The sequence below is a fragment of the Cryomorpha ignava genome, assembly GCF_010686655.1.
Lineage (GTDB): Bacteria > Bacteroidota > Bacteroidia > Flavobacteriales_D > Cryomorphaceae > Cryomorpha > Cryomorpha ignava.
On the sequence record NZ_JAAGVY010000034.1, the window covers coordinates 1 to 53,945 of the forward strand.

General features: G+C 40.7%; 51 protein-coding genes and 1 tRNA gene. 37 read left to right on the plus strand and 15 right to left on the minus strand.

The window, feature by feature from the left end:
* Positions 1-462: 462 nt before the first annotated feature.
* Positions 463-546: transfer RNA gene (locus G3O08_RS15050), tRNA-Leu, on the minus strand.
* Between the two features lie 176 nt (positions 547-722).
* On the opposite strand from G3O08_RS15050, the gene G3O08_RS15055 reads away from it, so the two are divergent.
* A complete protein-coding gene (locus G3O08_RS15055; RefSeq protein WP_163286214.1) occupies positions 723-1,415 on the plus strand; it encodes a sterol desaturase family protein in 693 nt (230 codons plus the stop codon).
* Between the two features lie 353 nt (positions 1,416-1,768).
* On the opposite strand, the gene G3O08_RS15060 is transcribed toward G3O08_RS15055, so the two are convergent.
* From G3O08_RS15060 to G3O08_RS15090, 7 genes are all read right to left on the minus strand, one after another.
* Complete coding sequence (locus G3O08_RS15060) at positions 1,769-2,995, minus strand: TCR/Tet family MFS transporter (RefSeq protein WP_163286215.1); 1,227 nt, start codon at positions 2,993-2,995, stop codon at positions 1,769-1,771.
* Between the two features lie 92 nt (positions 2,996-3,087).
* Positions 3,088-3,942, minus strand: a complete 855-nt coding sequence (locus G3O08_RS15065; protein WP_163286216.1) for a hypothetical protein — start codon at positions 3,940-3,942, stop codon at positions 3,088-3,090.
* 80 nt (positions 3,943-4,022) lie between these two features.
* Positions 4,023-4,775 carry a glycosyltransferase family 2 protein gene (locus G3O08_RS15070; protein ID WP_163286217.1) on the minus strand — a complete coding sequence of 251 codons (753 nt, stop codon included), beginning with the start codon at positions 4,773-4,775 and terminating at the stop codon, positions 4,023-4,025.
* A 1-nt stretch (position 4,776) separates the two neighbouring features.
* On the minus strand, positions 4,777-5,487 hold the full coding sequence (locus G3O08_RS15075) for an SDR family NAD(P)-dependent oxidoreductase (protein ID WP_163286218.1): 711 nt from the start codon (positions 5,485-5,487) through the stop codon (positions 4,777-4,779).
* A gap of 2 nt (positions 5,488-5,489) precedes the next feature.
* Positions 5,490-7,385, minus strand: a complete 1,896-nt coding sequence (locus G3O08_RS15080) for a S9 family peptidase (protein WP_163286219.1) — start codon at positions 7,383-7,385, stop codon at positions 5,490-5,492.
* A gap of 58 nt (positions 7,386-7,443) precedes the next feature.
* Entirely contained in the window at positions 7,444-8,508 is a 1,065-nt protein-coding gene (corA, locus tag G3O08_RS15085) for a magnesium/cobalt transporter CorA (RefSeq protein ID WP_163286220.1), read from the minus strand.
* A gap of 191 nt (positions 8,509-8,699) precedes the next feature.
* On the minus strand, positions 8,700-9,152 hold the full coding sequence (locus tag G3O08_RS15090; protein WP_163286221.1) for a DUF2141 domain-containing protein: 453 nt from the start codon (positions 9,150-9,152) through the stop codon (positions 8,700-8,702).
* 326 nt (positions 9,153-9,478) lie between these two features.
* Here G3O08_RS15090 and G3O08_RS15095 point away from each other — a divergent pair, with 326 nt between their 5' ends.
* From G3O08_RS15095 to G3O08_RS15195, 22 genes are all read left to right on the plus strand, one after another.
* Complete coding sequence (locus tag G3O08_RS15095) at positions 9,479-10,384, plus strand: DUF6252 family protein (protein WP_163286222.1); 906 nt, start codon at positions 9,479-9,481, stop codon at positions 10,382-10,384.
* Between the two features lie 113 nt (positions 10,385-10,497).
* Positions 10,498-11,022, plus strand: a complete 525-nt coding sequence (locus G3O08_RS15100) for a hypothetical protein (RefSeq protein WP_163286223.1) — start codon at positions 10,498-10,500, stop codon at positions 11,020-11,022.
* Between the two features lie 133 nt (positions 11,023-11,155).
* Positions 11,156-13,075, plus strand: coding sequence for a glycosyltransferase family 39 protein (locus G3O08_RS15105; protein ID WP_163286224.1), 1,920 nt, complete (start codon positions 11,156-11,158; stop codon positions 13,073-13,075).
* Between the two features lie 141 nt (positions 13,076-13,216).
* A complete protein-coding gene (paaA, locus tag G3O08_RS15110; protein WP_163286225.1) occupies positions 13,217-14,164 on the plus strand; it encodes a 1,2-phenylacetyl-CoA epoxidase subunit PaaA in 948 nt (315 codons plus the stop codon).
* Between the two features lie 33 nt (positions 14,165-14,197).
* Positions 14,198-14,503: a 1,2-phenylacetyl-CoA epoxidase subunit PaaB gene (gene paaB, locus G3O08_RS15115; protein WP_163286226.1), complete on the plus strand. Its 306-nt coding sequence runs from the start codon at positions 14,198-14,200 to the stop codon at positions 14,501-14,503.
* Between the two features lie 3 nt (positions 14,504-14,506).
* On the plus strand, positions 14,507-15,271 hold the full coding sequence (gene paaC / locus G3O08_RS15120; RefSeq protein WP_163286227.1) for a 1,2-phenylacetyl-CoA epoxidase subunit PaaC: 765 nt from the start codon (positions 14,507-14,509) through the stop codon (positions 15,269-15,271).
* Positions 15,272-15,332: 61 nt separating this feature from the next.
* Entirely contained in the window at positions 15,333-15,815 is a 483-nt protein-coding gene (gene paaD, locus G3O08_RS15125) for a 1,2-phenylacetyl-CoA epoxidase subunit PaaD (RefSeq protein ID WP_163286228.1), read from the plus strand.
* A gap of 186 nt (positions 15,816-16,001) precedes the next feature.
* Complete coding sequence (locus G3O08_RS21560) at positions 16,002-16,130, plus strand: hypothetical protein (protein ID WP_262888976.1); 129 nt, start codon at positions 16,002-16,004, stop codon at positions 16,128-16,130.
* 137 nt (positions 16,131-16,267) lie between these two features.
* Positions 16,268-17,044, plus strand: coding sequence for an enoyl-CoA hydratase-related protein (locus G3O08_RS15130; RefSeq protein WP_163286229.1), 777 nt, complete (start codon positions 16,268-16,270; stop codon positions 17,042-17,044).
* On the plus strand, positions 17,045-18,241 hold the full coding sequence (locus G3O08_RS15135; RefSeq protein ID WP_163286230.1) for a 3-hydroxyacyl-CoA dehydrogenase NAD-binding domain-containing protein: 1,197 nt from the start codon (positions 17,045-17,047) through the stop codon (positions 18,239-18,241).
* The gene (locus G3O08_RS15140; RefSeq protein ID WP_163286231.1) at positions 18,241-18,699 is read left to right on the plus strand and encodes a hotdog fold thioesterase; all 459 of its coding nucleotides are present in this window, start codon (positions 18,241-18,243) and stop codon (positions 18,697-18,699) included. Before G3O08_RS15135 ends, G3O08_RS15140 begins: the two co-directional genes overlap by 1 nt.
* Positions 18,696-19,907 carry a 3-oxoadipyl-CoA thiolase gene (gene pcaF, locus G3O08_RS15145; protein ID WP_163286232.1) on the plus strand — a complete coding sequence of 404 codons (1,212 nt, stop codon included), beginning with the start codon at positions 18,696-18,698 and terminating at the stop codon, positions 19,905-19,907. Before G3O08_RS15140 ends, pcaF begins: the two co-directional genes overlap by 4 nt.
* A 24-nt stretch (positions 19,908-19,931) precedes the next feature.
* Positions 19,932-20,534, plus strand: coding sequence for an acyltransferase (locus G3O08_RS15150; protein WP_163286233.1), 603 nt, complete (start codon positions 19,932-19,934; stop codon positions 20,532-20,534).
* A 228-nt stretch (positions 20,535-20,762) separates the two neighbouring features.
* Positions 20,763-22,694 (plus strand): CBS domain-containing protein, encoded by a 1,932-nt coding sequence (locus G3O08_RS15155; RefSeq protein WP_163286234.1) that lies wholly within the window; start codon positions 20,763-20,765, stop codon positions 22,692-22,694.
* A complete protein-coding gene (locus G3O08_RS15160; RefSeq protein ID WP_163286235.1) occupies positions 22,666-23,865 on the plus strand; it encodes a succinylglutamate desuccinylase/aspartoacylase family protein in 1,200 nt (399 codons plus the stop codon). Before G3O08_RS15155 ends, G3O08_RS15160 begins: the two co-directional genes overlap by 29 nt.
* Positions 23,866-24,454: 589 nt before the next feature.
* Positions 24,455-25,300, plus strand: coding sequence for a transketolase (locus tag G3O08_RS15165; protein ID WP_163286236.1), 846 nt, complete (start codon positions 24,455-24,457; stop codon positions 25,298-25,300).
* A gap of 3 nt (positions 25,301-25,303) precedes the next feature.
* Entirely contained in the window at positions 25,304-26,677 is a 1,374-nt protein-coding gene (locus G3O08_RS15170) for a vWA domain-containing protein (protein ID WP_163286237.1), read from the plus strand.
* 5 nt (positions 26,678-26,682) lie between these two features.
* The gene (locus G3O08_RS15175; protein WP_163286238.1) at positions 26,683-27,639 is read left to right on the plus strand and encodes a transketolase family protein; all 957 of its coding nucleotides are present in this window, start codon (positions 26,683-26,685) and stop codon (positions 27,637-27,639) included.
* 39 nt (positions 27,640-27,678) lie between these two features.
* Positions 27,679-28,212: an RNA polymerase sigma factor gene (locus G3O08_RS15180; protein ID WP_163286239.1), complete on the plus strand. Its 534-nt coding sequence runs from the start codon at positions 27,679-27,681 to the stop codon at positions 28,210-28,212.
* Between the two features lie 33 nt (positions 28,213-28,245).
* Positions 28,246-28,725 (plus strand): hypothetical protein, encoded by a 480-nt coding sequence (locus G3O08_RS15185; RefSeq protein ID WP_163286240.1) that lies wholly within the window; start codon positions 28,246-28,248, stop codon positions 28,723-28,725.
* Positions 28,726-28,736: 11 nt separating this feature from the next.
* Positions 28,737-29,186: a hypothetical protein gene (locus G3O08_RS15190; RefSeq protein ID WP_163286241.1), complete on the plus strand. Its 450-nt coding sequence runs from the start codon at positions 28,737-28,739 to the stop codon at positions 29,184-29,186.
* A gap of 46 nt (positions 29,187-29,232) precedes the next feature.
* A complete protein-coding gene (locus tag G3O08_RS15195) occupies positions 29,233-30,420 on the plus strand; it encodes an aspartate aminotransferase family protein (protein ID WP_163286242.1) in 1,188 nt (395 codons plus the stop codon).
* A 294-nt stretch (positions 30,421-30,714) separates the two neighbouring features.
* Here G3O08_RS15195 and G3O08_RS15200 read toward each other — a convergent pair whose 3' ends face one another.
* From G3O08_RS15200 to G3O08_RS15220, 5 genes are all read right to left on the minus strand, one after another.
* On the minus strand, positions 30,715-31,080 hold the full coding sequence (locus G3O08_RS15200) for a CoA-binding protein (protein WP_163286243.1): 366 nt from the start codon (positions 31,078-31,080) through the stop codon (positions 30,715-30,717).
* A gap of 81 nt (positions 31,081-31,161) precedes the next feature.
* The gene (locus tag G3O08_RS15205) at positions 31,162-31,401 is read right to left on the minus strand and encodes a hypothetical protein (protein WP_163286244.1); all 240 of its coding nucleotides are present in this window, start codon (positions 31,399-31,401) and stop codon (positions 31,162-31,164) included.
* An 86-nt stretch (positions 31,402-31,487) separates the two neighbouring features.
* Complete coding sequence (locus G3O08_RS15210; RefSeq protein WP_163286245.1) at positions 31,488-31,901, minus strand: hypothetical protein; 414 nt, start codon at positions 31,899-31,901, stop codon at positions 31,488-31,490.
* A gap of 599 nt (positions 31,902-32,500) precedes the next feature.
* Entirely contained in the window at positions 32,501-32,782 is a 282-nt protein-coding gene (locus G3O08_RS15215; protein WP_163286246.1) for a hypothetical protein, read from the minus strand.
* 116 nt (positions 32,783-32,898) lie between these two features.
* Positions 32,899-33,918, minus strand: a complete 1,020-nt coding sequence (locus G3O08_RS15220) for a helix-turn-helix transcriptional regulator (protein ID WP_163286247.1) — start codon at positions 33,916-33,918, stop codon at positions 32,899-32,901.
* Between the two features lie 320 nt (positions 33,919-34,238).
* Between G3O08_RS15220 and rho the strand changes: the two genes are divergently transcribed.
* Both rho and G3O08_RS15230 read left to right on the plus strand, forming a co-directional pair.
* Positions 34,239-36,164 carry a transcription termination factor Rho gene (rho, locus tag G3O08_RS15225; RefSeq protein WP_163286248.1) on the plus strand — a complete coding sequence of 642 codons (1,926 nt, stop codon included), beginning with the start codon at positions 34,239-34,241 and terminating at the stop codon, positions 36,162-36,164.
* Positions 36,165-36,350: 186 nt separating this feature from the next.
* Complete coding sequence (locus G3O08_RS15230) at positions 36,351-36,845, plus strand: hypothetical protein (RefSeq protein ID WP_163286249.1); 495 nt, start codon at positions 36,351-36,353, stop codon at positions 36,843-36,845.
* 7 nt (positions 36,846-36,852) lie between these two features.
* On the opposite strand, the gene G3O08_RS15235 is transcribed toward G3O08_RS15230, so the two are convergent.
* Positions 36,853-38,217, minus strand: coding sequence for a UDP-N-acetylmuramate--L-alanine ligase (locus G3O08_RS15235; protein WP_163286250.1), 1,365 nt, complete (start codon positions 38,215-38,217; stop codon positions 36,853-36,855).
* A gap of 95 nt (positions 38,218-38,312) precedes the next feature.
* On the opposite strand from G3O08_RS15235, the gene G3O08_RS15240 reads away from it, so the two are divergent.
* From G3O08_RS15240 to G3O08_RS15290, 11 genes are all read left to right on the plus strand, one after another.
* Positions 38,313-39,173, plus strand: a complete 861-nt coding sequence (locus G3O08_RS15240; RefSeq protein WP_163286251.1) for an MBL fold metallo-hydrolase — start codon at positions 38,313-38,315, stop codon at positions 39,171-39,173.
* Between the two features lie 233 nt (positions 39,174-39,406).
* Positions 39,407-40,087 carry a response regulator gene (locus G3O08_RS15245; RefSeq protein WP_163286252.1) on the plus strand — a complete coding sequence of 227 codons (681 nt, stop codon included), beginning with the start codon at positions 39,407-39,409 and terminating at the stop codon, positions 40,085-40,087.
* 1 nt (position 40,088) lies between these two features.
* Positions 40,089-41,462, plus strand: coding sequence for a sensor histidine kinase (locus tag G3O08_RS15250; RefSeq protein WP_163286253.1), 1,374 nt, complete (start codon positions 40,089-40,091; stop codon positions 41,460-41,462).
* 116 nt (positions 41,463-41,578) lie between these two features.
* Positions 41,579-42,436, plus strand: a complete 858-nt coding sequence (locus G3O08_RS15255) for a coiled-coil domain-containing protein (protein ID WP_163286254.1) — start codon at positions 41,579-41,581, stop codon at positions 42,434-42,436.
* A 1,056-nt stretch (positions 42,437-43,492) separates the two neighbouring features.
* A complete protein-coding gene (recR, locus tag G3O08_RS15260; protein ID WP_163286255.1) occupies positions 43,493-44,104 on the plus strand; it encodes a recombination mediator RecR in 612 nt (203 codons plus the stop codon).
* 3 nt (positions 44,105-44,107) lie between these two features.
* Positions 44,108-46,057 carry a glycosyltransferase family 2 protein gene (locus G3O08_RS15265; protein WP_163286256.1) on the plus strand — a complete coding sequence of 650 codons (1,950 nt, stop codon included), beginning with the start codon at positions 44,108-44,110 and terminating at the stop codon, positions 46,055-46,057.
* Positions 46,058-46,129: 72 nt separating this feature from the next.
* Positions 46,130-47,500, plus strand: a complete 1,371-nt coding sequence (locus G3O08_RS15270; protein WP_163286257.1) for a dihydrolipoamide acetyltransferase family protein — start codon at positions 46,130-46,132, stop codon at positions 47,498-47,500.
* A 63-nt stretch (positions 47,501-47,563) separates the two neighbouring features.
* Positions 47,564-49,606 (plus strand): TolB-like translocation protein, encoded by a 2,043-nt coding sequence (locus G3O08_RS15275; protein ID WP_163286258.1) that lies wholly within the window; start codon positions 47,564-47,566, stop codon positions 49,604-49,606.
* A gap of 68 nt (positions 49,607-49,674) precedes the next feature.
* Positions 49,675-51,231 carry a PD40 domain-containing protein gene (locus G3O08_RS15280; protein ID WP_163286259.1) on the plus strand — a complete coding sequence of 519 codons (1,557 nt, stop codon included), beginning with the start codon at positions 49,675-49,677 and terminating at the stop codon, positions 51,229-51,231.
* Positions 51,232-51,286: 55 nt separating this feature from the next.
* A complete protein-coding gene (locus tag G3O08_RS15285) occupies positions 51,287-52,120 on the plus strand; it encodes a 3'-5' exonuclease (protein WP_163286260.1) in 834 nt (277 codons plus the stop codon).
* A complete protein-coding gene (locus tag G3O08_RS15290) occupies positions 52,117-52,731 on the plus strand; it encodes a fumarylacetoacetate hydrolase family protein (RefSeq protein WP_163286261.1) in 615 nt (204 codons plus the stop codon). The genes G3O08_RS15285 and G3O08_RS15290 overlap by 4 nt, the downstream gene beginning before the upstream one ends.
* Positions 52,732-52,822: 91 nt before the next feature.
* On the opposite strand, the gene G3O08_RS15295 is transcribed toward G3O08_RS15290, so the two are convergent.
* Positions 52,823-53,113, minus strand: a complete 291-nt coding sequence (locus G3O08_RS15295) for a DUF4143 domain-containing protein (RefSeq protein WP_163286262.1) — start codon at positions 53,111-53,113, stop codon at positions 52,823-52,825.
* A 231-nt stretch (positions 53,114-53,344) separates the two neighbouring features.
* Between G3O08_RS15295 and G3O08_RS15300 the strand changes: the two genes are divergently transcribed.
* Complete coding sequence (locus G3O08_RS15300) at positions 53,345-53,560, plus strand: hypothetical protein (protein WP_163286263.1); 216 nt, start codon at positions 53,345-53,347, stop codon at positions 53,558-53,560.
* Positions 53,561-53,945: the final 385 nt, after the last annotated feature.

The window sequence follows — 53,945 nt, forward strand, 5'->3', positions numbered from 1 at the left end:
CAAACCTGAAAGACGATGTAGTGTAAACACTCATCAAGGGCTCGTAGGCCTTATGCACCAGGTCGATATATCTTGTATAGACAACAATATAAAGACCCGGATTTAATAACAAAAATTAATCTTGATATTAAATCATTGCAAACATAAAAGGGCTTTGAGAATTGATGGTTTAATATTGGCTTTCATCAACAACCCATTGTATATAGCCTCTTAAGTACACGCTAATTCCTGTAAGGGTGACAGTCAACAGCCTAGGGTATAGCGCAGCGCAGCCCTGGGTTGTTGAATATAGGAAGTTAAGGTTTTGGCGGTATTTTTGCTTTTAGCAAAAATGGTGACAAAATCGAATTGATTGGTAAAATTTCATTTTGTGCAAAACGTAAACTTATAATCAGTTCAGTGTCAAGCATTTGTTTGTTAATCAAAAAAGCCGTTTCAATCTTACGATTAAAACGGCTAGTGTACCCAGGACTGGACTCGAACCAGCACGAGCTTAAGCTCACCACCCCCTCAAGGTGGCATGTCTACCAATTTCACCACCTGGGCATTTTGGGGTGCAAAAATAGAACTTTCATTTAATAATCTCTTCCATTTCCAAAAAAATTTAATTCTCCTCAACATTATCCATGTTACCCTGTTTTTAACCGTTAAATGGTTGAAACTATTAGGTGAACCAAGTATTTTTAAATTCCTTATAATTATATTTGTCTAAAACTAGAACGATGCAACATAAGCCAAAAGAACAGGGAACAACGGCGCTTTTCAAAAACCGTACTCTCGAAAAACTGGCCAGAACCCATATTTCTATTCCCCTTTCTATTTATTTTATCGGTTCGGCCGGCTTACTTTATACTAATTTTTCAAGCGGTTATACCACTATTCTCGGTGGGATAAGTGTTTTCTTCATTGGTTTTCTTTTCTGGACATGGTTTGAGTATTTTATGCACAAAAGGCTATTTCACATGCTCCCCACCAATAGGTTTAAAGAGCGAATTCAATACTTATTTCACGGAGTACATCATGAGTTTCCACGAGATAAAACCAGATTGGCCATGCCACCGGCTGCATCAATTCTGATATTAACAGCGCTCTTTTTTACTTTTAAAATTATAATGGACAATTACACTTTTACATTTCTTCCTGGATTTGTAATGGGTTATTCGGCCTATTTATTTGTGCACTACTCCATTCACGCCTTTAAGCCACCAAAAAACAAGCTCAATGTGCTTTGGATAAATCACAGTATTCACCATTATAAGGATGATACTGTTGCTTTTGGTGTATCAAGTCCGCTGTGGGATGTGATATTTCGCACAATGCCAAAGAAAACATATCAGCGCCCCAAAAAGAATAATGAAACCCGTGTAGAAACATCTTCGGCACGGGCTAATGGATCGAAGGAAGTAGTAACCTGAGACTTCATGAAGGTTTAAAAATTGCCGTATTGTTGTCTATACGATTCGGTAATTTTGTTTTAATCCTTTTGCAGACTTAAATCTTGAGTCCGCTCCGACAACCCAGAATTTCATGATTACGCCCTTCGTTTGTGAGACCGTTACACTAAGTTTTCACCTTTTTCGCCCCTAACCCCTTATCCCGCTTTTTAGCTGGGCACTCCCGTTGGTTGAAAGGGGAACTTGTTAAAATTCAGTGAATTCCTAAACAATCCAAATAGTGAATTCGAAGGCAACTTACTTATCGGAGTGGACTCAAATCTTCTTTTTAGTAATTTGATCCTTTGCCAATTTAATAAAACCTTCAAATTCGTTTAGTTTCTATCTGCGTTCATCTTCTTTAGCTGAAAAGCAGTCATAAAGATAGATAGCAACATAATAATTGCTCCCGCTGCAAAAGGGGCACCCGGAAAATCAATAATTGCATTATCTCCTGTAAAAAGGTAAAAAATATAAGTCATAACCGGAGGGCCAATAATGGCGGTAAGGCTCATAATACTGGTAAGCGTGCCCTGTAGTTGCCCTTGCATATTGTTGGGTACAAAGTTTGAAATGATTCCCTGAAGGGTTGGCCCTGCAACACCACCCAGACAATAAGGCACGATAAAGGCAAACATCATCCAGGGTTCTGTCGCCACAGAAAAAAGGAATAACCCAAGCGTCCAGAAGCACATGCCCAAAATGATGGTCTTTGTTTCGCCGAGCTTTCTTACCACGATGCGTATGAGTCCACCCTGAACCACGGCTACCACCACTCCCACTGCCGCGAGTGATAAGCCCACTGTGGTTTCAGTCCAGCTAAATTGATACATCGTGAAAAATGTCCAGGTAGATTGCACCGCGTAGCCGGCAATGTAGATCAAAAAGAAAGGTATTATAAAACCCATTACCGCCGGAAATTGGCGCAGATTTTTCAAGCCACCCACCGGGTTTGCCTTTCTCCAGTTAAAGTTGGAAATGCGATTTTCGGGTTTTAGAGATTCCGGAAGGATAATGAGACCGTAGATAAAGTTGACAAGGCTTAACACTGCGGCTACCAAAAATGGAACCTGCACCCCCCACTTTGCAGCCACACCACCTATTACGGGTCCAATAATAAATCCCAATCCAAAAGCGGCACCTATAAGGCCAAAGTTTTGAGCCTTCTTTTCAGGGGTACTGATATCAGCAATGTATGCAGTAGCAACAGTAAAGCTCGCTCCCGAAATTCCGGCAAGCACTCTTCCCACAAACAACCACCCCAAAGTTGGTGCATAAGCGTGAAAAATATAATCGATTCCAAGACCGAAAAGTGCAATTAAAATAATGGGTCGTCTGCCGTATTTATCGCTTAACATTCCTAAAAAGGGAGCAAACATAAATTGCATGGCCGCATAAGCAAACATAAGCCAGCCGCCTATTCTGGAAGCTTCGCTTAATCCCCCGCCCGATAAATTTTCAATAAGCGCCGGCAAAATAGGAATGATAATCCCGATGCCGATAACATCTATTAAAACGGTTACAAAAATAAAACCTAGAGAGGCATTGTGATTTTTTGCCATAAGGGCGCAAAATTACATCAGAGAATTTTTAGAAACTCAAATTCCAAATTGTTTTTTAGTTCCTTTATAACAAAGCGAAATCTGGTAGCTGATTATCCTACATCTTCAATATATGATTTAAAAGAAGGCAACGCCTCCATGGGGCAAGTTGCATTTTTAATATGGGTTTTAATCAGTCCGTTGCAAAAACTCAAGCCCCCACCTGGTTCAATTTCATACCACTTGCCCTGATAAAGCCTGTAACCGTGATTGGTTTTTGCGTCGGTATCCGCAAAAAATGAAAAGGCTGTCTCTCCGGCTACACCAGCAATTATAAGTGTAGGAAATTGGATCACTGAAATTTTAGGCAATTCTCCCTTTTTAGCGAAAGCGGCCCAAAAATCATTTTCAGAATACGGTTGCTCTGCACCTTGCCAATGACCATACTTTTCTACCACATTTTGAAGAAACTTCAGAATTTCAGGACGGATTGTAAAATCTGAAATCACTTGACTTTTACCATGGGAAAAAGTAAAGAGGAAAGCATTTTTATCCATTCCAGCTTTAATCTCATTTCGCTTTTCCCATACATCTTGTTCAAACCTATTGGGAATAAGTGCTGGCAGTGACAAATAGCTATCAGTAGGAAGGCGACTTTCTGATTCTAAGCAATGATGAATCAGCTTAAATGCGGTTTTTTGGTAAGTGAAGTCGCTTGGAGAAGTGCACCAGAAACCAAGATTGTCGTTTTCAATTTTGAGATTTTGCTCTTCGGCGAATAATCGAAATAAAACGATTGGGATATTCTTAAGTACCAACTTAGAAATCAGCACATTCTTATTCTTAAAAGAGTGATAACTGGACGTGAATGGCAATGACAAAATCACTTTTTTTAGCGACTCATGCAGCGCACTTTCTAATTTAATTTTATCTTCTGGCGTGTAGAATCTAACTTCTCGGGCGGTCATAGCAATTGATTGCCAAAAAGGTAGGAGATATTCTCAACTTATCAAAATTTTGATTCAAAATCTGAAGTAACAGAAGCAAATCAGTTTTCCAATTCCATTTGCCGCAGCTTAGCGTGCTTTAAAAAATCTGAATAAGCCGAGTTTTTGGCAATTACAAATCCACGCCAGCCATCGCGAAACGCTGCTTTCAAAAAGTAAATTTTTAAAAATTTAAACCATGGAGCAAAAAGAATCTTAAAAAGACTTGCTTTTTTTCCTTTCTCAAAATTAATTTCCGCCTTGAGCGTAGAATATTTATTGATGGTAGTTAGATGTTGCTCAATGGTATAAAAAGAATAATGGAACAAATCACCATTGAGTTTTCCTTTGACGGCATCATTGTCTATCTCCAGATATTCGTGTACTTTTTCGCCAGTCCAACGCGCTTTTGCTTTGTCAAACAGCCGATACTTAGCGTCGGGATACCAGCCACCGTGCTTTATCCATTTTCCGCAGTAATTGGTTAAGCGGTTTATCTGCAAGGCATCTGTATAACTATTCGTTTTCCAGTTAATTATTGACTCACGTAAGGATTCAGACAGCGCTTCATCGGCATCGAGCGATAGTACAAACTTATTTTCGGTAAGGCTGTTGCCGAAATTCTTTTGTGCTGCAAAATCGGCAAAAGGATGTTGCACAAAATTAACATCAAACTTCCGGCATAGATCCGCAGTTTTATCAGTCGAAAAGCTATCAACTATAATGATTTCATCGGCTACACCACTAAGCGAATTCAGACATCGCTCAATATTCCGCTCTTCATTGTATGTTATAATTACCGCCGATATTTTCATCTTACCAGGAAATTTCCTTTTTATCGCGCCAGAATTTTCCCGTCTTATCTTTCTCTACTTCGGTGGCCAGCCATACGGGTGTTTCTGCTCCCTGATCTACTGATCTCGGAGCATTACTCCCACCCATGGCCGTGCGTGTCCATCCGGGGCAAACTGCATTTACGGTAATATCTTTTTTAGCAAGTACTGGTGCAAGTTGCCGCGTTACCGCATTCAAAGCAGTTTTCGACAGCGAATAAATAGGTGCCCAAGAGCCAATTTCATCTTTACAAAAAGAGCCGGCGGTGCTTGAAAGCATCACTACCCGGCAGCCTTTATTCATAAAAGGAAGCAATGCCTTTGTCATGATAAGCGGGGCGACTGTATTGGTTTCCAGAGTCAGTAATATTTCTGCTCTTGAAAGGTCGAGTATGCTTTTCTGATCGTCAGGCAACACGGCTGCATTATTTACAAGCGCATCGATTTTATCACCAGAATCTGTAAGTATTTTAAGCAGATTATCGATACTTTCAGGATCTGTAACATCCAGTATTGTTGGTACCACATTGTGACCCTCGCCCCGAAGCAGACCCGAGGATTGCATAATCCGGTTCGTGTTTCGGCTACACATATACACCTTGTAGCCTTTAAAACAGAGTTGCCTCGAAATCTCAAAACCTATTCCTTTGTTGGCGCCGGTTACAATGGCCACTTTTTGATCAGAGTCCGCCATAATTAAAGGGTTTCTTTAAGCCATCTAAAAAATTCATTTTGCCATACGATTCCGTTTTGAGGACTAAGCACCCAATGATTTTCTTCGGGCAGATACAGCAATCTGCTTTTTATGCCAAGCATCTGTGTAGCTGTAAAAGCCTCTAGCCCCTGCCCTATTGGAATTCTAAAATCCTTACCTCCCTGGATAATCAAAATCGGTGTTTTCCAATCTTGCACATGATTAATGGGGTTGTACTCGTTATAGGTTTTTTGGGCTGCTTCATTTGTTTTATCCCAATACGGGCCACCGATATCCCAATTCATAAAAAATAGTTCTTCAGTAGTGCCGTACATACTTTTTAAGTTAAACGGACCGTCATGGGCGATAAACGTTTTGAATCGTCCATCGTGAATTCCTTCCAGATAAAATGCTGAATACCCACCGTAGCTGGCTCCTACGCATCCAAGGCGATCCGTATCAACATAAGGTTCTTTGGCCACAGCATCGATTGCCGACAAGTAATCGCGCATATTTTGTCCGCCCCAGTCTTTAGATATTTGCTCATTCCACTCTACGCCATACCCCGGCATTCCACGGCGGTTTGGTGCCACAACAATGTAACCGTTGGCGGCCATGAGTTGAAAATTCCATCTGAATGAGTAAAACTGGCTCAGGGCAGATTGCGGACCGCCTTGGGTATAAAGCAGCGTGGGGTACTTTTTGGAAGCATCAAAATCAGGTGGATAAATCATCCAAACCAGCATCTGCTTTCCATCTGTAGTTTCTACCATGCGCGATTGTACATTACTCATTTTTAAGTCATTGTATATCTCGTCGTTTACATGCGTCAATTGCGCCAAATGTCCTGCGTTTAAATCAATGGCGTACAACTCGCGGGCATGATTCATGTCTGTTTTACCGGCAATAAGTCTTCCATTTGCAAATCCCACTAGTCCCGAAATATTGTGTACTCCAGTGGTGACTTGCTTTACAGTAGTTTTTGATTCTGCATTGCCGGAAACGTTTACCGAAAATAACTGCTCTGTTCCTTTAGTCGCCGCGGTAAAATAGATTGTTTTATTATCATCAGACCAAATGAATGAGTTTACCGTGCCATCCCAGTCTTTGGTGAGGTTTACGGCTTTCCCGTTAAGCATAATTTTTATATCATTTTTATCGCTCTCATATCCATCACGAGCCATTGAAAGCCACGATAGTGTGCCACCCTTTGAATAAGTGGGATTGGTATCGTAACCCTTATTAGATTCAGTGATGTTTTTGGTGGTTTTGGTAGCAACATTATATTCGTAAAGATCTGTATTTGTGCTGTTCACATATTCATTACCCTTCATTTTTTTCGAAACATACACCACAGATTTTCCACTGGGGTTCCAAACATAATCTTCGCCTCCGCCGAAAGGTTTTGTAGGCGTATCATAAGGTTCACCTTTATTTAAGTCTATTGAGTCATTGCCATTTACCGAAACGAGAAACACATGATTGTGCTCTCCTTTTTCCCACGTATCCCAATGCCGCACGTTGAGCTCATCAAAAATCATGGCATCGCTTTTATCCATTTTTGGATAGTAATCTTCACCGGTTATTTTACGAACTTTCACCGCATAATCTGTAAGTTTCCATTTGCCGTCAGGCGAAAGTTTAGGGTTAACCACCAGTGACTTCCCAACTGAATCTTTCCTTACATCTCCTGTTTTTAAGTTTAAAACGAATGTTTGAGAATTAAAAGTATTGCCGGGAATATCTGGTGTGGTAACCTTATAAACAAGGCTAGTTCCATCTTGAGAAATACCAACTGCACTCACCCGGCCAAGGCTCCAAAGCAACTCGGGGGTCATTACCTGCGCAGATGCAAGAATAGGGAGAAAAAGAAATAAGAGAAGCGATTTTAATTTCATGATGATTAAATTTAACGGGTAAAATTACAAATATGAAATGAGAGCCTTATTTGAAAACTTACAGCCATTTTTTGTTTTTAAAATAATAAAGCATTCCGGCCGTAATAATTATAAGCAGTAACCAAAATAGCGGGTAGGCATATTTATAATGTAACTCGGGAAGGTATTCAAAGTTAGTACCGTACACTCCTGCGACGAATGTAAGGGGGATAAAAACCACTGAAAAAATGGTGAGCACACGCAAAATATCATTTAGGCGCGCTCCCATATTCATATGAAAAATTCCGAGTTCATCGTTTAGCAACTCTTTGTAAATTTCTATGGCTTCATTTGCATGTTGCACATGATCTTGAAGATCCTTTATAAAAGGAATCGTTTTCTTGGATAACAATGGCGATTCGGTTTTTTCGAATTGAATGGCCAGTTCCAAAACCGGTCTTATCGTTCGCCTGTAACTATTAGTGTCCCTTCTGTAAACATTAACCAGATTGAGCAGCTTTTTATTTTGAGATTTAAGCATCTCCTCCACGAGTGATTCAATTTGATTGCCCAAATGTTCAATGGTTATTACGTAATTATCTACAATAGCGTCCATTAATGCAAAAGCCAGATAATCTGATCCACGCGTTCGGATTTTTGTAGTCGTGTTGATAATTCTATTCCGTACGCCTTCAAACACATCACCTTTCATTTCCTGAAAGCTCAATAGAAAATTAGGGCCGATTACAATTGCTACTTGTTCAGTTTCAACTAAATTAGTGTCCGATTCAAGCCTCAGCATTTTTAAAAAGAAAGCGAGCCTGTCTTCGGTTTGATCAAATTTTGAACGCTGATTGGTATTCAATACATCTTCGAGAATAAGCGGGTGAATTGTAAATATTTCGCCCAGTTTGGCTATTATGGAAGTGTCGTGAAGACCAGTAATGTTATACCATGTAATATATTTTTCACTTAGGTACTCTGCTGCCGCATCTACCTGAATATTATCGAAAGTTTCATATCCGTTTTGATCGAATTTAATGACGTCAATCGAAACCTTCTCCGATTTTTGTGCTCCTACAAAAATCAGACTTCCAGGTGCGGCGCCTATTTTTTTCGATTCTTTCCTAACAAATTTTGCCATTTCTATCCTTTACTGAAGCGCGGTATAAAGTTATGTATTAGCAGATTAATCAGAAAAACGAATGTGATGCGATTCACTTTGAGTAGTCATTACAATCACATATTTAAATCATTAATCTCGCAGTCGAAGGTAGAAAAATCAGTAATACTTATGGCTTTGAATAAAATTATTTGAAATCTGAATTACCGAAATCAGAAATCGATTTTCATTACTTCAGACTTTTCAAGCTTAAATACGGCATCGCTCCATTTTGGAGGACCAAAATTCGCCGGTGCATTATTCGAAAAGGCAAAAGGCTCCTTTGGGTAACCTACAAAATTCTTGTCCAGAATCTTATTTCCATTTAAATCCTGAAAGAATGCAATGGCATAAGTGCCTTTAGGAAGTTCAATAATATGCGCAAAATCAGCTTTCCCATTCGTTTTTGCCGCAAAATCCATGAAAGGCTTATCACCTAAAAAATTATCAGACTTATTATAAACCGCGATGAGAACCACACTTTCATCGTCATTTTCAAGACCTGTAAATTGAAGTTCAAGTTTGTGGACATCCTGTGATTGACCAACAGAAATATTTAGAAGCAAAAACAAAAGCAATAATACCGGAAGGATTTTAGAAAAGAAGTGAGAATTTAAAAGAATCATATTTTATTTTTAGTTAGAACATCAATGATGTCAATATGTTCAGAGACGAATTGAACATTTTCAAAGATAATTTCCACTTTATTTGCGACTAAGAGGCAACTCTGAAAATAGTTCTCGTCTACAATCCGCTAACTCGTTTTTGTAGCGAGTGAAATAAGATGCTTAATTACATAAGTTATCAAAATGCCCGATACCAGACGGGCATTTTTTTTTGCTCAAAAGTAGCCTTTAAGCTTTGATTCCACATTTTGTTTAGCTTCAAAAGTTAAAAAATCTATAATTAACTTCAAATATCTTATATTCGCCCCCGAAAAAATAAAACATATATGAAATTGATCAACAAATTTTTAATTGGCAGTCTCTGCCTGGGATTGTTAACATTCACATCGTGTACTAAAGGAGATGATGATGGACCGGCTGAACCGGAATATCAAGGAACGCTAACTGGCGACCTAACAATTATAGGTAATCCGGAAGCAACAGTTTACACAGCTACCAGTATTACGGCAACGCATGATACAAGTGGGTTTTCTGCTGCGCCAGTTAAAATAGAAGTAGTAAATTCTTCCGGTGTAAAGATTACTATTCAATTAACTGATACTACCGCCCAATTAGCGCCTTATGTTTTACGTCGCAGCGGTTCAAACTTATCTACTATTAAGTTGAGCGCAAATGGTGAAACATATACTACCCGAACGGATGATATTCCAGGCGAAGATAATGGCTTAATAACTATTACTGACGGTGGAGCTGATGATGGAATTTTACGTGGTAATATTATCCTTTTGAAATGGTTTAAAGTTAAAACAACCGGACCTGATTCGTTAGTGGCCTTAATGCAAAACGGTAGTTTTGAAGTGCCGCTTGTGCGCAAAGGTTTTACTTTCGAGCCTGGCGATGCTACTGTTTCGGCTAAGATAAACGGTGCTGCCTTTAATCCTATTGCAACCAATAAATTTGGCTTTACACTGATATCCTCATCTGCAACAGGAGAAATGCTTTCTGTAGAGCTACCAGACAATACTACCGTAGGTGAGCACGCCTTAAATGAATCTTCAGATTATGCCGTGGATTATACTAGTGGAAGTACTTTGTACAATTCAGAGGGTACAATCAATGTTACTGCTTTTGATGCAAATGCAGGTACTGCAACGGGAACTTTCCAGTTTACAGCTACTCCCACCTCAGGTGGAACAGCAGTTTCAGTAACAGAAGGAGCCTTTACTTTCTAAAATTAATGATTGAATTCATACTAAAAAGTGCGACATCCATTAGAGTGTCGCACTTTTTTTTTAAGCATTTTTATCAAGTGATGTGATCTACCATTTACAAAATATATAAATAGATGGCAAAAGAAACGGCATTTGGCAGAGATTCTGATTATCAAACTTTCGCACTACTCGGCCAGGAAATTGGACAAACCCGGAATAAAAAGGCATTGGCAAACCAAATTCAATTTTTAACGAGCGATAATATAATTGACTCGCAGCGTGCTGCAACTGTTCTTCACCATGCCAGCAATCTGGCTCCCGATTTATTTCTCAAACATCTCGACAAGCTCATCGCGGTAATCGAAAACCCCATTCACGATTCAGGTCCGCGAATGGTGATGCGCGTATGTATGCATATCGAAATTCCCGAAAAACATTCAGGAACCATTGTTAATTTGGCTTTTCAATATTTGGGAAATCCAAAAACACCCGTGGCAATTAAAGTGAATGCCATGTATGTAATCGCCAATCAGGCAAATAAGTATCCTGAACTTACCACAGAATTGAAAGCTTGTATTGTGAACCAATATGAAAGAGAATTACCGGCATTTAAGTCTTGTGTCAGAAAATTATCCAAACAGCTAAACTTTCGAATATGAGATTAATCAGCTACTTTGATTGATTATCCTTAGGGTATGACCATCCTAATATTCTTTCCAGATTGCAAAAGCGCACAAATCTTTAACCATACTCTACAATTATTCCGAAATTCATCGATTTTATTGAAGTAGCATGAAAATTTCAAATAAGGCAATTCTTTTTTTCATACTGATTGTCGCGTGTGTATTCCGGTTTTATGATTTTGCACATATTCCGTTTACGCATGATGAATTTAGCGCCTTATTCAGAACCCGCTTCTCATCGTTTCACGAGCTGATAGAAAGAGGTGTACGTCCTGACGGGCATCCTGCCGGGGTGCAGGTATTCTTGTATTTCTGGTCAAAAATTGTGGGATGGAATACCTGGCTTATCAAATTACCATTTGCAGTGGCTGGTGTTTTATCAATTTTATTGATGTACCGCATTGCCACACTCTGGTATAATGAGACTGTGGGAATAATATCGGCTGCATTTCTCGCGGTAATGCAAATAATGGTCATGTATGCACAAATTGCGCGACCTTATATTTCGGGTCACTTTTTTGTGCTTCTAATGGTCTTTTTCTGGTCGCTGATGATTCTAAAACCGGATAAAACCTTTTTGAGAAACAGTATCCTCTTTGTGCTTTCTGCAGCTCTGTGCGCTTATAACCATCATTTTAGCCTGCTTATGGCCGCCATTGTAGGTTTTACCGGTCTCTTTTTGATTCAGCGCAAATATCTCGGGTGGTACATTCTAAGCGGAGTTGCCATTTTCGCTCTTTACATTCCTCACCTCTCTATTTTATTCTCTCAATTAGAAATTGGTGGAATAGAAAGCTGGCTGGCCAAACCTACCCCATCATTCTTTCCGCTCTATCTCGGATATTTGTTTAATTATTCGGTATTAATGTACGGTCTGGTGGGCGCAATTATGGCGGGTGGCTTTTTTACAATTAAAAAGGCTGATTTTTCCTTGAAGAAGTTTCTCTTGTTTCTCACCTTTTTCATTCTCCCGGCTTTAATCGGCTATTTCTACTCTGTTTATTCCAGTGCTGTATTGCAATACTCGGTACTCATATTCAGCACGCCTTTCATATTATTTTTGCTTTTTGGGCATATCTCAAATCAAAAACCGGTTGTTAATGCAGTGCTCACACTTATTATTCTTGCTATTGGCGGATATGCGTTGATATACAAGCGAGAACATTATCGAGTTTTTTATGATTCGCCCTACGAAAAAATTATTGATGATGCCCAAAAAGTCAATTCACAATTTCCCGGTACGCCCATTCTCATACATTCTCATCACGCTATTACAGACTACTATTTGGATGAGAACACTTTCAGCATTCCATTTACCTGGTTAGACTCATTGCCAACAACGGCTCAACTTATCTTATTTTTAGATAGTGCCTCGAAAGTATCAAATACCTTCTATTATGGCCATCTATCAGAAAATGATTCCAAAACAATTCCCATAATTCGGGATTACTTTCCTGAAATAAAGTGGCAGAGCAATTACTTCAACGCTTCAACATATCTATTTTCGAAAGGTGAAAAAATGAAAACCAAAAATGTAGTGTTGGATTTTGAGACTGCTGAAACTAAAAATTGGTCAAATTTCGATTTAAATTATGTTGTAGAAACGGACATATTAAACGAATCCCATGCCTACAAAGTAGATAGCACTATAGAATGGTCGGTTTCATTTCATGAAAATCTCAGTTTCTTTTCGCCCCAAAAGAATGACTTTATTGACATTGCTCTTTCCGGTTATTTTGAAAAATCACCAAAGGAAACCCTTGTTGTTGCCACTTTAAAAAATGATGAGACAACTGTTTACTGGGGTGCATCAGGCTTTCATGATTTTCTAACGTCCGATATTTTTCCTCAGCAAGTGAAAGCACACCTTACGATAAAGCTCTCTGACGTTCAAGGCATTGAGAAACAAACCGCTCTAACCGTTTTTTTATGGAACAAAGGAGAATCTCAATTTCTGATAGATGATTTTGAAATAGCGCGAAGAGCTGGAAATCGCGTTTTGTACGGTCTGGGCGAGCAAATTGAATAGTTTGCAGAGCTTCGATTCTTCGATAATAGAGAATCGCGACCTTATAAATTCGATTCACATCTATTTGCATAACATTCTGCACTATTCTTTGTTAAAACCTAACAAAGCCGTATTTTTACCTCATTAAAAACATTCAGAATTATGACAATCGAAGAACGCGAGCGCGAATTTCAGGAGAAGATAGATAGTGGACAGAAAATAGAACCAAAAGAATGGATGCCTGATGAATATCGGCGACAGCTTATAAGAATGATTGGTCAGCATGCACATTCCGAAATTGTGGGAATGCTGCCTGAGGGCAATTGGATAACACGCGCTCCAAGCCTTCGCCGAAAGGCGGTGCTACTTGCCAAAGTGCAAGATGAAGCCGGTCATGGTCTTTATCTATACAGTGCTGCTGAAACACTCGGTATTGACAGACAAACAATGATTAACCAACTCATTACTGGAAAAGCGAAATACAGCAGCATATTTAATTATCCCACCACTTCGTGGGCAGATATGGGTGCAATAGGCTGGCTTGTTGATGGCGCTGCCATAGTAAATCAAACTATGCTTGCCCGCGGATCTTATGGTCCATATTCACGCGCTATGGTGCGTATTTGCAAAGAAGAAAGTTTCCACAACCGCCAGGGGTATGAAATCATTTATCAATTGGCTAATGGAAGCGAAGCGCAGAAAAAAATGGCGCAAGACTCGCTAAACAGATGGTGGGGACCGTCTATGCAAATGCTCGGGCCGTCTGATGCTGATTCAACGAACAGCGCAGTAACAATGAACTGGAAAATAAAAGTTGAAAGTAATGATACCGTGCGCCAGCGCTTTATTGACCGAACTGTTCCACAGGCGCATGCCGCAGGTTTAACCATTCCCGATCCGGATTTGAAATACAATGAAGAAACCGAGCACTGGGAAATCGGTGAAATAGACTGGGATGAGTTTTATAAAGTCATAAAAGGATACGGCCCTTGCAATGCCAAGCGCATGAAAGCCCGAAACGAGGCAGAAGAGCAAGGTAAATGGGTGCGCGAAGCCGCCGCAGCTTACGCGAATAAGAAATCGAAAAAACAAGAAAAACAGGTAGCCTAGATTAGGCTTATACTTATAGTAAAGCACAGAATAATGACAGATCAAAAAAACGATAATAGCGAGCAAGGCATTCTCTGGGAAGTATTTGTACAAGCCAAGCCTGGTTTGGCGCATAAGCACTCAGGAAGCCTTCACGCCACCGATGCGGAAATGGCGCTAAAAAGTGCACGCGATGTGTATACGCGCCGCAGCGAAGGGGTGAGCATTTGGGTGGTTCCGGCTACCGAAATTACAGCCACTACCGAAGGTGATTCAGATTCGTTTTTTGATCCTGCCGACGATAAAGTTTATCGCCATCCTACGTTTTACACCGTTCCTGAAGGAGTAAAATACCTCTAAGAAATGACCGAAGAAAAAGCTTTATATAATTACCTTATCAGATTGGGCGACAATGCCTTAATACTTGGACAGAGACTTGGAGAATGGTGCGGACACGCTCACCAGTTAGAATCTGATATTGCCCTTACTAATGTTGCGCTTGACCAAATTGGTCAGGCCAGACTTTTGCTCTCTGAAGCAGCAAACCTGCAAGGTGAAGGAAAGTCTGAAGACCATCTGGCTTTTCACCGAGATGAGCAGGATTTTAGAAATAACCTCTTGGTAGAAATGGAAAATGGCGATTTTGGGCAGACTATTACACGCCAGTTTCTTTTTGATGTATATCAATATCATTTGCTAAAAGCATTTTGTAAAAGCGAAAATGATTTTTTGAAAGCTTTTGCTGAAAAGAGCATAAAGGAAGTTACTTACCACCGCAGCCTAAGCCGCGACTGGATGGTACGCCTGGGTGATGGAACAGAAAATAGCCACCAGAAAATGCAGGATGCCATAAATCTTCTATGGCAGTATACCGGCGAACTTTTTGAAATGGATGAATCCGACGAAGTGCTAATGGAAGCGGGGATAGTTCCAGATTTAAGCGAGATTAAATCCATTTGGGATAAAGAGGTGAAGACTGTAATTGATGAAGCAACGCTTGCTATTCCCGATACGCGTGGATTTATGGCAACGGGTGCACGTAAAAAAGGTGAACATACAGAGTATATGGGTTATATTTTGTCAGAAATGCAATACTTGCCTCGATCTATGCCCGATGCAAAGTGGTAGTCCGACGCTGCAAATTAGATTGAAAAGGACGTCAGTTTCCGCTTGAAATACGATTTATTCTATGGACGAAAAAAAGATATATGAAATTCTTGAGTCTGTAAAAGATCCTGAAATTCCTGTGCTTAGCATTGCCGACCTCGGCATTTTGAGAAATGTCGAAATTTCTGAAGAAGGTAAACTTATCGTCACAATTACCCCCACTTACAGCGGTTGTCCCGCGATGGATACGATTGAAAAAGATATTCTAAAAGCGCTAAATTCAGAAGGGTACGACGCCGAAATCAAAACCAGCATCTCCCCTGCCTGGACTACCGACTGGCTTACCAAGAAGGGAAGAAAAAATCTGGAAGAATACGGAATAGCTCCACCGGCTGAAAGTACTACTGATAAATCTTTTCTCACAGGTTCGCATAAAGAACTTCGCTGCCCCCAGTGCAAAAGCACCGATACCGAAATGATCTCACACTTTGGCAGTACAGCCTGCAAGGCACTCTATAAATGCAAAGATTGCCTTGAGCCCTTTGATTATTTTAAGTGTATTTAGTACAATTTATTATTACTGTGGAACTATGCTAAAACGGAATCTCGCTCCAAGCCTTTCACAGAAGCATATAAGTCTTTATTTCCAATACATTTACGATTGCCTGTTCATTTTTTTGTCTTGTTCACGTTTCGTGAACGGTTCTAAAAAGTGAACACGATAATAAACAAAAATAACAGGTTTAAGATTATGGAAGAACAATCAGCTTCTATAGACCAACCGGGCTTGCTTCTTCAAAAGTTTGCCATTGATAGCAAAGAGTCTTTAGAATCCATCAAAGAATTGCTGGATGAAATAATATACGGTATAAAAGAATAATATTCCACGCAGCGGGCCAATCCCTTTTTATTCATATCGCTTCCGCGAAAGCGTAAACCTATTTTAACTTTAAATGCGCCCCTTGCAAAGCAATTAAAAAACAATTCTATTACCTTAGCCGCATAAGCATTGTTAATATGAGTACCATAAAGTTTACAATAGAAAACGGAATTGCACACATCGTGCTAAACCGGCCCGATGTATTTAACAGCTTTAATAAAGCCATGGCGCACGAAGTGCAGGAAGCTCTTGACCAATGTCAAAGCAATTCTGAAGTGCGTTGTGTCGTACTTTCGGGTGAGGGAAAAGCGTTCTGTGCAGGGCAGGATTTAAAGGAAGTTACAGATCCAAATGGCCCGCCGCTTACCAGTATCGTGCGCGACCATTACAACCCAATTATTGAAAAAATCAGAAATCTCAATAAGCCTGTTGTGGCCGCTGTAAATGGAGTAGCTGCCGGTGCCGGCGCAAATATTGCACTTGCCTGTGATATTGTTATTGCAAAAGAATCTGCAAGTTTTATACAGGCTTTTAGCAAAATAGGATTGATACCCGACAGTGGCGGAACTTTTTTTCTACCGCGGCTTATCGGTCTGCAGCGTGCATCGGCACTTATGATGCTTGGCGATAAAGTAAGCGCCGCCGATGGGGAAAAAATGGGAATGATCTATAAAGCTGTAGCCGATACTGATTTTGAAAATACAATTAAAGAAACAAGTGAAAAACTTGCCGGCATGCCCACTGTGGGACTCGCTTATACAAAGAAAGCATTGAATAAATCAATGCACAACGACCTTTCGGCACAGCTTACCCTCGAAGAGCAATTACAAACTAAGGCCGGAAGAACACACGATTACAAAGAAGGGGTCGACGCCTTTTTAAATAAACGAAAACCCCTGTTTAAAGGAGAATAAATGAAAAAATTTGATTTAAATTCAATTATTGCTGTTGTGGGTAGCGGAGCAATGGGCACTGGTATTGCGCAAGTTGCCGCAACTGCCGGTCACAAGGTTTTGGTATTCGACAACAACAAGCAATCTATGGATAAGTCGTCTGCCTCACTTAAGAAAATTTTGGCCAGGCTGGTTGAAAAAGACCGTATGACCCAATCTAAAGTTGATGGAATTATTGAGCGGATAACCTATTGTCATAATATTGAAGACCTTAGCAAGGCAAGCCTTATTATAGAAGCTATTGTTGAGAATCTGGAGGTTAAGAAAAATCTCTTTGGCCATTTGGAGCTTATGGTTGACGATGATGCTATTCTCGCCACCAATACGTCTTCCCTTAGTATTGCCAGCATTTGCGCGGCCTGTAGTAAGCCAGAACGTGTAATAGGTATTCACTTTTTCAACCCTGCTCCGCTTATGCCTTTGGTTGAAATAATTCCAGCTGTGCAAACCAGCGGAACTACATTGGTGGAAGCCAGAAACCTGATAGACTCATGGGGTAAAACTACAGTTTCTGCAAAAGATACACCGGGTTTTATAGTCAATCGCGTCGCTCGACCCTTTTACGGAGAGGCATTGCGCATACTTGAAGAGGGAATTGCCGATGTACCAACCATTGACTGGGCGGTAAAAGAAATCGGAAAATTTAGAATGGGCCCCTTTGAGCTTATGGACTATATAGGAAACGATGTGAATTATGCCGTAACCGAAACGGTTTTTAAAGAATTCTATTACGACCCGCGTTACAGACCGGCTTTTACCCAGAAAAGAATGGTTGAAGCAGGATGGCTGGGACGCAAAACCGGTCGCGGATACTACGATTATAGCGAAGATGCTGAAAATCAGGAGCCAACGAAGGACAAAAAATTGGGTAATTACATTGTAAACAGAATACTACTAATGCTTATCAATGAAGCTGCCGACGCGCTCTATCTCAATATTTCTACCCGCGATGGAATAGACCTCGCCATGACGAAAGGAGTCAATTATCCAAAAGGATTGCTGAAATGGGCCGATGAACTCGGAGTGGAAAATGTATTAAAACAAATTCAGGAATTACAAGATTTTTACGGCGAAGATCGCTACAGACCAAGTGCTCTACTGAAAAATATGGTCAAAGAAAAATCTTGTTTTTATCCTGAAATAATAATGAACAACTAATGGCAGAAGAAAAAAGACTTTCGGCATGGGAAATTGTCGAAAAAATGATGAACAAAGATGCCTTCAGCAAGTGGCTGGGCGTTGAGCTCGTAGTTATAGAAGAAGGCTACGCCAAAATAAAGCTTACGGTGCGCGACGAGATGCTCAATGGTTTTGGAATTGCCCACGGCGGTATTACGTATAGCTTGGCAGATAGCGCTTTGGCTTTTGCCGGAAATAGTCATGGCCAGAGAGCTGTCTCCACAAATACGACCATTACACACTTTGTAGAAGTGAAAGCCGGAGATGTACTCACCGCCGCAACTGTAGAGCATAATAAAGGAGAACGCATAGCTCACTATCTGGTAAATATCACCAATCAAAACGACGAAAATGTAGCCGCCTTGAGCGGAAGTATTTTCAGAACTTCAAAATTGTGGTTGCACGAGGAGGAGAAAAAGGAAGAAACTGATTTATGAAGGAAGCCTATATAATTGATGGAATTCGCACACCAATAGGAAACTTTCGCGGTGGGCTTAGCGATGTTCGTACTGACGATCTTGCTGCCCATGTAATTCGCGAATTGGTAAAAAGGCATACGAATTTGCCTTTAGCAGAAATTAATGACGTATTAATGGGCTGTGCCAATCAGGCTGGTGAAGATAACCGCAATGTAGCGCGAATGGCTGTTCTTCTGGCAGGTTTACCATTCAGTGTTCCCGGCGAAACCATTAACCGGTTATGCGCTTCGAGCATGTCGGCAGTAGCGCACGCAATGCACGCCATCCGTGCAGGCGAAGGCGATTTGTTTATCGCTTCGGGAGTCGAAAATATGACCCGTGGACCCTGGGTAATTTCAAAATCAGGATCTGCCTATGGAAGCGACAACAAAATGTACGATTCCAGCTTTGGGTGGCGATTTATTAACCCCAAAATGGAGGAGCTTTACGGCACTGACGGAATGGGGCAAACAGCTGAAAACCTGGTAGATATTCACCATATTTCCAGAGAAGATCAAGATGCATTTGCCTATCATTCGCAAATGAAGGCAGCCAAAGCTCAAAAATCGGGAAGGCTTGCAAAAGAAATCGTTGCAGTGTCTATTCCCAGAAGAAAACAAGATCCGATTAGTTTTGAGCACGACGAATTTATAAAGCCTTCTACAACAACAGAAATTTTAGGCAAGCTGCGCCCCGCTTTTCGCAAAGACGGAACTGTTACTGCCGGAAATTCGTCTGGTTTGAACGACGGTGCAGCCGCAGTGCTCATTGCTTCAGACAGAGCGGTTAAAGACCACAACCTAAAACCAATGTCGCGAATTGTAAGCAGTGGTGTAGCCGGTGTAGAGCCGCGCATTATGGGAATTGGCCCTGTAGAAGCCACCAACCTGGCTCTCAAACGCGCCGGTCTCTCTCTTGCCGATATAGATATTATTGAGCTGAATGAGGCTTTTGCAGCGCAGAGTCTCGCCGTAACCCGTTCTCTGGGCATTGCCGATGATGACGAAAGGCTAAATCCGAACGGAGGTGCCATTGCTATTGGACATCCGCTCGGCGTAACCGGCGCGCGAATCACCTATTCAGCAGCGCTTGAATTGCAGCTTACTGGTAAACGCTATGCGCTTTGTACCATGTGTATAGGCGTCGGCCAGGGTTATGCTGTTATTTTAGAAAATGTAAATCGCTAATACAAAAGCTTAAAGACTATTGCTATGGCAAATGTTTTTTCATTCAAAGGTTTCACTCCTGTTATTCATGAGTCTGCATTCATTCATCCAAATGCCACAGTAACCGGCAATGTAATAATCGGTAAAGATGTTTATGTTGGTCCAGGAGCTGCCTTGCGCGGAGATTGGGGAAGAATAGAAATTGGCGACGGCTGCAACATTCAGGAAAACTGTACAATCCACATGTTTCCCGGCAAAACCGTGGTTCTGGAACCATCTGCCCATATTGGCCACGGTGCAATAATTCATGGAGGCATACTCAAGCGAAATTGCCTTATTGGGATGAATGCTGTAGTAATGGACGATGCCATTGTAGGCGAAGAAAGCATAGTTGGTGCATTGACTTTTGTGCCGGCAGGAATGGATATTCCCCGCAGAAGTCTGGTGGTAGGCAATCCGGCTAAAATCATAAAGCAGGTATCTGATGAAATGATAACCTGGAAAACCAAAGGAACCCAGCTCTATCAAGCACTTCCCGGTGAATGTTACGAATCACTGAAAGCCACAGAACCGCTTCGCGAAGAAGAAAAAGATCGCCCTTCTCAAGATTCACTCTTTGCTACATGGAATTCGATTAAGGAAATTTGAATTAATTTTTCTTTACCATCCTTCGCACAAAATTACAATCTATTCTTTTTACATCTATCCGACTCTATGATTTACCATCTACAATCTTAGGGTGCTGCTCTCATTAAAAATTCTGAAAGTAAAAATTCGCAATAAATATTTACCGGGAGTAGGTTTATTGCCAATAATTTACCAATTTCAACGCGTGAGTTGATTAACCAATCAGAATCCAACAGAAAAAACCGGTAAATGGGAGCATTAGATGTATATGTAGTAGAAACCAAAGAACAGCGCAAGCGATTTGTAACCGCTATTCTTAAAGATATGAAGGCGCTTGATTTAATGCTCGAACGCAATATGTTTGAGCGTGATAACATGCGCATTGGCGCCGAGCAGGAATTCTGTTTTGTTGACAAGCACCTAAGACCGGCCATGATTGGACTTGAGGTTTTGGCACTTTTAGATGATTCACATTTTACTACAGAGTTGGCAAAATTTAATCTGGAAGCCAACCTCGACCCAATAAAATTTACTGGCGATGCCCTAAGCCGGATGGAAAATCAGCTATACGGACTTTTGCAAAAAGCAGATCAAATTGCACTTGACCATGGAGCGCGCATTTTGCTGACCGGTATTTTGCCCACTATTAAAAAGTCTGATCTCGAATTTGAAAACATAACCCCCTATCCGCGATACCACGCTTTAAACGATGCCATGAAAAAGCAACGTGGCGGCGATTTTGAGTTTAATATAAAAGGTACGGATGAACTCGTGACCAAGCACAATTCAATGCTTTTTGAAGCTTGCAATACCAGTTTTCAGGTTCACCTTCAGGTAAATCCCGATGAGGTAGTTGACAAATACAATTGGGCACAAGCCATAGCCGGGCCTGTTTTGGCAGCCTGTACAAATTCTGTTTTGCTTTTTGGAAAACGCCTTTGGGACGAAACGCGTATCGCTGTTTTTGAACAAACAGTTGATTTAAAAAACCTTCAAAATCCCGAAAGGGAAATCAAAAGTCGGGTTGATTTTGGCTCCAGCTGGCTCGAAGAATCTATAACAGAAATTTTTCAGCATGATGTCGCCTATCACAAGCTGCTGCTGGCCGGCGATGTAGAAGAAGATGCAATGGAAATGCTGCGCCAGGGAAAAGTACCAAAACTCACCGCCCTTTCGCTTTTTAATGGGACTATTTACAAATGGAATCGGGCCTGTTATGGAATTACCGATGGCCTGCCCCATATCAGAATTGAAAACAGGTATATCCCCGCCGGCCCAACTGTTGTTGACGAGATGGCCAATACAGCCTTTTGGCTTGGATTGATGGAAGGAATGCCTGATAATATTGGTGATATTGCTAATCTTATGGATTTTGACCATGCCAAACTCAACTTTATTAAAGCCGCCCAAATGGGACTTGGCGCCCAGTTTAGATGGAAAGATGGTAAGCGTTATACCGCGCAAGAGCTCATCTTAAATCGCCTTCTTCCCCAAGCCCGAATAGGTCTTGAAAAAATGAAAATCGATGCACACGATATTGATAAGTATCTGGGCATAATAGAAAACCGGGTTTTAAATCACCAAACCGGTTCTATATGGGCTTCACAGTCTTTTACCGAGTTAAGAAGAACAGCCACTGTAGAAGAAGCGGTGGTAGCGGTAACGGCTGGTATGCTCAAACGGCAGCAATCCGGTAATCCTGTGCACACCTGGTCTTACGCCACTATGAGCGAAAGTGGTTCGTGGGAAAATAAGTTTAAACACGTACACCAGGTTATGTCAAAAGAGCTGTACACCGTTCAGAGCGAAGATCAGATAGCATTGGTTACCAATGTAATGAACTGGCGGAAGATCCATCACGTCCCTGTAGAAAATGAAGATGGAGAAGTGGTCGGGATTATTTCTTCGGCCGATATCTTGAAGTATTATTGCAAAAAAGATGATGCCGATGATGACCTTACGGTAAATGATATTATGACGGTTAATCCGATTACGGTAACGCCTGATACTTGCACAATTGACGCCCTGAAAATTATGCGAAAAAGCAATTTAGGCTGCTTGCCGGTTGTTAAGAACAAAAAATTAATTGGCATTCTTACCGAATTTGATTTCGTGTATATGGCTGAACATTTATTTGAAGAACTCTCAAACATTGAAGCAAAAGACAATCACATTATTTGATTTCGTTGAGGGTAAATCCGTTCAAATCTCGCGTGAAATTGCGCGAATAGAAGGAGATCCCAACGGCCCCAATCTTGTTTTTATTGGCGGCATGCACGGCAACGAACCTACCGGGGTGTTGGCTCTGCACAGAGTAATGAACGAACTAAAACCGCTTCAACCCCTTTTGAAGGGCAATGTGTATGCCCTTTCGGGAAACCTGAATGCACTTGAACGCGGAGAGCGCTTTATTGTAAAAGATCTGAATAGAGTTTGGCAACCGGATATGGTAGAACGCGCCAAAAAACGTGATTATCAACCATCCGAAATTATCAATGAAGTTGAGGAGCAGATCGAACTCTGGGGATATATCGACGAGCTGATGAATAACCGCAAAGGAAAGTTCATTTTTGTCGATCTCCACACCACTTCGGTAAAGTCTGTTCCGTTTATTACAATGAGCGATACCATAATGAACCGCGGCTTTGCAAGGCGTATTCCCGTTCCCGTGGTAATAGGTATTGAGGAATATTTGCAAGAGCCGCTTTTAAGTTATGTTAACGATTTGGGTTGCATTTCAATGGCTTTTGAAGGCGGTCAACACAATGATCCCGAATCTGTTAGAAACCACGAAGCAATGATTTGGCTTTCGCTGGTAACAAGCAAAGTCATAAAAAAAATAGAGGTGCCAAAATTTCGCAAGAACTACCACCACCTAATGCACAGTGCTGAAGGAAATCACAAAGTCTTTGCGATAAACTACAGGCAGAACATCGAGCCGCATGAAACCTTTGAGATGATACCAGGCTTTGGAAATTTCCAATCAATTAAGGCGAATCAATTACTGGCAAAATTAGATGGACAACCGGTTTTGTCGCCGCAAAAAGGTTTGATATTTATGCCCCTCTACCAAAAGCTGGGCAACGATGGATTCTTTATCATTGAAAAAATAGCCAAATTCTGGCTGGGGGTATCTTTTATTTTCAGAAAATTGAGCCTTTACCGCATTTTGCGCTTCCTTCCGGGCGTAAAACCATTTATGGAAACTGATCATATAATGGTAGTAAATACCGCGATAGCCAAGTGGTATAGCAAGGAGATATTAAACCTAATGGGATATCGACGCAAAAAGAAAAAAGGCGATATCACTTTGTACATCAGACGGAAATACGATTTTAAAGGGCCGGGGTAGTTTAAATATATAGTTATATTCGAAAAGCTATTTCTTTTGATAAGAGCCATCTGTGCATCTGTGCATCTGTGGCAAAAAAAAGGCTGCCACAGATGCATAGTTAATATCATTCGGAAAAGGAACTGCGATCTATTCTTTTTATAAACGAATGCCATAATTTAAATTCGAAAAACTTCTGCCGCAAAAAGGTTTGACAGAAACAATGATCTCCACCTTTCCGAACCATCCTGTGCCCCAATCTGAAATCAAAATACCTCGCGATAAATCGACGAGGCTACAAATCATAAAATACCTCGCGATGAATCGACGAGGCTACAAATTATAAAATACCTCGCGATAAATCGACGAGGCTACAAATCATAAAATACCTCGCGATAAATCGACGAGGCTACAAATTATAAAATACCTCGCGTTGAATCGACGAGGCTACAAATTATAAAATACCTCGCGATAAATCGACGAGGCTACATATCATAAATGAAAAGTATGTGTAAAACCCTGTGAACAATATTGAAAAGTTGAAGCTTTACAACACGGCTTATTCCTCGCATTGTGCTACTTTTGCACCGAAGTATCGAAAAATCCTGTAATGACTGATATTAAATCTTTAGAAAAGCTTACCACCCAAGTGCGTAGAGATATTGTGCGTATGGTTCACGCCGTAAATTCAGGTCACCCAGGCGGGAGCCTTGGTTGTGCTGAATTCTTTGTTGCCCTTTACGGTGAAGTGCTTAAATACAATCCGAAAAAATTTACAATAGATGGAAAAGGCGAAGACCTGTTCTTCTTATCCAATGGGCACATCTCGCCGGTTTGGTACAGCGTATTGGCACGAAGCGGCTATTTTGATGTAGCAGAGCTCAAAACATTTCGAAAACTCAATTCCCGACTACAGGGGCACCCTACTACCCACGAAGGTTTGCCGGGTATTCGCGTAGCATCCGGATCATTAGGTCAAGGGCTGTCTGTTGCTCTTGGTGCTGCATTGGCAAAAAAATTAAATAATGACGACCGTCTTGTTTATTCCCTTCATGGCGATGGCGAGCTTCAGGAAGGTCAAATTTGGGAAGCAGCTATGTACGCTGCCGCGAATAAAGTTGACAATATAATCTCGACCGTTGACTACAATGGCAGGCAAATTGATGGAGATGTAGAAGATGTGCTCGATCTTGGCGACCTTGACAATAAATGGACTGCTTTTGGATGGGACGTTCTACATTCTGATGGGAATGATATGACCGATGTTTTAAAAACATTGGCGAAAGCCAAAGAACACACCGGAAAAGGCAAACCCATAATGATCATTATGCGTACAGAAATGGGACACGGAGTTGACTATATGATGGGAAGCCACAGCTGGCACGGTGTCGCACCTAACGACGATCAACTCGAAAAAGCCCTGGCTCAAAATGAAGAAACGCTGGGCGATTATTAAATCATGCGCGTACTAATAACGGTTCTCTTTCTTTTTTTCTGTGGAATAACCACATCGGGATTGTACGCCCAAAAAAATGAGGAACCGCTTACCCGATTGCTTTTTGTATTTGACGCCAGCAATAGCATGAATGCTACCTGGCAAAGCGATAGAAAAATTACCATCGCCCGAAAATTACTAAGCGATGCCATTAAGGAGGTTGACGACAAACCCAATGTAGAACTGGGATTGCGCGTTTACGGCCATCAGGTAATGATAGAACCAGGCAAGCAAGATTGTGACGATACCCGGCTCGAAGTTTCTTTTAGACCGCATAACGGAGCCTTGATACAACGTACTCTCAATAACCTTTCGCCGAAAGGCACCACCCCTATTGCACGCTCTCTTGAAAAGGCTGCCGGCGATTTTCCGGAGTGTAGCAACTGTCGCAATATCATTATTCTGATCACCGATGGTATTGAAGCTTGCGATGGCGACCCTTGCGCTGTGTCGCGGGCATTGCAGAAAAAAGGTATTATCCTAAAACCATTCGTAATTGGTGTAGGACTTGAAGATGAGTTTAAAGATACTTTTACATGCGTAGGAAATTACTTTGATGCCACCAACGAAGAATCCTTTGAAAACATTCTAAATATCGTTATAAATCAAGCACTTAACAACACAACTGCACAGGTTAATCTACTCGATGACTTTGGTAAACCCTCTGAAACCGATGTTACAGTAAACTTCTTTAATGAGGCTACAGATCAGCTTGAATACGGATTTGTACACACTTTAAATCACCGAGGAAACCCCGATACCATTAGCCTTGATCCGATAATTACCTATCGGCTTGAGGCGCATACCATACCTAACATAGTAAAAAGCAATATTTCTATTATACCCGGCAAGCACAATATCATTGCTGTTGATGCCGGTCAAGGCGATTTATTGTTGAAAATTGAAGGCCAGCTGGGAGAGAACATTCCGGTTATTTTGCGAAAGCGTGGTAAACTGGAAACAGCACATGTACTTGCTACAAACCAGCGGGAGCGCATTCTTACCGGCACTTATGATTTGGAAGTGCTCACGCTTCCGCGAACGATTATTGAAGAAGTAAAAGTATCGCAAGATAAAATTACCACCGTCTCAATTCCCGAGCCGGGTGCATTGAATTTATCGCTTAGCACACCCGGATATGGAAGTATTGCCAAAGTAGAAGGCAGCGCTTTAAGGTGGGTTGTAAATTTAAACCCTTCAGAAACCGGACAGCAATTTAGGCTTCAGCCCGGTACTTACAAGCTTACTTTTAGATCTAAGAACAGTAAAAATGTAGTTTATACCATAGAACGTGAATTTAAAATCAATTCAGGTTCATCAACCAACTTGAAACTTTAAGCCCCATGAAAGAATACGAAGTTCAAAATATAAAAGACACGCGCAGCGGATTTGGCGATGGCTTAACTGAATTAGGAAAGACAAATAAAGATGTGGTTGCACTTTGTGCCGACCTAACCGGATCGCTAAAAATGGGAGATTTTCAAAAGGCTTTTCCAGATCGGTTTTTTCAGGTTGGAATTGGTGAAGCCAATATGATGGGCCTTGCTGCCGGGCTTACTATTGGTGGCAAAATTCCATTTACAGGCACCTTCGCAAACTTCTCTACCGGTCGTGTTTACGATCAAATCAGACAGTCGATTGCCTACTCGGACAAGAACGTAAAAATTTGCGCTTCACATGCCGGGCTTACGCTTGGCGAAGATGGCGCTACCCACCAAATTTTGGAAGACATAGGAATGATGAAAATGCTTCCGGGAATGACTGTGATCAATCCTTGTGATTACAATCAAACCAAGGCGGCAACAATTGCCATAGCCGACCACGTAGGGCCGGTATATTTGCGTTTCGGTCGCCCAAAAGTTCCAAACTTTACGCCTGCCGATCAGAAATTTGAAATTGGTAAAGCACTTAAATTAATTGAAGGGGCAGACGTAAGCATCTTTGCCACAGGTCATTTGGTTTGGAAAGCACTGGAAGCTGCCAAAGTTTTAGCACAGGATGGAATCTCTGCCGAAGTAATAAATATTCACACCATTAAACCTTTAGATGTTGCAGCAGTCTTAGCCTCTGTTAAGAAAACCGGATGCGTGGTAACTGCCGAAGAGCACATGATGAATGGCGGATTGGGCGATGCTATATCGCAGGTATTGGTTAGAAACAATCCGGCGCCACTCGAAATGGTAGCGGTAAACGACACCTTTGGCGAAAGCGGAACCCCTGAAGAATTGATGACGAAGTACAATATCGATACCGAAGATGTAATAAAAGCTGCTCGCAAAGTAGTGGGTAGAAAAAAATAAAATCGGCGGGTTGCCCTATCGGTTTTTTAAGTAAAATGCATGTATAGCGGCGAAAAGGAACTGATAAAAAGGCTAAAGGACAAAAAATCGCGGAATGCGGCTTTTGATCTTTTGGTAAAAACGTATCAGCAACCCTTGTATTATCATATACGTCGCATGGTAGGCAATCATCAGGATGCCGATGACGTGCTCCAGAATACTTTTATCAAAGTCTGGCGGTTTATTGGCGATTTTAAGGAAGAGTCAAAACTTTACACATGGCTTTATCGCATAGCAAGCAATGAGGCTTTGGGTTTTCTTAGAGCACAAAGGGCTAAGCCTTCCGGCAATGTAGATGCAGAAACCCATGTTGCCGCTACTACTGACGGACCCGATGGAGACAGCATAGAGCGAAAACTTGGGGCTGCTCTTCAAACACTACCAGATAAACAAAGGCAGGTTTTTGATTTGAAGTATTTTTCGGAACTTAAATATGAAGAAATTTCAGAAATAACCGGCACATCGGTTGGCGCTTTGAAAGCTTCGTATTTTCATGCCGTAAAAAAGATTGAAGTATTTCTTAAAACACATTAAACCAAATTGAGAATAAAACATCAAAGCACCCGAATGAAGAAGGAAGAAAATAGCGAAAACGAATTTTTACAAGAGCTTTCTCCCTTGCTGTTTGATAAACGCATAGCAGTGGATGCAGAGCCTCCAGCCGGATATTTTGATGGTCTAACGGATCAAATTACAGATAAAATCATTGCGGAAGACGGAAGAAATTCACGAGGACGAACCAAGATTATACAATTTGTAAACTTCAGAAATTTAGCTGTTGCAGCTGGAATTGCTGTAATTATTGCTTTGATTCCTTTTTTTAATTCAAATAATATTGACCAGACGCTAAGAAGCGAACTTGTAATTAATACGGACACAGAAATTAGCGAATTAAACGAATATATTGATGAATCTGATTTATATAGTGCATTTGAAGAGAATGAATTTTCGAAAACAGCTGTTTCCGAAGACCTGAATGAAGAAGAGATTATTGATTATTTGATTCGCGAAGATTACAATGAGGAACTTCTAATAGAAATGAGATAACTTATATTATAATGAAACTAAACATAGTGATTATTGCCCTTTTAAGCTTTTTTCAACTCACCTTGGCGCAGGGTCAAAATCCAGATAAGCGAACCGCCCGTACCGATATTGAAGCCCAAAAAGTAGCATTTATAACTTCAGAGCTCAATCTAACTCCACAGGAAGCACAGGAATTTTGGCCTATGTACAATGCTTATCGCACCGACTTGCAAAAACTGCGAAAGGGCGAAATAATGAGACAATCTGATAGATTGCAATCAGATTCCAAACTAAGCGATAAGGAACTCGATGCAGAGATGAAAAAAGAATTTGCCAATGACAGGCACAAAATAGATCTGGACGAAAAATATTACGAACTTTTTAAAACCGTTTTGCCGGTTTCGAAAGTTGTAGCCTTTTATAAGGCAGAGCGCGATTTTAAGCGCGAGCTACTTAAGGTGTTGAAAGAAAGAAGAGATTAGGTAAATATGCGTTCAAATTAATTTTCACAGATTATCTTTGCGGTTTATGAGCGCAAAAGACGATTTCTTAAAATATCAAGCCCAAACCACCCCCTTTCCCGTATCGATTGAAGTATCGCACGCTGAAGGAAGTTTTATTTATGATGTGGATGGAAAAGCTTACGCCGATATGGTTTCGGGACTGGCTGTAACAAATGTTGGGCACCGCCACCCTAAAGTGATCGCAGCCATTGAAGCCCAGCTCAAAAAGTATTTGCACGTTATGCCTTACGGCGAATTTATTCAGTCGCCACAAGTAAATCTGGCCAGAAAACTAAATGCTATTCTACCAAGCGGTTTAGATGTAAGCTATTTTGTAAATAGCGGAACAGAGGCCAATGAAGCCGCCTTAAAACTCGCCAAGCGATACACCGGCCGTCGGAAAATTGTATCCTGTCTCAAATCATATCACGGCAGCACACATGGTTCGCTAAGTGTTTCCGGAAATGAAAAGAAGAAATACGCTTTTCGTCCCTTGCTCCCCGAAGTCTATTTTATGCGCTTTAACGAAATGGCCGATCTGGAAATAATCGATTCTGATACCGCCTGTGTAATTGTTGAAACCATTCAGGGCGATGCCGGCGTGCGCATTCCGACTCATTCATACATGCAGGCACTTCGCAAGCGATGCGATGATACCGGTGCGCTTCTCATTCTCGATGAAATTCAGGCGGGTTTTGGCCGCACCGGAAAACTTTTTGCTTTTGAGCATTTTGGCATTGTTCCAGATATCTTGACCATCGCCAAAAGCATTGCCGGCGGTATGGCAATGGGCGCTTTTGTGAGTAGCAAAGAAATTATGAAGTCGCTAATTTCTGATCCAATATTGGGACATATTACCACATTTGGTGGTCATCCGGTCTGTTGCGCGGCGGCAATTGGCAATTTAGAAGCCATAGAAGGTGAGAATATGGTAGAAACCTGCGAAGAAAAAGGTGCTCTTTTGGAATCTTGCCTCTCCCACCCTGCCATTATTGAAATCAGACGAATCGGGTTGATGTTTGCTGTTGAATTTTCTTCAGCCGATCTCGTCTATAAAATTGTAGATCGCTGTCTTGAAAAAGGAATTATTGCCTTTTACTTTCTCTCCTGCCCCGAGAGTTTTCGGCTTGCTCCGCCGCTAAATATGAGTGATGAAGATTTGGTGAAAGCCGGGAAAACAATTAATGAAGTTATTGGAGAGATTTGTGGGTGAATAAGGGGTAGTTGGTGATTGGTTATTAGTGATTTGTTTTTAGTGATTGGTTTTTAGTGATTTGTTTTTAGTGATTGGTTTTTGGTTTCATTATTTAATCGGTGAATTTTTGCGAACACCAAGGTTAATAGGCCCGAAAGGTGGGGTCTGAATAGAACTTCAGTCATATAATTCAATATCAATGAGTTTCTGTCCGCCCATCTAAAATTCTACGGGAAATATGTTTGCTTGAAACATTAATCTCCACTTTTTGAAAAACCCTAAATGTCCATTATCCTCCGAATGGTTCAACATTCAATAATCACCCATACTTAGCAAAACAAGTGTACAAGCTTCAGTAGCCTCAATTCCCTTTTCTTCCAGTTCTTTTTCAAATTCACTCTCGGTACCGGGGTTAAAAATCACTCTTTTCGGATTTAAGGAAAAAATATAATCTTTCCAGTAGTCCTGATGCTTTGGGCCAACGTAGAGGGTTACGGTATCCACGTTCTCAATTTTAGGAAAATCTTTAAGAATCTCAACGTCATCGATCATTCCTGTGCGCAATCCAACAGGTACAACTTCGTGTCCTGCTCGCTTAAGACGGTTGGTAGCCACGTAGGCATATCTTGATGGGTTGGTACTGGCTCCTATGACTACAGTTTTCTTTGATTTGCTCATAACTTTCACTTTTTACAAACATACAAACACAGAAAAGGGGCTTTTTGTTAAAAGCCCCCTCTCACGGTCTCACAGATTTAATCATAGCTCTGTGTCATAAGAAAATGTCTCGGGAACAATAAATTGTCCTTCCGGATTGCGAATCATGAGGTAAAAGTCTTTGCACAAAAAATTTATCCTGTGCTCAAAGCGTCGCTGGGAAAAATGGCAATCCCAGGCATAAAGCGCCAGCTTTTTTATCGCTCTCCACGAGTGTGTATTTAATCCGTTTGGACGAGGAAAAGAATTGATGTATCGGCTTGCGTCTGCTAAATTATTCATGGCTTTTTTATTTTTATGTGTTATTTATTCTGCTAAAGTCGAGGTGCAGAACGTAATGTATTTACGTTGTGAAATAATTCTTCAAATTATTCCATTTCAATGAGTTGAAAATAGTAGAGTGCTTCACCTTCGGAACTCTCATCAGAATTGAAACGATGCACGCGAGTGGTTAAATCAACATTTGCAATCTTCAAATCGCTTCCCAATGTTTTGCGCAGGCATATTTCGCCTGAATGTTCATTGGGAATCAGAAACTCGGCGAGTTTTGCAGCCACATCAAGCCTGTTCGAATTATTGAGCGAACCCATTAAGAGTTTGTTGACCTGCAAAAAGCTAAGCGCAAGCACATAACTCGCCTTTTTAGATCCAAATATGCCGCTACATACCATAAACAGAGGTGGATAGCCACGCACATTTGGATTGATAATAATTTTTGATACCGAAAGTTTGCTGAAATAATACTCTTTCGCTTCGTAGAAATTTTGACCTATGTCTCTCATAATGTTTTAATTTTTGAGCAAGATCAGAGGTGGGAACGTAATGTATTTACGTTGTGGTTTTTTTTTGTTTTTAGTTTTTAGTTTTTGGTTATTGGAGTTGCTGATATGGACATTGAATTGGTCATCGAGCGACGGTCATCGAGGGATGTCGAGATGAGTCAGAAAGAGCCGAGATATTAACCGTGATAAAAGATCTCAATGTTTATTTATTCGTGCATTCGTGGCTGAAAAAAAAATTGCCACTAATGCACGAATAAATCGCGTTGCGATTAGATTGGAGCTTGGTAATTTCAAGCCGTAAGTAATTGTCGAAAGATTACCTGCCTCATTTTGTTAGATCGGTGAGGTATTCAGGATTTAAAGTCACAAGTAAAAAACAGCTTCAGAACATTTGACCTCACTTAACATTATAGCCTTTTAACCTTACTGATTTTCAATCCACTAATAACTGGTGGAATACTTTTTCTAATTTTCATATCAAAATGCACGACATGCATTTCAATGTATAGATTATTAGCAATAAAAGTGTATCGGGTAAAATAGTAGTTGTGCGAAATCTGCAACACCTCAAGCCAAGGAGAGGTAATATTGAAAAAGAATTAATTTCCCACATCCCAATAATAATACTTTACTCCATCATTGATGAAAGGTTCGTCACGCATCAGGTTTTGGGATCTATCTACTTTCACATATATCGCAGAGTCTCCATGCTGATCTTGCCGCAGCAGCTTTTTATAAATTCTCTTTTTCTTGAGTAAAAGCGTTACGTGATCGTTTAACTCCTCTGTTGTAAGCGGATCCTTATCAACTGTCTGCCCATTTGCAATTATCTGTAAAGCAATAAACGGTATGATTATAGAAAGTTTTAAGAGCCGCATCATTTTAATTCGCGATCAAATAATTTTACCTGAACTTTTTCTCAAATTTAATGAAAATTGTAAAGAGTATAGCGAATTGTAAATTCTTGCCTACTGCTGATTGCCAATTGCCTATTTATTCAATAAAGCTTCAAAGTATTTTTCAAACTTTGTCCAATCTGCTTTCGCAAAGATTCGGGAGCTTTTACTTCCACATCTGTGCCATAACTCAAAATAGTCATTATTAGTTCTTTGGTAACACAGAGGAATAGTTCCACTTCAAGTGCGACTTCATCGTTGCGAATAATCTTTTGGGATTGATGGAGCGGCTGCGATTCGATATATTTCCCCGAAAGGGGAGAAAAACGCAAATGAATTCGTTGCGGATCATCATTTACAGCTGTAATTCCAATACTGTGTTCAAAATAAAGAGCAGGATTGAAACCAGCCTGACGTGAGAAATCAAAATCGGTTAGCTCAATAGATCCCGCAACCCTATCTAATCCAAAAACAACAACGGAATCTTTATCGGGGTTAAAACCAATTACGTACCAACGGTTTCGGTATTCTTTGAGGAGATACGGATGTAACTGATATTGCTGCTTTTTGCCTCCCGAAAATTTTTGGTACTCAAATTTAATAACCTTATTGCTCTTTATCGCCTTCAAGATTACTGGAAGGTAAGCCCCACCTTTGTAAGATTGAGCGGTTTCAAACTGAATGTGAGAAGTAACCTCGCTTTCGTTGTTTTTTGGATTCAGATTAAATCTATCTAATATCTTGTCGATGGCAGCCTCTGAAGATTTAAACATATCGAGTCCGCGAAACTGCGACAGGGTATTGGCTGCAAAAGATATCGCTTCCAGATCGTCATCGTTGAGGGGCATTTCCTGAATTGAATAATCGGGATCAGAATAATAATAGCCCTTATTTGCCTTGTGAAATACGATGGGCGCATAATATCCCAGATTAGATTCATTGCGCATTGCAAAAAGATCTTTTTCGATGGTGCTTAGCGAAATTTTACCTTCATCGCTTCCATAAAGCTCGTCTTCGCAAGCCTGTCGTAAATCCTCCTTATTGGGATAGGGATTGTATTTAGATCCTATTTTACGATCAATAATTCTGTAGCGGAGTAAGGCGTACTTATTTACAGGCATGGGCGAAAATTGTTTTCTGATTCCCCACAAATTTAAGAATAGATCGTATACTCTGATCGGTTCTGCTGGAATTTCTAATTCTAATCATTCACGATCCATTTTCTAAAAAAGGTAGCGCAATCATTATTCAAATCAAACGATAAGATGGGTTTATCAACCGGGTCTTGTTACTTTTTTTTACACAAAATATTAGACTTAGAACAAAATGTTGTATTATTGCACAATCTTATTACAAAGGCCGGGCTTTTTTCGAAGTCGGCTCAAATTTCCAAAGATCCACATTTTTTAATACATATTATTTTAACATTTTAATTTCGTAGATGTACGATATCATTGAATTAACAGGCAAAAAAGTCGCAGATCTGCGCACAATTGCCAAAGACCTAAACATTAAGAAAACCGAAGCGCTTAAAAAGCAAGAATTGGTTTATAAAATTCTGGACGAGCAGGCCATTAATCCGCCTGCAAAATCAGCAACAAAACCGGCAGATGCCAGGCCAAAAAGTAAACCACCACGATCGGTGAGAGTTACTGCTACAGAGGCCGATGCGCCTAAGGTAGATGGAGATCAAAAAGGTGATGACCCAGAGGCGAAGACTGAAGGGAAACCGGAAAGACCTAAGCGTCCCAATCCGCGCCCAGTCAATAAGCGCAGAGATGACGCAAAGCCTGAAGCTAAAAAAGACAATAAAGAATCTTCCGAAAATAAGGCTCCTACAGCTGAAAAAACAGAAGAATCGGCAGATCAAAGACGCGAAAATCGTCCGAGACCTAATCCAAGAGCAGATAACAAGCCGAATCCGCGCAACGATAATCGCTCGCAAAGCGATACCCGTCCGCAGGGCGAAAACCGCAATGACAGCAGGCAAAAATCTGAATCACAAAGCGAAAACCGCCCAAACCCGCGTAGCGAAAATCGCTCACAAAGCGAAAATACTGCTCAAAACGACAATCGTAGTGATAACAGACAAAAATCTGAATCACAAAGCGAGAATCGTCCAAAACCAAATCCGCGGCCAGAAAACAAGACTGATAATAAAAACGACAATAGAAATGATTCTCGTAACGATAACAGAAGCGACAATCGCGGAGATCGCCAGAGTAATCAGAAAAAAGAAGATTTTTACGATTTCGATGGGCATGTAGAAACAGAAGGCGTTTTGGAAATCATGCCTGATGGGTATGGATTTTTGAGATCTTCAGACTATAATTATCTCAACTCGCCAGATGATGTTTATGTTTCTCAATCGCAGGTAAAATTATTCGGGCTAAAAACCGGAGATACTGTGGTGGGATGCGTTCGTCCGCCAAAAGAAGGTGAGAAATATTTCCCACTTATCAAGGTTGATGAGATAAATGGCCGCAGCCCTGCTTATGTAAGAGATCGCGTACCATTTAAATACCTTACCCCACTTTTTCCACAGGAAAAGTTAAATCTTGCCGGCAACCACAAAAATATAAGTACGCGCATAATCGATCTTTTTGCGCCAATTGGTAAAGGCCAACGTGGACTGATTGTATCGCAACCTAAAACGGGTAAAACTACTTTGCTTAAGGATGTTGCAAATGCAATAGCTGCAAATCACCCCGAGGTTTATTTGATAATTCTGCTTATAGATGAGCGCCCTGAAGAGGTTACAGATATGAAGCGCTCGGTAAAAGCCGAGGTAGTAGCTTCTACATTTGACGAGCCGGCAGATCGCCACGTAAAAATCGCCAATATTGTGCTTGAGAAAGCCAAGCGAATGGTAGAATGTGGCCACGACGTTTGTATTCTTCTTGACTCAATTACGCGACTGGCTCGTGCTTATAATACTGTTTCTCCTGCCTCCGGAAAAGTACTTTCGGGTGGTGTTGATGCAAATGCATTGCACAAACCAAAACGCTTTTTTGGTGCTGCCAGAAATATTGAGAATGGCGGTTCCTTGTCTATATTGGCTACAGCCCTTACAGATACCGGTTCTAAAATGGACGAAGTAATTTTCGAAGAGTTTAAAGGAACAGGTAATATGGAACTTCAACTTGACAGAAAAATCTCTAATCGCCGTATTTTCCCGGCCATCGATATTACCGCTTCGGGTACGCGAAAAGAAGATTTACTTCTCTCAAAAGATGCGCTGCAACGTATTTGGATTTTGCGCAAGCACATGGCAGATATGAATCCTGTAGAAGCAATGGAATTCTTGAAAGGTCGCATTGAGCAGACCAATAGCAATGAGGAGTTTCTTATTTCCATGAATGGATAATTCGTTTCAGTCCTAAAAGCCCGTTAGCGGCGTTGCTCTTGAATTGAAAAGAGTCGTACCGCCTAGCGGGACTCCTTGGTTTTCAATTCTGCGAGCAGCCTTGCAACCAAAGGGCGTCCGTATGGACTACCGAACTTTTAGGTTCAGAAACTTGGTAATATTGATAAATATTGATTCAATAAGGGCATGTCAAAACATCCCAATTTAAATATACCAGTACGAGCCGCACTGCTTTTAATAGTTGTGCGGCTCGCTTTTCATTTTGCGGATATTAACTGGCCGGAGTTTCAAATGGTTTATCTGTTTATTGCAGTCGGCGGGCTTATACCACTGTGTATCTACGCTATATGGCCCCGGCCGATTGTTCCGCCATTTATTAAAGAAGTTGCAACAGCCATGCGCATTATGGCCGTTTATGCCATTATAATGATCGTATTTATTATCGTCTTTTACGCGTTTATTGATAAAGCATATTTCGTAGAAAAGCAAACTGAAATTTTACAAGGAGCTCTTGAAACAGCAGATCCATCAGAATACGGAAAATTAAAACAACAGGTAGAAGATTTCTTTTCCCTTCGTAATTTTTCTGTGCTTTTGCTTATCGGTTTTGTTATATCAGCTGGTTTTTATGCACTTTTTTTCACGATACTTAAACAGCTTTTTCTTAAGAATAAACAATAGCGCAGAATTAAAGTCCCGCAATTATTTCCTTATTTAATTCTGCAAAATCTATCCCGTCAAAATTTCCACTACTCATCATTAGCAAAGTTTTCCCTTTCCAGGAAATGACGCGCAATGTTTCCAGCAATTTCGCAGAATCTGTAAAGACCTCTACATTGGCTGTTCCGAAAGCATTTTTCACATCATTTGCCGATAAGACATCCAGCTTTTTATGCGCTACCACTTCAGGACTGAAATAAACCAGGGCCCTGTCCGCTTTTTCCATGGCACCCTTATAAAGCGGCAAGAACTTCTTGTTTAAACTGCTAAATGTGTGCAATTCCATACAGGCAATAAGCTCTTTTTCCGGATACTGCATTTTTAAAGCAGATGTTGTAGCCTTTAGTTTACTCGGCGCATGAGCAAAATCTTTGTAGAATAAAAAATCGCCCTTCTCCCCTACTTTTTCGAGTCGCTTTGATGCACCCGAAAAACTTTGAAGTGCTGTAAAAATATCTTTATCGCTTAGTTGAAGCAGCCGGAGCACTACAGCCGCACCGCTTATATTTTGAAGATTGTGGTCGCCAAATACTTCGAGGGGGTATTCGCCGGAAGGCGTAAGCAGAATAGTTTTGCCATTTTCAATTCTATGTGGATGGGTATCGTAACCAATGCATTTAATATCGGCACGAGCAGCATGGGCAAGTTTGGCAAGCACTTCATCGCCTTTGTAGTAAATCAGATATCCATTTGGTTCAATTACAGCAATAAATTTCTCAAACTGCTCCACATAATTTTCCCATGTTGGAAAAACGTTAATATGATCCCAGGCTATGCCGGTAATGAGCGCAATATGCGGTTTGTACAAATGAAATTTTGGTCGGCGGTCTATGGGCGAGGAAAGATACTCATCACCCTCTATTACAGCTATTTCAGCATCTTTAGACAGTTTTACCATGCAGTCGTAGCCCTCTAATTGAGCACCCACAAGGTAGTCTGTATTTTTTTCAACTTGCTTTAACACATGAAGCAACATACTGGTAATGGTCGTTTTTCCGTGGCTTCCGCCAATAACCACTCGCGTTTTATTTTCGGTTTGGCGATAAACATATTCGGGATATGAGAATATTTCAATTCCCATTTCGCGAGCACGCGCAAGCTCCGGATTGTCTGCACGTGCATGCATTCCCAGCACTATCGCATCTAAGTCTGAAGTAATACGAGCAGGATTCCAACCAGTGTTTTCGGGCAGAATTCCCTGTTTTGACAGCCGCGATTTTGAAGGTTCAAAAATTTCATCGTCGCTGCCGGTTACAGTAATACCCTTGCGGCTCAAGGCAATAGCAAGATTATGCATGGCGCTTCCGCCAATGGCTATGAAGTGTATTTTCATTCGTTGAACTTACTTACGAAATGGATAGTTAAGCTTTCTAATTTCATTCGTTTTTTAACAGCGTATTGTTACTTTAGCAAAAACTGAATTTAGCAATGAAAATATATCCCATAGAAACCGGAAATTTTAAATTGGACGGCGGCGCTATGTTTGGCGTTGTGCCCAAATCTCTGTGGTCGCGCTCAAAGCCGGCCGATGATAATAATATGTGCAGCTGGTCTATGCGGTGCATGCTTATAGAAGATGGTGACAGATTGATACTTATTGACACGGGCATGGGCAACAAGCAGAGCGAGAAATTCTTTAGCTATTATTACCTTTTTGGAGATGCTACGCTAAAAAAATCCATCGAGGCGCTTGGTTTTGGCCTTGACGATATTACCGATGTATTTCTAACCCATCTGCACTTCGATCATTGTGGTGGTGCGGTAGTTTACAATAAGGAAAAAGAACGGTACGAACCCACTTTTAAAAACGCTAAATACTGGAGCAATAAACTGCACTGGGACTGGGCGGTGAATCCAAATGATCGTGAAAAAGCATCGTTTCTGAAAGAAAATATTCTTCCCATTCAAGAATCGGGACAGCTCAACTTTATAGAACGCGTCGGCCGATGGAATAAAGATGAAATTTTCCCGGGCTTTAAAACGTTTTTTGTTGATGGGCACACTGAAAGTCAGATGATTCCGTACATAGACTATAAAGGAAGAACCTTGATTTTTGCAGCAGACCTTATGCCGTCGGCGAGTCATATTCCCATGCCTTATGTAATGGGTTACGATGTGCGCCCGCTTGAGACATTAAAAGATAAAGAGATTTTTTTAAATGCCGCTGCCGATAAGGAACATATTATTTTTCTGGAACACGATATTGACAATGAGTGCGCTCTTGTAGAACACACAGAGAAAGGTGTGCGATTAAAAGAGACTTATAAGTTTGTTGATATTTTTGGGTAGATCGTACTACAGACCTGGCAAAACGATCAAGCTGGCCATTAAGAGAATTATCTTGGCGTTATAAAAATGTGCAATGCTTAAATCCCAGAGAATCGATAAAAGAATATACATTTATAACATTCTATTTTCGGTTTTAATAGACGTCCAATTTTTATATAAAATGGATTCGGCCAATCCTTCCGAAAAAAATGATTTTGTCAAATTAGTTTCAATATGCTAACAAATGCCATTTCATGCGAATACTTATAGTTGAGGATGAGCCCAAGGTGGCTGCTTTTTTACAGAAAGGCCTTGATGAACAGGGTTATGAAGTAGAGGTGGTTTACGATGGACAAATGGGAAAAAGAAAGGCCTTACAAGAAGATTTCGACTTGATAATCCTGGATGTAATTTTACCCTACATCAATGGTTTACAGCTTTGCAAACAAATAAAACAGGAAAAATCTCATGTTCCGGTCTTAATGCTATCTGCACTGGGCACAATGGATGATAAACTTACAGGGTTTGAAGAAGGAGCAGATGATTACTTAATTAAACCGTTCGATTTTAAAGAACTTCTGGCGCGGATTAGGGCTTTACTCAAGCGAAGCAATGGCGATCATGGCGGTTCAAACAAGCTGGTAGTAGCTGATCTGGAGCTTGACTTAATGAAAAAAGTTGCTCGTCGCGGCGGAATCATTATCGATCTCACTACAAAGGAATTCTTATTTCTGGAATTTTTAATGCGCAACCGCGATAAGGTGGTATCAAGAGCAGAGATAGCAGAAAAAGTATGGGAAATTACTTTCGATACCGGAACAAATGTAGTAGATGTTTACGTAAATATTCTCCGAAAAAAAATCGATAGAGATCACGCAGTAAAGCTCATCAAAACGAGAATCGGCATGGGATATATGCTCAGCGATACCGCCTAAAATGGAAATCCGAAAAAGACTCACCTTTCTTTTTGTAGGCATTGTAGCGATCATTTTGCTTCTCTCTTCTCTTTCCATATTTTACTTTTCGTCTAATTACAGACAAGAAGATTTTTACAATCGCCTTCGAAGCAAAGGGCGGAATACGGCAAAGTTGCTCATTGAAGTTGAAGAAGTAGATGCCGAATTACTATTGCGAATAGAGCTTGACAACCCGGAAAGCCTATCCGAAGAGAAAATTATCATTTACAATTTTGCAAACGAAATTCTCTTTAATACAGATCGCGATAACATAATTCAGATCAGCAGCTATTTACTTGATGAAATAAGGCTCCAAGGCGAAGTGCGTTTCGAAACCAAAGGATATGAGGTGCTGGGCGCCATGTACACCGATCGGTATGACAGATTTGTAGTAATTACTGCCGCAAAGGATACGTACGGTTTGAGTAAATTGAAAAATCTACGAAATATCCTTTTCATTGTGTTTATTAGTGGAATCGGGCTTGCAAGTCTCACGGGTTGGCTCTATGCCGGGCGGGCTCTTAGACCCATTTCACGGGTTGTTTCCGAAGTGGATCGCATAACGATAAGCAGCCTCAATTTAAGACTTAAAACCGACGCCTCTGAAGATGAAATTGCACGCCTTGCTACAACGTTTAACAAGATGCTGGACCGGCTGGAAAAGGCTTTTAAAATGCAAAAAGATTTTATTTCAAACGCATCGCATGAATTGCGAACGCCACTAACGGCTATAACTGGTCAAATAGAAGTATTGCTCTTAAAAGAACGCAGCACTTCTGAATATTCTGAGACGCTTCATTCTGTTTTAGATGATATTAAAAATTTGAACCATACATCTAACCGTCTCCTTCTGCTTGCTCAAGCCAGTTCAGAGAGCGCCATTTCTAATTTGCGCCCTGTGCGGGTAGATGAATTGATTTGGCAGGCAAGAACTGAAGTATTAAAGAGAAGTTCATTGTACCAGATTAAGGTAAATGTAGCCAAAGAGATAAATGATGAGAACAAATTTCTGGTTAATGGAAACGAACAACTCCTTAAAACTGTACTCATTAATTTAATGGACAACGGTTGCAAATACAGTGATAATCATACAGTTGAAGTTTCGATGTACAGCGATTCTGGTAATTTGAAAACTACCTTTGCCAATACGGGAATTGGAATTCACTCTGACGATATTCATTTAATATGGGAGCCATTTCACAGGGGCAGAAATGCGCTGCAACGACGAGGGCATGGTATAGGCTTATCGCTGGTAAAGCGTATAACTGAAATCCATGATGGACACATTGAAGTCACGTCTGAATTAAACAAGGGTGCTGTGTTTATCCTCTACCTTCCCAATTTGAATGCGTGATACAGCAGTTTCTGTCTAAACTTTAAATTTTAATCACTTTTTAATCTGGTTTTCATGCCGCACTTATTTCAGCAGTGCACTTTTGCATTGTAAATAAAACATAAAAATTTACTATCATGAAAAAGTCAGAAAGCAAAACAAAAATTATAGCCATAGTTTGTACTTTATTATTCTTCTTTTCACTCGGTGGCGCCGTGTATCTCCATGACTCTAATCAATCGTTAGAGCAACTGCTAAAAGGCAGCAAACTCACCTCAGAAACTCTGTTATCACAAAAGCTAATACTTGAAAAGGAAATAGCACAAATGAAAGGTAATATTCAAAAAGAAATGGGTATGAGCGTTGCAAAGGACAAACTTCTAGCTCAAGCTAATACTGCATTGACTAAAAAAGAAAAAGAAATAAAGTCATTGAAAAATAAAAAATCAGTGGACCAGAAATTCGCAGAGCTTCAAAAAATTAAATCGGATTTAGATGGCCAGGTAGCTGAAATGAACGCTCGGATAAAAGGATTGGAATCTGAGAAAAACACGCTAACAAGTCAACTGGCTGATGCCAATAGCAAATCAAAAGAAATGGCTTCAAATATGGCTTTGATGAAACAAATGGGGTTGAACAATTATGAAGTAGAGGCTACTAAAAAGAACCAAAAATTAACGGTGGTAGCCCGCAAAACTAGAAACCTCAATTTGGCCTTCGATCTTCCGGCAGGAATAGCCGAAAACGTACAGTTCAAAATTAAAACTCCAAGTGGAAAAGTAATCGATAAAACAGATCCTTCCCTTGCCTACGGATTGGATACTTACGAGGGGCTTCTTACTGCAAGTGTTGAACCCATTGAACTAGGAATAGAGGTGAGTAAACGAATCACCATGTCATACAAACCTAAAGAAAAACTAAGCCGCGGTCTATATGTCATTGAAATACTTAATGGCGAAACACATATGGCAAGCTGCCAGGTAAAACTCAAATAATAAAACTTTTATGTGAGTTGAATTAAGAGGAGGCCGATCCGGAAACGGGTCGGCTTTTTTGATTGCCTGGAGTGCAAATCGTTATGATCGAACTACCATTTTCTTATTAAGAATTTAATACTTGAGTCCACTCCGATAAGTAAATTGTCTTAGAATTCACTATTTGCATTGTTTAGGAATTCACTGAATTTCAACAAGTTCCCCTTTAGAGGTTAGGGGCGAAAAAGGTGAAAACTTAGTGTAACGGTCTCACAATCGAAGGGCGTAATCATGGAATTCTGGGTTGTCGGAGTGGACTCATACTTGAGAAATTTATTGAGCAATCATGATACTTTAAATCTAACGGAGTCAAAACTAGAAAGTGGGATTAGTTTATGATCATTTCATTTATTACGTATTCTCATTAGTTTGTCAAAACACCCTTCATTAAATTCAACAGATTCTTGTAATTCGTAACGCGGATTTTACTTTCCAATGGAAGCACTTTCAGGTTGGGTTTAGTGAATGCAGCATTCAGGACTTTGAGATATCAATCTGCTTTATCTGGACTCATCAGATTCAATATTAACTGCCTCAAATTAAGTGTTAAAACTAAAAAAAGCAGTCCCGCACCACCACAGGCGAGACTGCTACGTCGTTGTCTTTTAAAAACTTAGCCTATGAAAACTAGCGACAACTTATTTTAATTGAGTTCTGAGACAGGTTTTTAGACGCATTTATAAAACCTGTTTTTAACAATATGACGAAGAACTTAGCAGAATAGTTACAGATGGATAGTTAATACTGATTTTGAAGGCTGGTTATTTTCGGAGGGGTCGTTTGATAGCCCACAGGCTCGCTTCACTGCGCACAGGCTCGCGTCTCGCGAGGCTGGTTTTATCTGGCGTCCCGCCAGGTTTAAAATGTTCAAGATTCAAATCGAATATTTTTTTTGATAAATTGATGGCTCCGCGATAAATCAAAGAGAATGCCCCGCGATGAATCGACGGGGCTACACATTACTATATACTCTCTACTCGATACCCAATACTCCAAGCTATCCATTATCTTTGCAAAATGATTCCATCAAAGTATATTGAAGCTGCAGTAAATGAAGTGGCATCGCTGCCGGGGGTTGGTCGTAAAACCGCTTTGCGCTATGTGCTTGATTTACTTGGCAGAAGCGAAGAGGAAGTTGAGCGGTTTACATCTGCCATTACCGAGTTGCGGAAGAATATTAAGCTTTGCAGCCTGTGTTACAATATTTCTGATACCGAAATATGTCAGATTTGCAGCAATCCCGCACGAGATAAAGCAATACTTTGCGTAGTAGAAGATATTAGAGATGTTATGGCGCTGGAGTCAACCCACCAGTACAAAGGACTCTATCATGTCTTGGGCGGAAAAATTTCGCCGATGGATGGCATTGGACCTACTGATTTAAATGTTGGCGGATTGATAGATCGTGCAGCTTCCGCTGAAACGACAGAAATTATCCTCGCTCTTTCGCCAACCATGGAAGGAGATACAACGGCATATTACTTATACAAGAAATTCGAAAAACGTGCCGATGTTATAATCTCAACCCTTTCACGTGGTGTGGCTGTGGGAGATGAGCTTCAATACGCCGACGAAGTTACCCTGGGTCGCTCTATATTACACCGAACACTTTACGATAAATCGTTGTAATCAATGACAGATTTGACCGTAGTTATTGTCAACTACAACGTTTCCTATTTTTTAGAGCAGTGCCTGCACAGTGTTTTGCGCGCTTCCGAAAATATGGATTGTGAAGTCTTTGTGGTCGACAATGATTCTGTGGATGGGTCTGTAGAAATGGTGCGCCAAAAATTCCCATGGGTAAAGCTTATTGCCAATAAGGAAAATCTGGGTTTTAGCAAGGCCAACAACCAGGCGATGAAAATTGCCAGCGGCCGCTATGTCTTACTGCTTAATCCTGATACACTTGTAGAAGAAGATACTTTCGTGAAATCGGTTGAGTTTATGGACTCTCACCCCGATGCCGGCGGCCTTGGTGTGAAAATGATAGATGGTAAAGGCCGGTTTTTGCCAGAGAGCAAGCGCGGACTCCCCACTCCTGCCGTGGCTTTTTACAAAATATTCGGGCTCTCTGCCTTATTTCCAAAGTCAAAAGTATTTGGACAGTACCATCTTGGCTATTTAGACAAGGATGAAATTCACGAAATTCCTATTCTCTCTGGCGCTTTTATTCTAATGCGCAAGGAAACGCTCGATAAAGTAGGCTTACTCGACGAAGCCTTTTTTATGTACGGTGAAGATATTGACCTTTCATATCGCATCGTTCTTGGTGGCTACAAAAACTATTATTTTCCAGACACGCGCATTATCCATTACAAAGGCGAAAGCACCAAAAAGAGCAGCGTTAACTACGTATTCGTATTTTATAGGGCGATGTTGATTTTTGCCAACAAGCATTTTTCAGCGAGGCTGGCAAAAACGTATTCGTTCTTGATCAATATGGCCATCTATCTGCGGGCGTCAATTGCTATTGCAAGCAGGTTTGTTAAAAAAGCAGTTGTACCGGTTTTAGATGCAATCATGATTTTTGCAACTTTGCTTTACAGCAAAAGTATTTATCAAAATTACAGCCATATAGAGTACCATCCGCAAATGATATATTATGGATTTGCAGCGTATACCTTTGTTTGGATGGGAAGCGTATTTTTAAACGGAGGCTACGACAAACCGGTAAACCTTTTGCGTATTCTTCGAGGGGTACTAATAGGTACAATCGTAATATTGGCTTCCTACGCCCTTTTGCCCGAAAATTTGCGCTTTTCTCGTGCCTTGATTTTACTAGGAACAGTAAGTACGGCTTTGGTTTATATTTTATTCAGAGCAATGCTGCATTTCTTGCGGTTTGATAATTATAGATTGGGACGCCCAATGCAGCAGCGTGTGGGTATTGTGGCAAATACTGCAGAATTTACACGAATCCGTAATTTGCTCGAAGAAGCCGGAAATCCGATCAAATCTATTTTTCAAATATCGCCGCAAGAGCCTTCGGAAGGAAATGCGTCGCAGGCCGATAGGTTGCAAGAAGTAACTGAAGTTTATAAACTCGATACCGTCATTTTTAGTGGCGAAGACGTACCTTCTCACCGCATCATTAGCTTGATGGCATCTGTAGAACGCAAGAAAATGGATTTTAAAATTGCTCCGCCCGAAAGCCTTTATATTATAGGTAGCAACTCTATTGAAAAGGGTGGCGATCTGTTTATAATGGACATTGACGCAGTGAGCAAACCAAAGAATAAACGTAAAAAGCGTCTGCTCGACTTTTTGCTTTCGTTCGTTTTGTTAATTGGGTTACCTGTGCTGATTTGGGGCGTAAAAAATAAACTGGGTTTTTTAACCAACATCTTTTCGGTACTGTTTGGGCAAAAATCGTGGGTAGGATATTCGGTTGCACAAAGTACTGACCTTCAACTCCCCAATTTAAAAAAAGGTGTTCTTGGCCCATTAGACCGTTTAAAGAGAATTAAAGCCCCCGACGAAACTGCCAAAAAGCTCAATGCAGTGTATGCACGTGAATACAGCACTCGAAATGATCTGTCTATTATTACAGCCGGATTCAGAAATTTGGGTAGGAAGGAATAGATAGCACCACAGTTTGATTGTCAATCAGGATAATTCAACTAATTTTGCAGTGCCAATAAAGAAAAAGAAACTATGCCAGATGTTGAAATTCTGCTGCCCAAAATGGGCGAGAGTGTTGCCGAAGCAACGATTGTTAGTTGGATTAAAAACGAAGGAGATTCTGTAGAAGCCGACGAACCGATTATTGAAATCGCAACAGATAAAGTTGATAGTGAAGTACCATCGCCAGAAGATGGAATATTGGTAAAGCGCCTTTGCGAAGAAGGTGACGTAGTAGAAGTAGGTCAGCCAATAGCAATTATAAGAATAGGTGGCGAGAGCTCTGCACCTGCTGCACCATCTTCGGCGGAAGCCAAACCCAAACCTGCCGAAACGGCTACTGCGCAAAGCAATGGTGCCGAAAGAGTAAGTGAGCCCGTAATGAGCGGAAGCAGCGAACCTGTTTCAAAATCGGGTCCTTCGGGAAGATTTTACTCGCCGTTGGTACGTAATATTGCCAAAAAAGAAGGAATCGCCATGAATGAACTCGAGCAAATAGATGGCTCGGGAACAGATGGTAGAGTGACCAAGAAAGACATTTTAAGTTATATTCCAAATAGAAGTACCGGCGCTACTGCTGATACAGAGCGAAAAGCTGCTCCACAGGAGAAATCAGACCAAGCGGCCAAATCGAATACCCCCGCCCCTGCCTCACAAAAGCAGGCGTCAAAAGGCCCAATGGTTATTGCAGGTCCCGATGACGAGATCATGGAAATGGATAGGATGCGCAAGCTGATCTCTGAGCACATGGTGATGAGCAAGCACACTTCACCACACGTAACCTCTTACGTAGAAGTAGATATGACTAATATCGTGACGTGGAGAAACAAATGGAAAAATAAATTTGAACAGCGCGAAGGTGAGAAACTAACTTTTACGCCGATTTTTATCGAGGCCATTGTAAAGGCTATCAAAGACATGCCGATGGTGAATATTTCTACTGATGGCACAAATATTATTAAGCGAAAGCACATTAATATCGGTATGGCTGCAGCTTTGCCAAGTGGTAACCTGATAGTTCCCGTTATTCACGATGCAGATCAGCTAAACCTGGTTGGTCTCGCTAAAAAAGTAAACGACCTGGCAAATCGTGCACGCGAAAACAAACTTAAACCGGAAGATATTCAGGGTGGTACTTACACCATGACGAATGTGGGAACATTTGGAAATGTGATGGGTACGCCTATAATCAATCAACCACAAGCTGCAATTATGGCTGTAGGTGCTATTCGCAAAAAGCCGGCTGTAATTGAAACTCCACAAGGTGATTTTATTGGTATCAGACAGATGATGTTTTTGTCTCACGCATACGATCACCGCATTATTGACGGGGCTCTTGGTGGAACTTTTGTACGAAAGGTTGCCGACTATCTGGAGAATTTTGACGTAAACAGGGAAATTTGACGCTGATTATTTAAGAAACATCTAGGTTTATATTAGCTTTGGAATTCTTAACGATCGCCTTAAATGAATTTCAATAAAATACTACGTCCGTTTTTACCGGTCGCGTTGCTAATTTTTATTAGCTCGAGCCTTGAAGCCCAGCAGTCAGGTTTTTTAAGCAAATTTCAGGAAGCTGTAAGGCTGGATGAAGAAAATGAACTAAATCAAAGTTTCATTATCTGGACACAGCTGGCCACTGATTATTCCGACAATGCAAATATAAATTACAAGGCAGGTCGTGCTTACTTGCAATCATTTAACCGCAAAAGTGCCGCTCTCCCTTTTTTGCAGAAGGCAGCCACAAGTGAAGTTGACAAGAATTACGACCCTATAAGTCCATATGAGAAAAAAGTGCCTGTAGAGGTTTATTTCTACTATGCCAAGGCACTTCACCTGAACTACAAACTCGAAAAAGCAGAAGAATATTACGAGCTCTTTATCAGAAATGCACCCATAAAACATTTTCTATACCCGGAGGCCGAGCTGGGCATGCAACAAATAAATAACGCCCAGGTTTTGATGAAAATTCCGGTTGAGTTTGAAATTAAGAACCTTGGATCGGTAGTAAATTCAGAATATCCCGATTTTTCGCCGGTTATATCGGTAGATGAGAATGCTTTGTTTTTTACATCTGCACGTCTTCGTCCCGATAGTTCGAATTTTAGAGCAAAAGACAGATTGACCGGCCTTTATTTCGAAGACATTTATGCTTCATACAAAGACCGTGATGGAAATTGGCAAGAGCCTGAATTGCTTAGTATCAATACAACGGCGCATACCGCCACGATGAACGTTTCTGTAGATGGGCAAACCTTATATCTTTACAAAGATGTGAATGGAGGGGACATTTATCAGAGTACGCTTGTAGGTGAGATATGGAGTGAGCCAGCTCCAATGCCTGATGGTATAAATTCATCTGCCTGGGAAACGCATCTTGCCATTACGCCCGACGAACAAACTATTTATTTCGTAAGCAACAGAAGCGGTGGAATGGGTGGCCGTGATATTTACAAAGCAAATAAGCTGCCTGATGGCAAATGGAGCAAACCTTCTAATCTGGGGCCGAAAATCAATACCCAATTTGATGAAGATGCCGTTTTTATTTCGCCTGATAGTCGAATTTTGTATTTCAGCTCTAAAGGACATAGTAGCATTGGTGGTTTTGACATTATGTACAGCAAGATTGGCGATGATGGGGAATGGTCAGCTCCCACAAATATTGGATACCCCATAAATACTACCGATGACGATGTATTTTTTGTAACATCGGCCGACGGCCAGAGGGCGTATTATTCATCTGTTCGCGATTCAGGATTTGGCGAAAAAGATATCTATATGATAAACCTGCCCGATCCGCAGGCTGTGAATCTTGCCGTGCTTAAAGGAACAATCATTCCTGCCGATGGTGATAAACTCCCTGATGATATTGTGATTTATGTAACCAATCGTAAAACCGGAAATTCGCAAACGTACACTCCACGTGCCCGCGACGGAGTTTTTATAGCCATTTTGCCTCCCTGTAATCAATATGATGTTGATTATCAAATTAATGGAAAGATCGCTGCACGAGATACGTTCTCTATTGGCTGCGATCTCGACTATCAGGAAATCATAAAAGAACTCTTGCTTAGCCCTTTGATCGTAAGTACAGATGGAACAGCCGTAATAATGTCGTCTACATCTGGCGATGCAATACCGGCAACTTTTATGAAATTCTTTGGTTATAATCAGGAAACGATTGGTAAGGAAGAAGTAATGTACGCTAACTTTATGAAGGGACTTAACAAGTTAGTTACAGCCAAGGGAAAAGCGGAGATTACGATTGTTGGAAGCGCTTCTAAAGTACCTACGAGCAGTTTTGAAAGCAATCAGGTACTTGCAGATGATAGAGCGAAAGCCGGTAAGCAGAAAATTCTCGACAATGCAGAGAGTTATGGAATAGACCCGGCAAAGCTTTCATTTAAATCTGTAAAAGGGTTAGTGCAGGGGCCAGAGTATCAAGGCGACTATAAAACCGGGAAGGATACATATGAAAAGTATCAGTACATCGATGTAAAAGCCGAATAAGCCTAATATTACGCGATAGAATACTGTTTTTTATAAGGAAGAAGTTACATTCGCATAAAACAAGAGAATTGTTTAAGAAAGCCCCACATACTCTTATCATTGTCAGTGTACTTTTATGCTGTCTTGTCAATTCTGCGAAAGGTCAAAATCCGAAAGAAGCCCATTCACTATTTTTAGATGGCAATTATTTCAAAGCCATTGACTTGTATTCATCGCTATTGGAAAAAGAGCCAAATAATCCGGAGTATAATCTTAATATAGGATTGAGTTATTTGCGCACCAATATAGACCCCAAGCTGGCGCTGGATTATTTGTTGAAATCAGAAGCTGAAGGAAAATTTGACAATAGTCTCCTCTTGCAGATTGCGCGGGCTCATACGCATCATTTAGATTATGAATCTGCTCTTCATTATCTGCATAAATACAGATTGGTTGCGGGCAAAAAGGATAAAAACAAGGCGGAATACGAAAAGATAAAAGCCGACTGCAATACGGCGCAGGACTTATTGAAATACCCTGTAAATGTGAATTTTACCAATCTCGGCGAAAACATTAATAGTACTTATCCCGATTACAATCCCTTTGTAACCAGCGATGGATCGCGCATGGTTTTCACTACCCGACGCAAGGTTCGTCCGGGTTCGCATCCCGAGTTTGACGGGTACTATCCGTCTGATATTATGATGTCGTTTCGCAAGGATGGTAAATGGTTTTTTGCCGATAGGCTAAGCGATAAAATCAATACCATTTATGATGAGCAAACAGTGGGATTGACAAGCACAGGCGACACCCTGTTTTTTTATATTGACCATGTAAGCGATGTGGGCGATATTTTTACAAGCATTTACAAAAACAAGACATACTCTGATCCAAAACGTCTCGGCGATGGAATTAATGGTGTGGGAATTGAATCATCTTGTTCGCTTTCGCAGGATGGACAAACGATGCTTTTCAGTTCTAATCGACCTGGCGGAACAGGTGATTTTGATCTCTATATGATAAAACGTGATGGAATAAATGAGTGGGAAGAACCGATTAACCTTGGGCAAGAAATTAATACCGAGCTGAGCGAAGATTACCCTACCCTCTCGCCCGATGGGAATACACTTTACTTTTGCTCAAACGGGCATCCGGGAATGGGCGGTTACGACCTCTATTTTTCTACCTGGGATGAACAGAGCCAGCAGTGGACAAAGCCTCAAAATATGGGCTATCCCATCAACAGTCCAAACGACGAAAAGAATATTTCGTTTATGAAAAGTGGAAAAACGGCTGTAATGGCCGCCTTGCGCACGGATACATATGGCGATTTGGACATTTATCAGGTTGATTACGAGAAAACCGAAAGTGACAGTCCAGCCCTTTTTGTGCTAAATGTATCCCTGCCACAAGGAGAAGCGATGCCTGAACTCCAGATAAGAGATGCCTTTGATGAGCCTGTGGGAAGTTATTATCCAAACCGCATTACCGGAAGATATGTGTTGGCACTTCACCCCGGAAAATACTTCATTTACATCGATGCACCAGGTTACAATCCTTATACAGAAGTGCTGGTAGTCAACAAGTTTCACACTCGGCAAGACAATAATGTCAGATTTATAAAACTACAGTCCAATAGGCAGTGAGAAACACTGCATTTCATAAAAACACAACCGGACTAAAAAACAAAAACCTCTAGCAATGCAATTGAACCTAAAAAAACCTTTGGCCTTTTTTGATTTGGAAACCACCGGAGTAAATGTAGCTTCAGACCGAATAGTAGAAATAGCCATATTGAAAGTTTTTCCTGACGGTCATATCGAAAAACGCCCAGATCCAGCGTTGGGCAAAGCACGTTTGTTGATCAATCCCGGTATTCCTATTCCCGCTGAAACCTCTGCAATACATGGGATATTCGATGAAGATGTAAAAGATGCTCCCACTTTTGAAGAGCTATCGGGCAAGCTTTTTAAGTTCTTATTTGATTGCGATTTAGCAGGTTTTAATTCCAATAAATTTGACGTGCCGATTCTCGCAGAAGAGTTTTTACGCTGCGGAATTGACTTTAGCGTAGAAGGCCGAAACTTGATAGATGTACAAAACATTTTTCACCTTATGGAGCAGCGTACACTCAAGGCCGGATACAAGTTTTACTGCAAAAAGGATATGGAAAATGCCCACGAAGCTATGGCCGATGTGGAAGCCACCCACGACGTTTTTATGGCACAGCTTGAGAAATATGCCGACACCGAAATAGAAGATCGCGATGGGAATATGATAAAACCTGTGGCAAACGATATGCAGCATTTGCACTTTACATCGCAGCGCCACCGCAATGTAGATATGCTGGGAAGGATAATCTACAACGACAAGGACGAAGAGATTTTTAATTTCGGAAAGCACAAAGGAAAAACGGTAAAGGAAGTTTTGAAGACAGAGCCGGGATATTACGGCTGGATGCTAAATGGCGATTTTCCGCTTTATACCAAAAAAGTATTGAAAGATATTAAAGAGCGATTGAGTTACGAGCAATGAAAATAATCTGTATTGGCAGAAACTACGCCGAACACGCCAAAGAATTAATAAACGAAGTACCCACAGAGCCCGTGGTTTTTCTAAAACCTGAAACGGCTTTATTGCCAAAGAATCATCCGTTTATTTATCCCGATCACACCAGCGATTTACATTTTGAAGTGGAGCTGGTAATCCGGATAAGCAAACTTGGAAAGCACATCGAAGAAAAGTTTGCGCATAAATATTACAGCGAAATAGGAATCGGTATTGATTTCACGGCACGCGATTTACAGCAAAAGTTTAAGGAAAAAGGCCTACCTTGGGAAAAGGCAAAAGCTTTTGACCACTCGGCACCTATGGGTCGCAAATTCATTTCAGTGAGCGATTTGCCTAATAAAAACGCGATTAAATTTGAGCTTTATAAAAACGGCGAATGCGTTCAATCCGGAAATTCATCTGATATGATTTTCAGCTTTGATGAGATAATAGCTTATGTTTCAAAGTATTTTACTCTGAAAATTGGAGACATGATTATGACCGGTACACCAAAGGGTGTTGGTTCATGTGTTATTGGCGATAAACTCGAGGCTTATATTGAAGGTGAGAAGTTGCTGGTGCTTGATGTGAAGTAAGTTCGTCGTAGGGTTGATATGACTTTATTTGGATTTTTTAAGTTAGCTGGCTCAATATTGATTAACACACCTGATTGATTAACATACCTGATCATACCAATTTATCAGACATCACAAAATCTCGAAAATTAGTTCGTGTTATTCCTTTCACATCAGCATTATAATTGGAAGTAAACGTTTTTGAAAAGTAAATTTTCTTATTGGGATTCCATTTAAATTTAAAAGCGGAAAGTTTGTCTCTCGCTATTTCCAGATAATCTATTTCCTGTCGCTGTTTGGTTCGCCAGAAATACATTTGTGCAGCTTGATTGTAATATCTCAACAGTTTTAATCTCTCGGAGATCAGAAAATTTTCCCAGAGTATAACTTTAACTGAATACATTCCGCTTAAAGCATAACTATAATGGAATAGTGTTAAAATATAAGGCTATTTTCCCTTATTCTGATTCAAATCACTCCTCTGGGTTTCCAAGAACCTTTTCTCCCAAGAAATCAAGTAAACTCATACCCATAATTATTGAGAGTATTGAAAAAGCTACAAACAATAGTTGCAAGATCAGTTTAAAATGTCGAATTTTCTTTAAAATAATTGCTTATGAGTACTTTAAAATCTTTGAAAAGTAGGATCACCGAAAGAATTATGCTGTTACAGGATGAAGATTTGTTGGAAGTAATAGAAACAATTTTGAATTCAGATGTAACTGAAGAGCGAGTGCATTTAAATTCTTACCAGATCAAAATGCTGGAAATGAGTGAAAAAGATATTGCCAATGGTAATTTAATTTCTGAATCTGACCTAAGAAAAGATGACTCGAAATGGATGGACTAAAGGTTTTTTGGACAAGTATTGCCAGAAACCAACGAGATAAAATTTTTTTACTATTGGAATCAACGAAATAAGAACGCGGCATATTCAAAAAAGCTCAATTTAGCTCTTAGACGAAGGACAGATTTATTAAGAATCTATCCTGAAATAGGGAAGCTAACGATATTTAATCAAACGAGAGTGTTAGCAATAGGCCATTATAGCATTCTTTATCAAATCAAAAAAAACGTATCCACCCGACCAACTACACCGCCTGATTTTCCAACTCACCAAAGCTTGTTAACTTTTCTGGTATGTCTATATTCCCAGGGAAGAGTTCAAAAAGTTTGTTGACCGGATGATCGGCGATTTTGCCAAGCACGGCAGTAAGCCAGGCCATAGGTTCTAC

What these genes read in the sequence shown, in the direction of transcription:
- G3O08_RS15055 (WP_163286214.1), top strand. Translation starts at nt 723, where the DNA reads ATGCAACATAAGCCAAAAGAACAGGGAACAACGGCGCTTTTCAAAAAC.
- G3O08_RS15060 (WP_163286215.1), bottom strand. Translation starts at nt 2,995, where the DNA reads ATGGCAAAAAATCACAATGCCTCTCTAGGTTTTATTTTTGTAACCGTT.
- G3O08_RS15065 (WP_163286216.1), bottom strand. Translation starts at nt 3,942, where the DNA reads ATGACCGCCCGAGAAGTTAGATTCTACACGCCAGAAGATAAAATTAAA.
- G3O08_RS15070 (WP_163286217.1), bottom strand. Translation starts at nt 4,775, where the DNA reads ATGAAAATATCGGCGGTAATTATAACATACAATGAAGAGCGGAATATT.
- G3O08_RS15075 (WP_163286218.1), bottom strand. Translation starts at nt 5,487, where the DNA reads ATGGCGGACTCTGATCAAAAAGTGGCCATTGTAACCGGCGCCAACAAA.
- G3O08_RS15080 (WP_163286219.1), bottom strand. Translation starts at nt 7,385, where the DNA reads ATGAAATTAAAATCGCTTCTCTTATTTCTTTTTCTCCCTATTCTTGCA.
- corA (WP_163286220.1), bottom strand. Translation starts at nt 8,508, where the DNA reads ATGGCAAAATTTGTTAGGAAAGAATCGAAAAAAATAGGCGCCGCACCT.
- G3O08_RS15090 (WP_163286221.1), bottom strand. Translation starts at nt 9,152, where the DNA reads ATGATTCTTTTAAATTCTCACTTCTTTTCTAAAATCCTTCCGGTATTA.
- G3O08_RS15095 (WP_163286222.1), top strand. Translation starts at nt 9,479, where the DNA reads ATGAAATTGATCAACAAATTTTTAATTGGCAGTCTCTGCCTGGGATTG.
- G3O08_RS15100 (WP_163286223.1), top strand. Translation starts at nt 10,498, where the DNA reads ATGGCAAAAGAAACGGCATTTGGCAGAGATTCTGATTATCAAACTTTC.
- G3O08_RS15105 (WP_163286224.1), top strand. Translation starts at nt 11,156, where the DNA reads ATGAAAATTTCAAATAAGGCAATTCTTTTTTTCATACTGATTGTCGCG.
- paaA (WP_163286225.1), top strand. Translation starts at nt 13,217, where the DNA reads ATGACAATCGAAGAACGCGAGCGCGAATTTCAGGAGAAGATAGATAGT.
- paaB (WP_163286226.1), top strand. Translation starts at nt 14,198, where the DNA reads ATGACAGATCAAAAAAACGATAATAGCGAGCAAGGCATTCTCTGGGAA.
- paaC (WP_163286227.1), top strand. Translation starts at nt 14,507, where the DNA reads ATGACCGAAGAAAAAGCTTTATATAATTACCTTATCAGATTGGGCGAC.
- paaD (WP_163286228.1), top strand. Translation starts at nt 15,333, where the DNA reads ATGGACGAAAAAAAGATATATGAAATTCTTGAGTCTGTAAAAGATCCT.
- G3O08_RS21560 (WP_262888976.1), top strand. Translation starts at nt 16,002, where the DNA reads ATGGAAGAACAATCAGCTTCTATAGACCAACCGGGCTTGCTTCTTCAA.
- G3O08_RS15130 (WP_163286229.1), top strand. Translation starts at nt 16,268, where the DNA reads ATGAGTACCATAAAGTTTACAATAGAAAACGGAATTGCACACATCGTG.
- G3O08_RS15135 (WP_163286230.1), top strand. Translation starts at nt 17,045, where the DNA reads ATGAAAAAATTTGATTTAAATTCAATTATTGCTGTTGTGGGTAGCGGA.
- G3O08_RS15140 (WP_163286231.1), top strand. Translation starts at nt 18,241, where the DNA reads ATGGCAGAAGAAAAAAGACTTTCGGCATGGGAAATTGTCGAAAAAATG.
- pcaF (WP_163286232.1), top strand. Translation starts at nt 18,696, where the DNA reads ATGAAGGAAGCCTATATAATTGATGGAATTCGCACACCAATAGGAAAC.
- G3O08_RS15150 (WP_163286233.1), top strand. Translation starts at nt 19,932, where the DNA reads ATGGCAAATGTTTTTTCATTCAAAGGTTTCACTCCTGTTATTCATGAG.
- G3O08_RS15155 (WP_163286234.1), top strand. Translation starts at nt 20,763, where the DNA reads ATGGGAGCATTAGATGTATATGTAGTAGAAACCAAAGAACAGCGCAAG.
- G3O08_RS15165 (WP_163286236.1), top strand. Translation starts at nt 24,455, where the DNA reads ATGACTGATATTAAATCTTTAGAAAAGCTTACCACCCAAGTGCGTAGA.
- G3O08_RS15170 (WP_163286237.1), top strand. Translation starts at nt 25,304, where the DNA reads ATGCGCGTACTAATAACGGTTCTCTTTCTTTTTTTCTGTGGAATAACC.
- G3O08_RS15175 (WP_163286238.1), top strand. Translation starts at nt 26,683, where the DNA reads ATGAAAGAATACGAAGTTCAAAATATAAAAGACACGCGCAGCGGATTT.
- G3O08_RS15180 (WP_163286239.1), top strand. Translation starts at nt 27,679, where the DNA reads ATGTATAGCGGCGAAAAGGAACTGATAAAAAGGCTAAAGGACAAAAAA.
- G3O08_RS15185 (WP_163286240.1), top strand. Translation starts at nt 28,246, where the DNA reads ATGAAGAAGGAAGAAAATAGCGAAAACGAATTTTTACAAGAGCTTTCT.
- G3O08_RS15190 (WP_163286241.1), top strand. Translation starts at nt 28,737, where the DNA reads ATGAAACTAAACATAGTGATTATTGCCCTTTTAAGCTTTTTTCAACTC.
- G3O08_RS15195 (WP_163286242.1), top strand. Translation starts at nt 29,233, where the DNA reads ATGAGCGCAAAAGACGATTTCTTAAAATATCAAGCCCAAACCACCCCC.
- G3O08_RS15200 (WP_163286243.1), bottom strand. Translation starts at nt 31,080, where the DNA reads ATGAGCAAATCAAAGAAAACTGTAGTCATAGGAGCCAGTACCAACCCA.
- G3O08_RS15205 (WP_163286244.1), bottom strand. Translation starts at nt 31,401, where the DNA reads ATGAATAATTTAGCAGACGCAAGCCGATACATCAATTCTTTTCCTCGT.
- G3O08_RS15210 (WP_163286245.1), bottom strand. Translation starts at nt 31,901, where the DNA reads ATGAGAGACATAGGTCAAAATTTCTACGAAGCGAAAGAGTATTATTTC.
- G3O08_RS15215 (WP_163286246.1), bottom strand. Translation starts at nt 32,782, where the DNA reads ATGATGCGGCTCTTAAAACTTTCTATAATCATACCGTTTATTGCTTTA.
- G3O08_RS15220 (WP_163286247.1), bottom strand. Translation starts at nt 33,918, where the DNA reads ATGCCTGTAAATAAGTACGCCTTACTCCGCTACAGAATTATTGATCGT.
- rho (WP_163286248.1), top strand. Translation starts at nt 34,239, where the DNA reads ATGTACGATATCATTGAATTAACAGGCAAAAAAGTCGCAGATCTGCGC.
- G3O08_RS15230 (WP_163286249.1), top strand. Translation starts at nt 36,351, where the DNA reads ATGTCAAAACATCCCAATTTAAATATACCAGTACGAGCCGCACTGCTT.
- G3O08_RS15235 (WP_163286250.1), bottom strand. Translation starts at nt 38,217, where the DNA reads ATGAAAATACACTTCATAGCCATTGGCGGAAGCGCCATGCATAATCTT.
- G3O08_RS15240 (WP_163286251.1), top strand. Translation starts at nt 38,313, where the DNA reads ATGAAAATATATCCCATAGAAACCGGAAATTTTAAATTGGACGGCGGC.
- G3O08_RS15245 (WP_163286252.1), top strand. Translation starts at nt 39,407, where the DNA reads ATGCGAATACTTATAGTTGAGGATGAGCCCAAGGTGGCTGCTTTTTTA.
- G3O08_RS15250 (WP_163286253.1), top strand. Translation starts at nt 40,089, where the DNA reads ATGGAAATCCGAAAAAGACTCACCTTTCTTTTTGTAGGCATTGTAGCG.
- G3O08_RS15255 (WP_163286254.1), top strand. Translation starts at nt 41,579, where the DNA reads ATGAAAAAGTCAGAAAGCAAAACAAAAATTATAGCCATAGTTTGTACT.
- recR (WP_163286255.1), top strand. Translation starts at nt 43,493, where the DNA reads ATGATTCCATCAAAGTATATTGAAGCTGCAGTAAATGAAGTGGCATCG.
- G3O08_RS15265 (WP_163286256.1), top strand. Translation starts at nt 44,108, where the DNA reads ATGACAGATTTGACCGTAGTTATTGTCAACTACAACGTTTCCTATTTT.
- G3O08_RS15270 (WP_163286257.1), top strand. Translation starts at nt 46,130, where the DNA reads ATGCCAGATGTTGAAATTCTGCTGCCCAAAATGGGCGAGAGTGTTGCC.
- G3O08_RS15275 (WP_163286258.1), top strand. Translation starts at nt 47,564, where the DNA reads ATGAATTTCAATAAAATACTACGTCCGTTTTTACCGGTCGCGTTGCTA.
- G3O08_RS15285 (WP_163286260.1), top strand. Translation starts at nt 51,287, where the DNA reads ATGCAATTGAACCTAAAAAAACCTTTGGCCTTTTTTGATTTGGAAACC.
- G3O08_RS15290 (WP_163286261.1), top strand. Translation starts at nt 52,117, where the DNA reads ATGAAAATAATCTGTATTGGCAGAAACTACGCCGAACACGCCAAAGAA.
- G3O08_RS15295 (WP_163286262.1), bottom strand. Translation starts at nt 53,113, where the DNA reads ATGTATTCAGTTAAAGTTATACTCTGGGAAAATTTTCTGATCTCCGAG.